We start from the raw sequence: 57671 nt of genomic DNA, 5'->3' as shown, positions 1-57671 counted from the left end.
CTAGAGTAGGCCGCAACAAAGGGAATGTTATTAAGTGCAATACCTGTTTTTTTCGCACCATTAACGCCTTCTTCGGTCAATGGGGAATCGCCATGACCTTGCATTAAACCTTCCGTATTCCAAACAGTTTTACCGTGGCGAATGAAATAAAAAGTCAGTTGTTTTTTCATTTTTCATATCCATAAAAAAGATTAAGGAAGCCGAAACTTCCTTAATCATGATTTTAACGAGAATAATAACCTGCCATTGAACTATATACGGCATTTTCTGCTTGAATAATGTTGTATTTCGCATTCAAGATAGAAAGTTGAGAGGTTTTCTCTGTGTTTGCCGCAGCAAGCCATTCACGTAATTCAGATACACCAGCATTGTAACGATCACGATAGTATTTGGTGATACGTTGGTTATAGCTGTGTGTTTTTTGCAAGTTAGCAAAGGCACTTTGTGCTTGTGTGTAGGCGAAGTAGTTGGTATCTACATCGTTCAAGGCTTTAGTGATGCTTTGCTCATAGTTTAAACGTGCAGTTTCATAATCTGCCTCAGAGATTTTCACGTTCCATTTCACCGTATTCCAGTTGAGGAATGGGAGGCTAATGCCGATTAACCCGGTACCCACTGGATTGTGTAATGCGTTACCGACTTTAGTGCCACTTGATGTTAAGCTGCCGCCTAAAGTCACTTCTGGGAACCAACCTTTTTCGGTTGCTTTCGCATTTTTGAATGCACTGCTTAAGCGATATTGATAGCCTTTCACATCAGGACGATTCGCAATCACAGAAACAGGCACATTTAAATTCACGCCCACGTTTTTCACATTAAGAATGTGTGGGAAGTTGATATTTAATGCTTCTTCCGGTTTTAAGTTCAGTAAGTTACGTAAAGTTTGTTCTGCTGTTTTGCGCTGAGTTTGATAGTTAATCAAGTTATTACGTGCGTTCAATACCGCTTGTTGTGCTTGATCCACGCTTGCGCTGTCAGCCACACCTTGCGATAAACGATGTTGCATAATGCTGCTAATGTCGTTGTAGTATTTAATGGTTTCTTCAGTTGTGCTGATAGCGTCATTTAAATAAGCAATTTGATAATACGTTGTTACAACAGAGTTGATGAGTGAAAGTTTCGTTGCTTCTAAATCTTCAGCCGTTGCTTTGTGTGACCATTCGGCGGCATCAGCGGTATCCGCTAAACGTTGCCATAGATCTAACGTATAACTCACATTTAATGCACCTTTATGACTGATGGTTGAGTTGCCACCAGTTTTCAGATTTTTACCCGCAGAAGATTGGGTTGAACCGCTAAATGCAGGAATTAAATTCGCGCCTGCAAGGTTTGCATTATATAGAGTGCGGTTTACGGCAACAGACGCTTTGGCTAAATCTTTGTTGTTAACTAATGCTTGTTCTACCACACGATTTAATTGTGAATCATTGTAAAGCGCCCACCAGTTTTCTTTTACATTAAATTGTTTGGTGATTTCCGCATAATTTTGGTAATCCTGCTGGCTCGCTTTATAAGAATCGCCGATGTTAGCACAACCTGCAAGAGCAGTTGCCATCGCGATTGCTAAGGTTAATTTTTTCATTTTTAACATGGATTTTTTCCTTTCTTTTTAATTAAAGTGCGGTCAAAAATTAGTAAGAATTTTAACCGCTCTTTTGTGTTTTACAAAATTTCTTTATTCTCTCGCAAGGGCGGTAATTGGATCTAATTGCGCTGCACGTTTTGCCGGCATATAGCCGAAGATCACACCAATCAGGGTAGAGAAGACTACTGCCGCAACAATTGAGCCGGTAGAGAATGCCATCGTAAAGTCAGTCATAAATACGTTAAATAACAGACCGATTAAGCCCGAAAGCAGAATCCCCGTCACGCCACCAATTAAACAAATCAGCACGGCTTCAATTAAAAATTGTTGCAGAATATTAAATTGTCTCGCGCCAATAGCCATGCGTACACCAATTTCTTTGGTTCGCTCTGTCACGGAAACCAACATGATATTCATCACCCCAATCCCACCAACGATCAATGAAATAAAGGCGATAGAGGAAATGAGCAATTTCATCGTGCCTGTTGTGCTTTCAATAGTTTGTTTAATGGTATCGCTATTCATGATGAAGAAATCTTTTTTACCATGACGCATGGTGAGCAATTCAGTAATCCCTTTTTCAGCGACAGTAGTATTCACGGAATCATCCACTTTAACGGTAATCGAACCAATTTTTTTACTGCCCGAAATACGATTCATCACGGTGGTGTAAGGCGCATAGAGATTAAGTGAACTACTTGCCCCGCCCATTTGTTTATCAGATACCACGCCGATAATACGTAATGGACGTTTATTAAACATCACAATTTTGCCGATGGGGTTTTCATCTGGGAAAATCGACTTTTTCGCACTTTCATCGATTAAGGCTACTTGGTTGTTATCAGCAACATCTTGAGCAGAAAATAAATTACCGGATTTTAGTTTTAAGCCATCTACATCAAAATATTGTTCGCCTACACCTTTTAAACTGGTCGAGGAGAAAGTTTGGTTGCCATAAATCAATGTGCCACTTGATGAGCTATTCGGGGTGACACTTTGTACATAGCTTTGTTGATTTAAGGCAGTGGCATCATTAATTGTGAGATTCTGCATTTGTTCAGCACGACGATCGCCAAAGCCTGTACCATTAAAGATGGTCATGGTACTTGTACCAATACCTTTGATATTCTCTAAGATTTTTTGTTGTGAACCATTTCCCAATGCCACGACGGAAACCACAGAGGTAATCCCGATAATAATCCCGAGCATGGTTAAAAGAGAACGCATTTTGTGGGCAATAATGGCACTCACAGACATACGAAAGGCTTCGACAAATTGATCTTTGCTAAACCCAAAGTGCGGTTTAGATTTGGTTGGATTTTCGACCGCACTTTTTACTGTTTCTTTTTGCGTATCGCCAATGATTTCACCATCTTTAATTTCAATCACACGATTCGCACTGGCGGCAATTTCTCGGTCATGGGTTACCATAATAATGGTGTGGCCTTCTGCGTGTAATTGGCGCAGAATTTCCATTACATTTTGACCACTTTGCGAATCCAATGCACCAGTGGGTTCATCGGCTAAAATAATTTCACCGCCATTCATCAACGCACGCGCAATACTCACACGTTGCTGCTGACCACCAGAAAGCTGGCCTGGTTTATTTTGCCATTTATCGCCTAAACCCAATTTTTCTAAAAGTTGTTTTGCACGAGAAAGGCGTTTTTCTTGCGACATTCCTGCATAAATAGCAGGCAAGGCGACGTTTTCTGCTGCGGTCAAGCTCGACAATAAGTTATAGCGTTGGAAAATAAAGCCGAATTTTTGGCTACGTAAATCTGAAAGTTGATCTTTGCTTAATTCAATGGTTTCTTTCCCATTGATTTTGTAAGAACCACTGGTTGCCGTATCCAAGCATCCGATGATATTCATCAAGGTCGATTTACCCGAACCCGATTGCCCAATAATCGCCACAAAATCGCCTTTTTCAATATTCAAAGAGACATTCTTTAAAATATGAACGCGATTTTCGCCTTCACCGAAGTAACGGTTGAGATCCTTAATTTCAATAATATTCATTAATTTTCTACCGCACTTTTAGAACATTCTTGGACCACGAGGCATAGAGCCAACTTGTTCACCATTTGCAACTTGCGACACAATGACTTTTTCACCTTCGTTTAAACCCGATTTGATTTCAGTTTTGAAATCATTTTGAACACCGGTTTCAACTTCGCGAGGTTCAGGCTGATTTTTGTCATTTAATACATTGACAAAGCTTTTACCATCACGTTTTTGAATAGCCATATTGGAAACCAATAACACATCTTTCGCGTTGGCAATTTTGATGTTGTTTTCTGTCGTCATTCCGATGCGTAAAGTTCGATCAGGATTATCAATCAGTACATTGGCATAATAGTAAATCGCACTGGTTGTGGAGCTGCTACTTGAACTTGTCGAAGATGATGTTGAAGAACTATCACTTGTCGTGGTATTGGCTGGATCAACAGAATCAATGACGGAGTGATACACGGTTTGGCTATCCGATAAAATAGTAAAGCTAACTTCTTGACCTGCTTTAACTTTGGTAATGTCGCCTTCTGAAATTTCAGGCTTAATTTTCATTTTGCTTAAATCAGCAATGGTTACAATCGTTGGAGTCGTTTGGTTGGCATTAACAGTTTGACCTTCAGAAACGGGTACAGAAATAACAGTACCGTCCATTGGAGCGGTGATTTTGGTGTAACCCACATTGGTTTCAGCGGTATTCACTTCAATTTCAGCTTGTTTGATATTGGCTTCAATGGCTTCCATTTCAGCTTTCGCATTATCAAGGGTGCTTTTTGCGGTATTCACACTATCCAAAGATGTTGCTTTTTGCGTATAAAGTTTTGATAAGCGGTTATAGCTTGAAAGGGCTACATCGTAAGCGGTTATCTTCGCTTTTAATTGTGCTTGATAGCTAACCAATGCCGCCTTTTTGGTATTTAAGGTATTAATTTGGGTTGTGGAATCAATATCCGCGATCATTTCGCCTTTTTTGATTTCTTGCCCTAATTTGACATAGAGTTTGGTGATTTTACCCGAAACTTGGGCACCAACATCCACTTCATTCACGCTTTTAACTGAACCCGAAGCGACAACTGTTTTTTCCACATTGCCACGTGTAACGGATTCCGTCAGATAAGTCGTTTCTTGTTTGCTATTGCTTGAGAAAAAATAATAAGCTGCACCAGCAGCAACGGCTAATCCAAGTAAAATAAAAAAGCGTTTTTTCATAAAGACTTTGTCATCCTAATAAAAAAATGAACGTTTGTTCAGTAAAGAGGTATTCTAAAGGTAAACTTTTCAGTTTGCACGAAAAATCTTCAAGTTAGACCTAAAAATCCTAAAAAATTCAGTATTAATTTAATGAAAGTGCGGTTAGTTTTGGGATCAAATTCACAACGCCATTCTTTTCGTATAGAATGGCGTAATTATTTTCAATTTATTGAGAAATTTATGAGCAATACAGAACACACTCTAGAAAATGCGGAAAATACCCGCACACACAATTTCATTACTCAAATTATTGATGAAGATTTAGCTTCTGGTAAACACAAAAGCGTTCATACTCGTTTTCCACCTGAGCCGAACGGCTATTTGCATATCGGTCACGCAAAATCGATTTGCTTAAACTTCGGTTTAGCAAAAGAATATAATGGTTTATGTAACCTACGTTTTGATGATACCAACCCAGTGAAAGAAGATGTGGAATATGTGGATTCCATTAAAGCCGATGTGGAATGGTTAGGCTTTAAATGGGAAGGCGAACCGCGTTATGCGTCTGATTACTTCGATGCACTTTATGGCTATGCGATTGAGTTAATCGAGAAAGGTTTAGCCTATGTAGATGAACTTTCACCAGACCAAATGCGTGAATATCGTGGTACATTAACTGAGCCGGGCAAAAACAGTCCATATCGTGATCGCAGCGTAGAAGAAAATCTCGCGTTATTCGAAAGAATGAAAAACGGTGAGTTTGCGGAAGGGACATTAAGTCTTCGTGCGAAAATCGACATGGCCTCACCATTTATGGTCATGCGTGACCCTGTGCTTTATCGTATTAAATTTGCGAGCCATCACCAAACTGGTGATAAATGGTGCATTTACCCAATGTACGATTTCACTCACTGTATCTCTGATGCAATTGAGCGTATTACACACTCTTTATGTACATTAGAGTTCCAAGATAATCGTCGTTTATATGACTGGGTGTTGGAAAATATCAGTATTGAACGTCCATTACCGCATCAATATGAATTCTCTCGTTTAAATTTAGAAGGTACGTTAACGTCTAAACGGAAATTATTGAAATTAGTGAACGACGGCATTGTAGATGGTTGGAATGACCCGCGTATGCCAACGATTTCAGGTTTACGTCGTCGCGGTTATACACCTGCTTCGTTACGTGAATTCTGCCGTCGTATCGGTGTGACTAAACAAGATAACGTTGTAGAGTATTCTGCACTTGAAGCCTGTATTCGTGAAGATTTAAACGAAAATGCACCACGTGCAATGGCGGTGATTGATCCTGTTCGCGTAGTGATTGAAAACTTTGAAGGCGAAGAAACCTTAACGGCACCAAATCACCCAAATCGCCCTGAATTAGGTGAGCGTCAATTACCGTTTACAAAAGAGCTTTATATTGATCGCGCAGACTTCCGTGAAGAAGCAAACAAACAATATAAACGTTTAGTATTAGGTAAAGAAGTGCGTTTGCGTAACGCTTACGTGATTAAAGCGGAGCGTGTCGAAAAAGATGCAAATGGTGAAATCACCACCATCTTCTGTACTTACGATCCAGAAACCTTAGGTAAAAATCCATCCGATGGTCGTAAAGTGAAAGGGGTGATTCACTGGGTATCTGCAGTGCATAATCATCCGGCAGAGTTCCGTTTATACGAGCGTCTTTTCACTGTACCAAATCCAGGTGCAGCAGAAGACATCGAAAGCGTGTTAAATCCAACCTCTTTAGTGGTGAAACACGGTTTTGTAGAACAAAGCCTTGCAAATGCAGAACCAGAAAAAGGTTACCAATTTGAACGCGAAGGTTATTTCTGTGCGGATAACAAAGACAGCCGCCCAGAGCACTTAGTGTTTAACTTAACCGTAAGCTTAAAAGAAGGCTTCTAATTCTAAACAACAAAGTGCGGTCAAAAATCACGTAAATTTTGACCGCACTTTTTTATTGGTTTCACTATGCAATTTGAATCTCATTTTTGGCAAACAAAATCGCTCCTTGAAATGACGGAATCCGAATGGGAAGCCCTATGTGATGGCTGCGGGAAATGCTGTTATCGGAAATATATTCAAGGGCGGGGAAAGCGTGAAAAACTCTATTACACGCGCATTGCTTGCAATCTATTAGATGTGGAAACAGGAAAGTGTCGTAATTATTCTGAACGTTTTAAAATCGAAAGTGATTGCACCAAATTAACCAAAAAGAACTTGCCTGATTTTGGTTGGTTGCCGAATACCTGTGCCTATCGTTTATTGTATGAAGGTAAACCTTTGCCAGAATGGCATCCATTAGTTAGTGGCAATCCTGATTCTGTTAAAAATGCAGGCATTTTAATTCCAGATGGCGTGCATGAAGAAGATGTCATTGATTGGTTTGAATTTGTCATTGAAACTGAATAATTTAAATTTCGTTGTTTTTTTATTCTCTTTAAACTTTGTTTTTTGATTTAGGTCACAATTTGCAAGATTGGCAATTGTATTTCAATTGTGCTTACTTATAATACTTATTAAGTATTATATAGATGTATCATTCGTTGTATGCAAATGTCCTTCTCACTTAAACAATCTGCTGAAAAACTTGGCATTTCGTTTTCCCATTATGATATTAATGGGCATTTGATTGATGCATCGCCAACCAGTGTTGATTATTTTATCGAGCAGTTGCAATTTCCGCCGAATATTGGACAAAATCAGCCGTTCCAAAATGTCATATGTGCCTTTGAAAATGAACCCATTCATGATGATTTAATCGCGTTTTCTTCTCCTCCTGATGCTTCTTTGCGTTATCAGTTGCTCGACGAGCAAAACCAAATTCAGCTTGAAAAAAACATTCCATATTCAACCGCACTTTCATTCATTGCCTGCTTTGCCTGTTATCTATCATCGTTTAATGCTTTTTGCTGCTCAACAAACGAGAAAATACAATCGGTTGTAAATAATCAAGCTTACAAAGCATAAAGGAGTATGTCATGACGAAATTAGTCGCTCAATCAGTAATTAATTCATTTTTTGATGGCAAACATGCCGATCCTTTTGCTGTATTAGGCATGCATGAAACTCACAATGGTATTGAGATTCGTGCTTTATTACCCGATGCAGATAAAGTCGAAGTGATTGATAAAGAAAGTCAATCCATCGTTGTCGAACTAGAAAAACTGGATGACCGCGGATTTTTTGCTGCTATTGTGCCAGAGATTCACCATTTCTTTACCTACCAATTAAAAGTGTATTGGGGCGTAGAAGCCCAAATTATTGAAGATCCGTACCGTTTCCATCCGATGATTAATGACTTGGATCAATGGCTATTGGCAGAAGGTTCGTTATTGCGTCCTTATGAAGTATTAGGTGCACATTTTACTGAATGTGACAGTGTACCGGGCGTAAATTTCCGTGTATGGGCGCCAAATGCTAAACGCGTTTCGTTGGTCGGTGATTTTAACTATTGGGACGGTCGTCGTCATCCAATGCGTTTCCATCCGGCAAGTGGTGTGTGGGAGTTATTCTTACCAAAAGCCAGTCTAGGGCAACGCTATAAATTTGAATTGATTGATTGCAATGGCAACCTTCGTTTAAAAGCTGACCCTTATGCATTCAGAGCGGAATTGCGCCCAGATACTGCATCAGAAATCAGTATGTTGCCGGATGTAGTCGAAATGACGGAGCAATGTCGTAAAGCGAACCAACGCAACCAACCCATTTCGATTTATGAAGTACATTTGGGATCATGGCGTCGTAATTTAGAGAATAATTTCTGGCTTGATTATGATCAAATTTCCGATGAGCTCATTCCTTATGTTAAACATATGGGCTTTACGCATATTGAGTTTTTGCCACTCTCCGAATTCCCATTCGATGGGTCTTGGGGGTATCAACCGATAGGGCTGTATTCTCCAACGAGTCGTTTTGGTACACCAGAAGGCTTTAAACGATTAGTCGAAAAAGCCCACAAAGCAGGCATTAATGTGATTTTAGACTGGGTGCCAGGGCATTTCCCAAGTGATACACATGGCTTAGTCGCCTTTGATGGTACAGCCTTATATGAACATGCTGACCCACGTGAAGGCTATCATCAAGACTGGAATACCTTAATTTATAACTATGGTCGTAATGAAGTGAGAAACTTCTTATCCAGTAATGCACTGTATTGGCTTGAACGATTTGGTGTTGATGGTATCCGTGTAGATGCGGTCGCATCAATGATTTATCGCGATTATAGCCGAGCTGAAGGCGAATGGATTCCGAATCAATATGGCGGTCGTGAAAACTTAGAAGCCATTGAATTCTTAAAACATACCAACTGGAAAATCCATTCTGAAGTGTCTGGCGCGATTTCGATTGCGGAAGAATCCACTTCTTTCGGTGGCGTAACCCATCCGACAGAAAACGGTGGTCTTGGATTTAATTTTAAATGGAACATGGGCTGGATGAATGACACCCTAAGTTATATGAAACTCGATCCAGTTTATCGTCGTTATCATCACGACAAAATGACCTTCGGAATGATTTATCAATACAGCGAGAACTTTGTGTTACCGCTTTCTCATGATGAAGTCGTACATGGAAAATGTTCGTTACTCGGCAAAATGCCTGGCGATACATGGCAAAAATTCGCTAATTTACGTGCCTATTACGGTTATATGTGGGGCTATCCAGGCAAGAAATTATTATTCATGGGGAATGAATTTGCTCAAGGTCGTGAATGGAATTATGAAGAAAGTTTGGATTGGTTCTTACTTGACGAAAACCATGGTGGCCTATGGCATAAAGGCGTATTGCAATTAGTCAAAGATTTGAACGGAATTTATCAAAAAAATGCACCGCTCTTTGAATTAGACGGTGAACCGGAAGGCTTTGATTGGTTAGTGGTAGATGATGCGGAAAATTCAGTCTTTGCTTTTGAACGTAAAAGCACTGATGGTGAACGCATTATCGTGATCAGTAACTTCACACCTGTGCCACGAGAAGGCTATCGCATTGGGGTCAATGCCGCGGGTGAATACGAAGAAATTTTGAATACTGACTCAATGTATTATCAAGGTTCAAACGTAGGTAATTTTGGCTTGGTAGAAAGTGAAGAAATTGCAAGTCACGGACGTGAAAATTCGATTAGCGTGACCATTCCGCCACTCGCAACGATCTATTTAAAATATAAAGCATAACAATAGCGAAGAACACGATGTTTAGTATTTATAATAATGGCAAACCTTCCCCAATGGGATACTCTCAAACGCGGGAAAACGGCCTAAAAATTTCGAATTTTGCGCTGTTTTCTAGTGCGGCGGATGCTGTTGAACTTTGCTTGTTCCGTGATGGCAAAGAAAGCTGTTTTGCCATGAGTAGAACCGATAATATTTGGCATGTGGCAATTGAAGGCGTTGAGTTAAATGATGAGTATGCGTTCAGAATCACAGGCAAAAATGACCGCACTTTAGCCAATCCACAAAAGTTAATGCTTGATCCTTATGCGAAAGCAGTAAGCCATAAACCGGATTTAAGCTCACCAGAAGCCCGTTCCATTTTCTTGTTAAATGATGAACGAGATAATGCCGCCGTTGCACCTAAAGGTCGCATTGTGGATGAGCATTTTGATTGGTCAGGGGATTGCAAGCCGTCTATTCCTTGGGCTCAAACCATTGTATATGAATTAAATGTTAAAGGATTTAGCCAATTAAATTCCCGTATTCCAGAAAATATCCGTGGTACTTATGCGGCGTTAGCTCACCCCGAAAACATTGCGTACTTTAAATCATTGGGTATTACCAGTCTTGAATTGCTCCCTGTGAATTTCTTCATTGATGAACCACATTTACAAGAAAAAGGATTACGTAATTATTGGGGCTATAACCCATTAGCCATGTTTGCTTTAGAGCCGAGTTACGCTGCTGATCAAAAACAGCCTTTGAACGAATTTAAAAGCATGGTGAAAGCCTTGCATCAAGCAGGTATTGAAGTGATTTTAGATGTGGTATTTAACCATACGGCTGAATCCGAAAAATCATTTCCGACATTTTGCCAGCGTGGTATTGATGATAAAACCTATTACTGGCAAAACGAGCATGGTGATTACCTCAACTGGACGGGTTGCGGCAATATGCTCAATCTTGCCAATGACGTCACTCGCAAATGGGTATTAGATTGCTTACGTTACTGGGTAACAGAATGCCATGTGGATGGTTTCCGTTTTGATTTAGCCACGGTACTTGGTCGTGAAACGCCTGATTTCAATCCAAATGCAAAATTGTTTGCGGAAATGGAACAGGATGACGTTCTACAACAAATTAAATTAATCGCAGAACCTTGGGATATTGGTCATTACGGTTACCAAGTCGGTTATTTTCCAGCCTATTTTTCTCAATGGAATGATCGTTTCCGTGATGATATGTGTCGTTTTTGGTTATGGCAAAGTGGTGAAGTGGGTGCCTTTGCAGAACGTTTTGCTGGCTCTAGCGATATTTTTAAACGAGAAGAACGATTACCGCATGGTAGCTTGAACTTTATTACTGCTCATGATGGTTTTACGTTACGAGATTTAGTGAGCTATAACCATAAACACAATGACGCTAACGGTGAAGAGAATCGTGACGGACGCAATGAAAATTATAGCTACAATCATGGCATTGAAGGTTCTCAACTGGATTTAGCTGATGAATGGCAAAGTGCGGTCGAAAATAACCGTGTTTTATCAGAAAAAGGCTTGTTAGGCTCTTTATTACTGGCAAATGGTGTACCCATGCTGCTTGCTGGGGATGAGTTCGGCAACAGCCAATATGGCAACAACAATGCCTATTGCCAAGATAACGAAATTACGTGGTTAAAGTGGGATGATTTTAACCAAACCCTATTTGACTTTACCAAGCAAACCATTGCATTACGAAAAAAAATTCAAAGTTTGCAACAGGAGGCTTGGTGGTCGGATGAAAATGTCGAGTGGTTGAATACTGGGGGAAACCCGATGACCCTAGACGATTGGCATAATCGGGAAAGCAAAGCCCTACAAGTTATGTTAGATGGCAAATATCTTTTCTTAATTAATGCAAAAACTGAACCGCAATCTTTTTATTTGCCAAAGGGTAAATGGAAAAAGATTGCCGAAACTGAAAATAGCGTGATTCAACAATGTGATGTGAGCGGTATAGCATTTGAAGTGTTGGAACATATGGATGATAAAAACGATGGAGTTTGTTATGAAAAGTGATCTTAATAAATATGAATTAGTTAAAGATACTTTAGTGCTTATTTTGGCTGGTGGTCGTGGTTCTCGCTTACATGAATTAACCGATAAACGTGCTAAACCTGCGTTATATTTTGGTGGTAATCGTCGCATTATTGATTTTGCGCTTTCCAACTGTATTAACTCAGGCCTGAATCGCATCGGTGTTGTAACCCAGTATGCCGCTCACTCTTTATTACGCCATTTACAAACAGGTTGGTCATTCTTACCGCAAGAGCGTGGTGAATTCGTTGATATGTTACCTGCCCGTCAACAAATTGATGATTCTACGTGGTACCGTGGTACAGCGGATGCGGTGTATCAAAATATGGCGATTATCCGTAATCACTATCGTCCAAAATACATTTTGATTCTTGCCGGCGACCATATTTATAAACAAGATTACAGTGTCATGTTGATGGATCACGTGAGAAGTGGAGCAAAATGTACAGTAGGCTGTATTGAGGTACCACGTTCTGAAGCCAGTGAATTTGGTGTCATGGCGGTAAACGAAAACCTTAAAGTGAAAGCCTTCGTTGAAAAACCAAAAGATCCACCTGCCATGGTGGGTAAACCAGATACGTCGCTAGCCTCTATGGGGATCTACGTGTTTGATGCTGAGTATCTCTATAAAATGCTTGATAGAGAAGTGAATACCCCTTGCACATCTCATGACTTTGGTAAAGATGTTTTGCCAAAATGCTTGGAAGAAGGCGTGCTTTATGCGCATCCATTCAGCCGTTCTTGTATGGGCCGAAACACTGAAGGTGAAATTTACTGGCGTGATGTGGGTACACTCGATAGTTTCTGGCAAGCGAATATCGATTTAGTTTCAGAGCATCCACAATTAGATATTTATGATCAAAGCTGGCCAATTCGTGGTAATCCAGTGCAGGCTTATCCATCTAAATTCTTCTATAAAAAAGCGAATGTTAAACCGGTAGATAACTCGCTTATCGGTGGTGGCTGTGTGATTACCGATGCATCTATTAGTAACTCGGTGTTGTTTGATAGAGTCAAAATTGATGAAGACTCTTCTGTGGATCACTGCGTCGTGTTACCGCAAGTACAAATTGGTAAAAATTGTACATTGAAAGATTGTATTATTGATCGCCATTGTATTATTCCAGATGGTATGGAAATCGGTGTGGATAAAGCCCTTGACAGTAAACGTTTCCGTGTAAGTTCTACCGGTAAAGTCGTACTTGTAACCTCAACAATGTTGAAAAAATTGCAAGGTGAAGAAGTCACTAACGAAGAACATTTGGATTAAAGTGCGGTCAATTTTGACAGTATTTTAAGTGAAGTAAAAAGATTGTGCTGTTATCAATGACAGCACAATTTTAAGTATAAAAGGAAAATTATGAGAGTTTTACATGTTTGCTCGGAGCTGTATCCCTTACTCAAAACCGGCGGACTCGCTGATGTTTTAGGGGCATTACCTTTTGCACAAAAAGAAATTGGTATCGATACACGTATTTTATTGCCGGCTTATCCAAAAATTTCTGCAGGCATTGAGAATACGCATGTCGTCACAGAATTTGATAATTTTGCAGGTCATGTTGTATTGCGTTATGGCGAATACAATGGCGTGGGGATTTATCTGATTGATGCACCACATCTCTATTGGCGAGAAGGGAATCCTTATCATGATACCGATTACAACGATTATGCTGATAACTATAAACGCTTTGCTTTATTAGGCTGGGTGGGCGCTGAGCTTGCGACAGGCTTAGATAGCTGGTGGCGAGCTGAAGTAGTGCATGCTCATGATTGGCATGCTGGCTTAGCCGCCGCTTATCTCTTTAATAAAGGTCGTCCTGCAAAATCAGTATTTACGATTCATAACCTGGCATATCAAGGACAATTTGCCCACCGTCATTTACATGAAATTGGATTGCCAGAAGGGATGTTCCATGTTGATGGTTTAGAGTTATTTGGCCAAATTTCATATTTGAAAGCAGGTCTCTATTATTCTGATATGGTCACAGCAGTGAGTCCAACTTATGCGAAAGAAATCACTACACCAGACTTTGCTTATGGCTTGCAAGGCTTATTAACAGGCCTACGTGAAGCAGGTAAGTTGGTGGGGATTTTAAATGGCGTGGATCAAGAAATTTGGCATCCAAGTTGTGATGCTTATATTCAGCATCACTACAAATTGAAATCCATTGCGGGCAAGAAGAAAAATAAAGCGGATTTGCAAGCTTATTTCAATTTACCCCAACAACCTGATGCACTTTTATTTGTGATGGTGACTCGCTTAACCGAACAAAAAGGCGTGGATTTACTGATTGCCACAGCGGATGAAATTGTTAAACAAGGTGGTCAATTAACTATTCTCGGTTCGGGTGCAAAACATTTGGAAGAGGGAATTTGCCAATTAGCACAACGTTACCCAGAAAATATTGCAGTAAAAATTGGTTATGATGAAGCACTTTCACATTTGATGGTTGCCGGTGGTGATGTCATTTTGGTACCAAGCCGCTTTGAACCTTGTGGATTAACTCAATTATATGGGTTGCAATATGGCACATTGCCGCTTGTTCGTGCAACGGGAGGATTAGCAGATACCGTGACCAACAGTACAAGTGAAACCATTAAAGAGCGTACTGCAACAGGTTTTGTATTCCAAAAAGCCGAAGCAGATGATTTACGAAGTGCTATCCAGCATGCCTTTGCCTTGTGGCAAAAACAACGTGTTTGGGCGATGGTGCGTAATAATGCCATGGCACAGGACTTTAGTTGGAAAAATGCGGCCGCTCAATATGAGCAGCTCTATTTAAGCATTTTAAACTCATAATTCAATGGATTGACTCCCTCTTCGAAATAATCGCCTTTGAAGGGGGAATTTTTGTTGTTTTTTTCGTAAAAAAGCTTAAAATTTGCGCGATTTTTTTATTGAGGTTTTATTTTCTATGATCATGGACAATTTTGATTCGCCATTTCTCTACAATCGACCAAGTCTTGATGTTGAAGGCGTGAAAAAAGCAATTGTTTATAAATTAATTTTCTTAATTGGTCGTTCACCAAAAGAGGCGAGTCAACGCGACTGGCTAAATGCGACCCTTCATGCGGTACGTGATTTAGTGACTGAAGGCTGGATTACCACCGCTCGTCAATCTCGTGCAGAAGAAACTCGTCGTGTTTATTACCTTTCTATGGAATTCTTAATCGGCCGTACACTTTCTAATGCGATGATCGCAGAAGGTGTTTATGACGTGGCAGAAAAAGCCCTAGCTGAATTAAATGTTAATTTGGAAGAGATTATTGAAAAAGAAGTGGATCCAGGTTTAGGTAACGGGGGGTTAGGTCGCCTTGCTGCTTGCTTTATGGACTCACTGGCAACATTAGCCATTCCTGCGATGGGTTACGGTATTCGTTATGAATACGGTATGTTCCGTCAAAAAATTGAAAATGGTCAACAAGTTGAACGTCCGGATGATTGGTTGGAAAAAGGTGCACCTTGGGAATTTATGCGTCCATCAAAACGTTTCAGTATTGATTTTGGTGGTCATATTTATTTTGAAGATAAAAAATGTATCTGGAATCCGGCTGAAAAAGTGACCGCACTTGCATACGACCAAATGATCCCAGGCTACAAAAATGATTCGGCATCGACTTTACGTTTATGGTCTGCGCATGGTGGAGAATTATTTGATTTAGAAGAATTTAATCGTGGTGATCATTTAGCGGCGGTGGCAACGCGTTCAGCTAACCAAAACCTTTCTCGTGTACTTTATCCTGATGATTCCACCTGGAATGGTCGTGAGTTACGCTTACGTCAAGAGTACTTCTTAGTATCAGCTTCTTTGCAAGATATTCTCCGTCGCCATTTAAGAACACACGGTACATTGAATAATCTTGCTGATAAAGTGGCGATTCACTTGAATGATACCCACCCGGCATTAGCGATTCCTGAGTTGATGCGTATTTTAATCGATTTACACGGTTACTCATGGCAAAACGCTTGGGATGTGACTCGTCGTATTTTCTCTTACACTTGCCATACTTTAATGTCAGAAGCATTAGAAACCTGGCCGGTAGAAATGATGGCGAAGATCTTACCTCGTCACTTACAAATGATTTTTGAAATTAATGATCATTTCCTTGAATATGTGAAAACGTATGTCACGACTGATATGGATTTTATCCGTCGCGTTTCACTTATCGAAGAAGGATATCAACGTAAAGTGCGCATGGGATGGTTGTCCGTTGTCGGTTCTCATAAAGTGAACGGTGTTGCGGCAATTCACTCAGATCTTATGGTGACATCAACCTTTGCTGATTTTGCTCGTATCTATCCAGAACGTTTCACCAATGTAACAAACGGTGTGACACCACGTCGTTGGCTTGCCGTAGCGAACCCGAAATTAGCGGCTTTATTTGATCAATATATTGGTTCTGAATGGCGTTGCGATTTAAGCCAAATTGAAAAACTTAAAGCGTTTGCAGATAAAGGTGAATTTAAGCGTGCAGTTGCTGATATTAAATACGATAACAAAGTGAAATTAGCACAATATGTGAAGAAAACACTTGATATCAATTTAGATCCACATGCTTTATTTGACGTACAAGTAAAACGTATTCACGAATACAAACGTCAAATGCTTAATGTGTTACACATTATTGCTCGTTACAACGAAATGTTGGCACACCCAGAAAAAGATTGGCAGCCACGTGTGTTCATTTTAGCGGGTAAAGCGGCTTCAGCTTACTATGCAGCAAAACAAACCATTCGTTTAATTAACGATGTCGCGAATGTTATCAATAATGATGAACGCTTAAAAGGTCGCTTAAAAGTTGTCTTTATCCCGAACTACAGCGTAAGTCTTGCACAATTAATCATTCCAGCGGCAGATATTTCTGAGCAAATCTCTCTTGCAGGAACAGAAGCATCAGGTACCAGTAACATGAAGTTTGCCTTAAATGGTGCGTTAACATTGGGTACGCTTGATGGAGCGAACGTTGAGATTTTAGATAATGTTGGTGAAGACCACATCTTTATCTTTGGTAATACGGTTGAACAAGTGGAAGCATTACGTCGTGAAGGTTATCGTCCGTTTGATTATTATCAAAATGACGAGCAATTACGTGAAGTTATTGACCAAATTATCCGTGGTGATTTCTCGCCGGAAGAACCGAATCGTTATCACTCTCTCATTCAAGGTTTACAATACCACGATTATTACCAATCTTTTGCTGATTTCCGCAGTTATGTGGAAGCGCAAAAAGCAGTAGATAAAAAATATCAAGATCGTGACGTATGGATAGCAAGTACCATTCAAAATATGGTGAACATGGGCTTCTTCTCATCAGACCGTACAATTCTTGAATATGCGAAAAATATCTGGAAAATTGAACCGTTAAAACTCGAGAAGTAAGTTCTTTTCCACTCATAGAAAACCCTGTCGGATTATTTCCACAGGGTTTCTTTTTATGCTAAAATCCACCGTCAAATTTATTGTTCATTCAGATTAGGAAAAAGTATGAAAGTTTTAGAAGGTGCGGTAGCGGCGCCAAATGCTAAAATCGCAGTGGTGATTGCTCGTTTTAACAGTTTTATTAATGAAAGTTTATTAGAAGGTGCGGTAGATGCATTAAAACGTATCGGCCAAGTGAAAGATGAGAATATTACAATCGTTCGTGCACCAGGTGCGTATGAACTTCCATTAGTCGCACGTCGCTTAGCTGAAAGCAAAAAATTTGATGCAATCGTCGCATTAGGTACTGTGATCCGTGGTGGTACAGCTCACTTTGAATATGTAGCGGGTGAAGCAAGTAGTGGTTTAGGTCAAGTGGCAATGCAAGCTGAAATTCCAGTGGCATTCGGTGTTTTAACAACCGAAAACATTGAACAAGCTATTGAACGTGCAGGTACTAAAGCAGGCAACAAAGGTGCAGAAGCAGCATTAACTGCACTTGAAATGGTGAACCTTTTACAACAAATTGATGCGGCATAATTCCAATGACAGAGAAAAAAGAACCTGTAAAAAAAGTATCGCCACGTCGTAGAGCGAGAGAATGTGCGGTTCAAGCATTATATTCTTGGGCGCTCTCTGGTAATGCACCAGAACAAGTGGAACTCACTTTCGTTGTGGATCAAGATTTAAAAGGTGTGGATAAACCTTATTTTAGCCGCCTTTTCCGTCAAACTGTTGCGAATGTAGAAGCCGTTGATTTTTCAATGAGCCATTATTTAGATCGTACATTGGATGAATTAGATCCGATTGAAAAAGCGATTTTACGTTTAGCGGTTTATGAACTTCAATTTGAGCCAGATGTGCCGTATAAAGTGGCGATTAACGAGGCAATTGAGGTGGCGAAAGTGTTTGGTGCAGATGAAAGCCATAAATACATTAACGGTGTATTGGATAAAGTCGCTCCTGCATTAGGTCGCAAATAATTATTCAAATGTAGGGTAGACAAATGTCTGCCCTTTGTTTTTGAGTGCAAAGATAAAATGAGTACGGGCGAATTTGATCTTATAGGGCGATATTTCTCAATACAAAAAGGCAATCAACACTTTGTTGATTTCAGTATTGGGGATGATTGTGCGATCACTCATATTCCTGAAGGCTATCAGCTTGCCATTACCACCGATACAATGGTCGAGGGCACGCATTTTTTATCTTCCATTTCTCCCCAAGATTTAGCGTATAAAGCTATCGCGACAAATCTAAGTGATTTAGCTACTATGGGCGCGAAACCCGCTTGGATTTCTCTTGCACTCACATTACCTAAAGTTGATGAAAACTGGCTAAGCCAATTTAGTCAAAGCTTGTTTGATACATTAAATCAATATGATGTGACTTTAATTGGTGGTGATACAACAAAAGGCCCACTTTCTGTAACTATTACGGCACAAGGTTTCGTACCAAAAGGAAAGGCTTTATTCCGACATAACGCGAAGGTTGGAGATTTAATTTATGTATCGGGCACGTTAGGTGATAGTGCGGCGGGTTTAAATTGGATCTTACAGGGTAAAAGTGCGGTCGATTTTGATACTGAATTTTTAGTAAAACGTCATTTTCACCCAACACCACGCGTTGAATTAGGCCAAGCCTTAGTGGATGTAGCGCATTCATGCATTGATATTTCAGATGGTCTTGTTGCCGATTTAGGGCATATTTTAACGAGAAGCCAATGTTCTGCAGAGATTGAGTTATCTTCCTTGCCTTTATCCACCTCACTCAAAAAAACATATCGCTTAGAAAAAGCAGAAGCGTTTGCATTAAGTGGCGGGGAAGATTATGAACTTTGCTTTACGGTTCCCGCAAATAAAAAGGCCGAGATTGAAAAGTTGTCCCAATCGTTGAATCTACCTTACACTTGTATTGGAAAAATCGTTCCGCAAAATAGCAATCAGACTACTTTTTTTAAAGATGGACGTGTCATCAATTATCAAGCGCCCTCTGGTTTCGATCATTTTAAGGATAAATAATGAATAGTGCACCTCTTAATAGAGTTAGCTTAAAAAATCCAGTTCATTTACTTGCATTAGGTTTCGGTTCAGGATTAATTAGTCCTGCACCGGGTACATGGGGAAGTTTAGCAGGAACGATGTTAGGCTCCGCATTATTAGCTTGTCTTGGACTAAAAATCTTCTTAATTTTGACCGCACTTTGCTTTGCGCTTGGCTGTTATCTATGCCAAAAAACCGCAGATGATATGGGCGTTCATGATCATGGCTCCATTGTTTGGGATGAATTTGTTGGGGTATTTATCGTGTTAGCCGCGATTCCAACTTTATCTTTACTTTGGATTGTCATTGCCTTTGTACTTTTCCGTTTCTTCGATATTTTAAAACCTTATCCCATCCGTTATTTTGACCAAAAACTGGAAAGCGGTTTTGGGATTATGGTGGATGATGTTTTAGCAGCAATCTATGCTGTTATCGTGATTGCTATATTACGTATAGTAGGCTTGCCATGCTAAATTTGATGATTATTCATCTTGTTGGTTTACTTTCGCCTGGCCCAGATTTTTTCTATGTTAGCCGAGTTTCAGCCATGAGTTCTCGTCGAGAAGCCATTGGTGGCGTGATTGGGATTACCATTGGTGTATTAATTTGGGCAACGGCTGCTGTTTTAGGGCTCGCCATTATTTTTGCCAGCATGCCAATTATTCAAGGTATTGTGATGATGCTTGGTGGGTCGTATTTAGTTTATCTCGGCATTAAAATGGCAAAAGTGAAAACCAATGCAGTCTTTGATGAAAAACAGAATGCAAATATGCTAAATCAATCGACTTTAACGAGCATTATGAAAGGCTTATTAGTCAATTTGTCTAATGCTAAAGTTGTGATTTATTTCAGCAGTGTGATGTCATTGGTTTTAGTGAATATTACCGAAACATCACAAATTTTGACCGCACTAGCCGTGATTACCGTAGAAACCTTTTTATATTTCTACATCATTTCGGTGCTTTTTTCGCGTTCTGTTGCAAAACAGTTTTATAGCCAATATAGTCGCTATATTGATAATGCAGCAGGGCTGATTTTTATTTTCTTCGGAATCTATTTAATTTATAGTGGCGTTCAACACGCTTTAATTTGATAAAAAAGGACAAAACATGACATTAAAAATTGCGATCGCCGGTGCTGGCGGAAGAATGGGGCGTCAATTAATTCAAGCCGTACATAATGCAGAATGGGCAGAATTAGGTGCTGCTTTTGAGCGTAAAGGATCCTCTTTAGTAGGCGCAGATGCCGGTGAGCTTGCGGGTATTGGTGCATTAGGTGTCAAAGTATCAGATGATTTAAATGCAGAAAAAGATAACTTTGATTTGCTGATTGATTTCACGCGTCCGGAAGGCACGCTTGAGCATATCGCATTTTGTGTCGCTAATAACAAAAAGATGGTGATTGGCACCACAGGTTTTGATGATGCAGGTAAAGCTGCAATTCAAGCCGCATCAGAAAAAATTGCCATTGTATTTGCATCCAATTTCAGTGTGGGTGTGAATTTGGTGTTTAAACTATTAGAAAAAGCCGCCAAAGTGATGGGCGATTATTGCGATATCGAAATCATTGAAGCACACCACCGCCACAAAGTGGATGCACCATCTGGTACTGCACTTTCTATGGGAGAACATATTGCGAAAACCCTAGGTCGTGATTTGAAAACTCATGGTGTATTTTGTCGCGAAGGCATTACAGGCGAACGCAAACGTGATGAAATTGGTTTCTCTACCATTCGTGCCTCTGATGTAGTGGGTGAACATAGTGTCTGGTTTGCGGATATTGGTGAGCGCGTTGAAATTGCTCACAAAGCATCAAGCCGTATGACATTTGCCAATGGCGCAGTGCGTGCAGGTAAATGGTTAGAAAAACAATCTCATGGATTGTTTGATATGACAGATGTATTGGATTTAAATAATTTATAATTCTATTTCCAAATCACTTTCCACCCGACAACAACACAGTAGAATCTCATCGGGTTGAATAAAGGCAAGGGGCGCTTCGGCGTAAGATACCTTGCCTTTTTTGATCTTCACGCGGCAAGAACCACAATAGCCCGAACGACATTGATATTCATGGTGAATTTGATGTTGTTCTAAAAAGTTAAGCAGGGAAGTTTGGTTATCGAAATCTAAGATGATTTGGCGCTGAATAAGATGGATTTTCATGAAACAAAATAAAAAAAATTTTGCTCATTATAGAAGAAAGAGAAGTAAAACTCACGGCTCTTTTGTTGTAATATAGCGAGCTAATATTCATCATAAGGGAAGACCATGCAAACCTTTCTAAAATTAACGTTAATTTTAACCGCACTTTTATTAACGGCTTGTAGCACCATTTCAAAAGAGCCGGTTAAGCATATTGATATGTATGTAAAGCCTTATTACGATGCCAGAGATGGGCGACTTGAACAGATTAATGTGAACAAAGATATTGATGCGTTATTACTGAAAAACACACAAAAAGATTTTGAAAGTGCGGTCAATATTATTGAGAAAAAAGTGGATTTTGTGTCTCCGATGACAATGTTTGCACTTTCTGCTCGTGCTTATGATTTTGGCTTGCGTGATGATGCGGTAAAATGGTTTTATAGTGGGCAAAATCGTTTAATCACCGCGTTATATGTGTTGGATTTAGATAAATTAACAGTCTCGAATAACACAGCATTTGGGCAATTAGTAGGACAACATGTCAATCCCTATGCGTTCTGTGATTTGAATAAGCAACACAAAGCGGCGCAAGATGCGATTGACTGGGCGAAAAATCACCCGTATCAGACTGTATTTTTACCTCAATTACCAAGCAAACATCCAGATAGAAAACAGGCATTAAAAGAAGCAGAGGCAAAACTTGATGCGCGTTTAGTTGAGCAAGACCGCTATTTTGCTAATCCTGAAAATAAAGCGAAATGGGAAAAAGAACGCCAAGATAACTTGGTGAATGAGCGATTTTGTTGGTGATTTAAAAAAAATTTAAAAATCTTAAGGTTGCTTAAGATTTCATTAAGATTTGTTGTGTTTAATAAGCATCAACAAGGCAGCAATGAGGATAATCCTTCGCTTTGAAACATGACTATTTATGCTTAATTTTATTTAGGAGAACATGATGAAAAAATTAGCTTTAGCAACCCTTTTAGCTTTATCTACTTCAGCAGCATTTGCTGGTTTTAATGGTAACACTGCACAAGGTGGCTTCCAAGGTGGCAACCAAGGTCAACAACTGACTGTTAAACAAGCATTATCTGCGAAAGATAATTCTATGATTACCTTAGTCGGTAACATCACTCAACAAATTGATGGTGATGAATATATTTTTACCGATGGTTCAGACCAAATTAAATTGGAAATTAAAAACCGCGTTTGGAATGGCTTAAATGTGGGATCTCAGGATAAAATCCGCGTTTACGGTAAACTAGACAATGAAATGTTTGAAAAACCAGAGCTTGAAGTCATTAGCGTTGAAAAAGCGCAATAATTCATATAATTTGAAGTGGTGGGCAAAAGCCCGCCATTTTTTGTTTTGAGAAAGGTAAAAGTGCGGTCAATATTATGCGAGTTTTATTAGTAGAAGACGATCCTCTCATCGGCAATGGTCTGCAAATTGGTTTAACGAAATCAGGTTTTATTGTAGATTGGTTTACTGATGGGCAAAGTGGATTAAATGCCTTAATTGGTGCACCTTATGATGCGGTGGTATTGGATTTAACCCTGCCTAAACTGGATGGTTTGGATGTATTAAAACAATGGCGCTCAAATAATCAAGATGTGCCTGTATTGATCTTAACTGCACGTGATACATTGGATGAACGGATTAAAGGCATTCAACAAGGTGCCGATGATTATCTTTGCAAACCTTTTGCTTTGGCTGAAGTGGTGGTGAGATTACAAGCATTAATTCGTCGTCGTTATGGGCAAGTCAAACCGCAGATTGAGCATGGCAATGTCAAACTCGATCCTGCACAGCGTAAGGCTTGGTTGAATGAGGATGAAATTACATTAACCAGACGTGAATATAAATTACTCGAGCTTTTTATGCTGAATAAAGAACGAGTGCTTTCACGTGCGACCATTGAAGAAAAATTGTCAAATTGGGATGAAGAATTAAGTAGTGGTGCATTGGACGTACATATTTATAATTTGCGTCAAAAGCTGGGTAAACAATTTATTCGTACGGTACATGGCGTTGGCTATGCTTTAGGACAAGTTAATGAAAAATAAACGACTGAGTTTTCGTCTCTTAATCGGTTTAAGTTTGACCGCACTTTGTGTGTGGTGCGTTGCCACGGCTGTTGCTTGGACGGTTGTTAAAAAAGAAGTCAAAGATGTGTTTAATGCACAACAAGTACTTTTTGCCGAGCGTTTGGCAGCTTCTGATTTGAAAAATGTATTATTGGGCGAAAATGCGAACTTTCCACGTGGTGGATTTAAATCACAGAAACGTCATTACGATAATGATGCGTTAGCCTTTGCCATATTTTCTAACAAAGGTGAAAGATTATTAACCGATGGTGATAATGGCGATAAATTTATTTTTCAAAATAAAACTGGTTTTAGTAAAGCGCATATTTTAGATGATGACGATGAATGGTTGATTTATTGGCAACCTGTTGGTAATGGTGAATTGGTGATCGCCGTAGGTCAAGAGTTAGAATATCGCGAAGAGTTGGTCAATAAAATGGTTTTCAGCCAAACAGGAATTTGGTTTGCAGGATTACCAGTACTCTTATTGGTCGCGTTTATTGTGATTTATCGTGCATTAAAACCAATTAATCGATTGAGTCGAAACGTACAAGCTCGCCGACCAGGTGATGTATCGTTATTAGAAACCGATGATGTGCCAACAGAGATTTTACCGTTAGTCCAAAACTTAAATCAATTTTTCACACGTACCAGTGAGCAGTTGGAACGGGAGCGCCGCTTTGTTTCTGATGCAGCACATGAATTACGTAGCCCATTAGCGGCATTACGTATTCAAACGGAAGTCGCACAGTTGGCTGGCGATGATGCACAAACTCGTGAAATGGCCTTAGCGCATTTAACCCAAGGTATTGACCGAGCAACCCAATTAATTGAACAGCTTCTTACACTTTCTCGCTTGGATAATCTTAAAGAATTAAATCATCAGGAACCGATTCATTGGTCAGAAATGATAACTTCACTTATCGGTGAGTTATATTTCAGCGCACAGCAACGCCAAATCGAATTGCAGTTTGAGCATCAAGGAGATCCTGCCGCTAAGCAAGGGCAGCCATTATTACTTGCACAAATGCTACGAAACTTATTAGATAACGCCATTAAATACTGTCCGCAAGGTACTCAGGTACGTTTGATTTTGCAGCCGCGTAAGATTCTTATCGAAGATAATGGCGGTGGTGTTGACCCAGAAGAATTAGCAAAATTAGGGCAGCGTTTTTATCGTCCAGCAGGACAAAATGAAAAGGGAAGTGGGCTTGGATTGTCTATTGTGGCAAGAATTGCAGAATTACACCATTACCGTTTCCGATTGGAAAATATTGAAGTTAACGGACAAATTCAAGGTTTGCGAGCTATTATTGAGTTATAAAAAAGGGCGTTTATTGGAGTAGGATAACTGTTCACAAAATGTTTAATTGATTGAAACGTTAGTTGTGGGTTTTCCTATACTTATTCGTGTTGTTATCTAGTTTATAAAAAGTTGAACAAAATGTGTTAACTAAAAATGGCTGCTTTCTGGATGAAAATACGTTATAGCCTATCCCAAGAGAAAAAAGATCATCCTATATCAGAAGTAACTAAACCATGAAAAAAGAAACTTTATCAAGAGAAAATATTTTAAAAATGGGTATACCATTTGATAATTTAGAGTTTGCTAGTGATGGTTATGACGATTGTGCATATATTGTTTTTTATGATAAAAATGGAAATGAAATTCCATTTACAGGAATAGCTTACGATTTTTATCGTGATAGCAATGTCATTGTAGTGTATATGTTTGTTAAGGACGGGGTGAGAAATGGGCAATATGTTGAGTTTTATCCTAATAGTAACGTAAAAAGAATTTTAGAGATGAGGGATAATGTGACTTTTGGGGAATGTTTTGAATTCTATGAAACAGGGGAAGTAATGCGTATTGAGAAAAGAGTTGCTGGTTTTTTAATAACATTCCGCCAGTATGATAAAGACGGAAATATAATTAAAGAAAAGAATGAACTCTCTGATTTTGATAAGAGAATCTTGGCTAAATTTGAAATTAAATAATTAATTTTAAAATGAGTGAGTTATAAAAAGGACGTTTAATACGCCCTTTTTGTTAAAACATTCCACCAATTAATTCCAATCGACCTTTTTCAACTTTAATTTCCTTAGCGAATTTTTTAATTAGCATTTGTTTCATATCACTTTCATCTAAGGTGTAAACTGGTATCCGACTTAATAAGGCAGCTACACCATCGCTTAATAGCGGCATAACATCTTGGAGTTGATCCATTGCACTATTAGGTTCGCCAGACCAGCGTAAAATCCGCAGATTTTTTAAATAGAGCGCCCCTTCTTGTGCGTTATATTCTGGAACTGCATCAAAGGTTAAATGTAATTTAGCTGGGTAGGTTTTACCAGATAAACGAATAAGCGTATCAACCAAACCGCTCATTTCAACACGATTGCTTTCAGTTTGCCCGATTTGAGTCACCAAATCTTTCAGTGCGTAATCCACAGAAAATAATCCTGGGATACCGAGCTTGTCATTAATCGTGCCTTTTTCACTTAAGTACTGGTTAATTTGTTGCTCACTGATACTAAAAGGAGAGGCTTGTACAGATAGAGTACAGAAGCCTAAGGTCAGTATGGTGATCACTTTTTTGAGAAAATTCATATTTACTCCTAAATGGAAATCAAAAGTTTATTTTAAAGTAATTTGTTATACAGGTTTTCTTGTGTTGCCTTGAAAGTTAATCTTTTTTCTATTGTATAGAATACACCCTTAGCAGTATAACTTTTTATGCAATGATATTCCCTGTTTTTTTATATTGTTTAATTGAAACTAATTCGTTTTTTATTAGTCCATTATTTTAATCGATTAGTTCAGTAGATTTAATGCTGGAATATATAGCGTGAATGAGACTAGCCAGAAAATTGGCATATAATGAATAGCTATATTATAATGGTTTGAAATAATCAATGACGATGAGTAAGCTATGACAAAATCAACATTAGATAAAACCCTAACAAGTGTGACAGACTTAAGCCAACATACTAGTACGTTGGGTGAGTTAGCGGGGGCAGATAAAGTTACCCAAAAAGTAGAGAAAGTACAGCAATCTCTTTCTCAAGTAGAAAAGATAAAATCGCTGGGTGAAGAGAGCATCAAACGCGTTCAATCCCTTCAAAGTATGGGGCGTCAAAGTGGTATTTCTCCACAGGGAATCGTAGAGTCAGGTCGAGGGTTATCTTCTCCCTCTATGCAAAATTTGTCCTCATCCTTACCAAATTTATCTTCTGCAACGCTTCCAACTTCAGATATTCCTAGCAGTTTAAGTGATGGATTAAGTTCAATATCCTCCCTCCTAAACAAAAGCCCAAGCGGTTTACAATTTACCTTACAAGCAGGCAATTTACCACCCAATACCTTCAAAGTTGTCAGTTTTGAATATCGAGAAGCTTACAGTACTCCATTTGAAATCAACTTATTATTAAGTAGCCCACAAAGTGCGGTTAATTTTAGTGATGTTTTAGATAACCAAGCAACATTAAGCATTTGGCGTAATGGTGAGTTATTACGTAGTGTAAGTGGGATGGTATCTTCTTTTGAACAGGGAGATAGCGGTTTTAGACAAACCTTCTACCGAATGGAAATCAATCCAGAGTTATGGCGTTTAGGCTTAAGACGTAACTCACGAATCTTCCAAAATGAGTCGCCTATTGATATTTTACAAAGCTTACTCACTGAAAATGGGGTGACGCAATATCGTTTTGATTTAAGACACGAACATCCCCCACGAGAGTTTTGTGTTCAATACCGAGAAACCGATTTAGCATTCTTACAACGTTTAAGTGCAGAAGAAGGGTTAACTTATTATTTTGAACAAGATGGTGGTCAAACCAAACTGATATTCAGTGATGATGCCCAAACCTTAAATAATGGTAATGCGGTATCTCTTCCTTATAACCTCAATAAAAAAGCACAATTACAAGAAACGGTGGTGACGGCATTTAACCGAAGTGAACGAGTGCGTCCGTCGGAAGTGAAGTTAAAAGACTATACCTTTAAAAACCCAAGTTGGACGGCGGAGTTTAATAAGGAAGCGGGAGATGCGAATAATCAACGTAGTGGTTATGAGCATTATGACTATCCAGGTCGTTTTAAAGACGAAAACCAAGGTAAAGCTTTTACCCAATATCGTTTGGAAAGTTTAAGAACGGATGCACACCAAGGTTGGGGAAAGAGTAATAGTGCTCAACTGAGTGTAGGTGGCTTATTACAGCTTACTAACCACCCAAATGCGAGTTTAAATACCTTATGGCAAATTAGCCGAATTGTATATCGTGGAAGCCAACCGCAGGCTTTAGAGCAAGAAGGTGGCGATAAAGCGACGACACTAGAAAATGAATTTGAGTTTATCCCAAGACATCAAAGTTGGCGTCCAATGCAATTGACGAAGCCTAGAGTGGAGGGACCACAGATTGCGATAGTGGTCGGTCCAAAAGATGAAGAGATTTACTGTGATAAATTTGGTCGAATTAAACTGCAATTTTTATGGGATAGAGAAGGCCAATACAATGACCACAGTTCTTGCTGGATACGAGTGACTCAACCTTGGGCAGGTAAGAACTGGGGGATGATAGCTATTCCTCGTGTAGGTCAAGAAATCGTTGTAGACTTTTTAGAAGGCGACCCAGACCAACCGATAGTGACAGGTCGAACTTACCATGCAACGAATATGCCACCTGATGCATTACCAGCTGCGAAGACGCAAATGAACCTGATGTCTCAGACTTATAAAGGCGGTGGTTATAATGGTTTGATGATGGACGATGCAACGAATAATCAACGTCTTGATTTGCATGCTCAAAAGGATATGAATACGAAGGTCTTGAATGATCAAACTTCGACAATTCAAAATAATCGTAGTATTACGGTTGTTGGAGGTAATGAGACTAGAACAGTTCAATCGGGTGATTTGAGTGAATCAGTAAAAGGAAATCGTAATATAACGGTTGAATCAGGTGATCAAACAAGGGTTATTCAATCAGGTAATTCATCAGAGTCTGTTAAGGGTAATAGATCAATTTTAGTAGAGGAAGGGAATCAATCTCTAATAGTAAAAACTGGTGATAGAGGTGTAGAGGTTCAGACAGGAAATGATTCTTTAGTTGTTAAGGCAGGTCATAGAAGCGTTGAAGTAACGGCTGGTGACGATAGCAAAACAATTGGAGCAGGGAATTTATATGAAAGTGTTGCAGAAACTAGAGCAACACAGGCTAAAGCTATTCAAATGGTAGGAAGCGAATCTATTGTATTAAACGTTGGAGCAGCTACTTTAAATATGACAACAGATGCTATTACCATTAGTTTTGGTGATGGTTCTGGCATCACTATAAAGGCTAGTGGTGTATATGCTATAGCGCCTGAAATTCACTTAAATAAATAAAAGAGGTAAACATGTTTTATTTTAATGAAGGAACACTAGATATTTCATCAGAATGGCAAGATAGAAGTATTATTTTGTTATCACATCCATCACAACTTAATATTTCAATATCTAGAGATGAGTTACCTCTTGGAATGACATTCTCTGAGTTTGCTGAAGATCAATTTAAAATGGTCAGTCGTCAGTTAAAAGGCTATGAAGAAATTCATCGTAAACCAATAAAAGTTGATGGTTATGATGCGGTGATGTCTGAATTTAAATGGGATTCTCCAGAAGGGCGTCTGCACCAAGTTTCAACGGTGATTAATTTACCTATTCATCCAACGATTATTACGGTGTCATCACACAAGCCATTAACGGAAGGTCAAAAAGAGTATTTATTGAAACTGGTGCAAAGTTTTAAAGCCCGTAATGTAAAATAAGTCGGAGGTTTTGATGAGTCTTGGTCAAAGTTCGGTAAGTGCTGGTTCATATATTGCAACGAAAGAGGTCATTCGAGGACAGATGAATGACCAAATGCAAGCAATGCAGTCTCCAGGCGGACAATCTTCACAGGGAGATTTAACGAGCTTTCGTCGTCAAATGTTAGATTTTGCACAAAGTGACGGTGTAAATAACGTAATGACTGGTGCTGGTTTCGCTTTGGCTGCCGGTGGTGGAATGGTTAGCGCTGCAGCGGCTGCGGGTGGTTTTTGCTCAGTTACAGCGGGAGCATTAATGGCCGGAGCTTTGACAGGGCTTGCAACAGCTGCCGGTGCGGCTGCTGTTGGTATGGTCGCTTATAAAGTTGGTGAATTTTTAGGCGGAGAAGCGACGCATGCTGTCATGAAATATATTTTTGGAAAAGAACCAATACCTGAATCTGGAAATAATCCCATTTGTGAAGGTGATGATGTATATCACAAAAATAAAAGTGCAACGTATTGGGGGATACTGGGAGGAATTGTACTTGGAACAGCTTTGGCTATTGCGCTTCCTGGAGTCGGTGTTTTCATGGGGGCTGCAATCTGTGGTGCGGTTACAGGGGTTTGCGGTGGAGTCGGCAATGCTTTATCACAGTATGGAGAGAAAAAAGGTAAAGTTTTGCAAGGTTCACCAAATGTCTTTTTTGAAAGTAAAGCGGTTGCTCGTGTAGGTGATTTAATAGAATGTTCTGATCATGGAGGCCCAGAATTTGTTGCAGAGGGAGCTAGAACTGTATTTGCGAATGGTCGTCCAATTGCACGTATTGGTCATTCTACGACTTGTGATGGAACGCTGGTAGGTGGTCGCCAAACGGTACTTGAAACGGATGAAACATCAGCAGACTGTCGCTTACCAATTAAATCAAGCGTTCCTCTATGGCTAGAGGAGTTAGCGACTTACACTGGTTTGGTGATGGATATAGTTGACTTAGCTAAAGGATTCAAAGGGCTTGCTGATGCAAGAGTAGCTGTAGGTGACCCAGTCGATGTAGCACGAGGAGATCTTATTCAAGAATGGCATGTGCTGTCATTCGAAAGAACATTACCATTACGACTTAATCGATATTATTATTCAACTCAGCAAAATAGTGGGCATTTAGGGCAAAATTGGTTTGATGAATGGTCCCAATGTTTACATATTGATAATGAAAATAAAGAAATTATTTATTTTAATGAGAAAGGTGCAGCTTACCATTATCCTTATCATACGAAGAAAGTCTATGCTCAAAATGTGTACTGTAAACATTTAATCTTGTTTAGTGATGATTTAAACAATCTTTATTTGTTTAATCGAAAACAGCAAAGAAAATATTTATTCTCTGTTCAACCATTTGGGGATAAATCAATTAGGTATCTTACTGAAATTTCAGATCGTTTTGGTAATAAAATCACATTTAATTATACAAAAGATGGTTTGTCAGAAGTTTGTCATAGTGATGGGTTCTCATTATCTATACAAAATAAAAATCATTTAATTCAATCTATTACATATAAATCTGAAAATATTAACCACCATTTAGTAAGTTTTGAACATAATGACAAAGGACAATTAGAATTTTGCCACTCTTTCCAATATGGAGTGCTACATCACCGATACAATAATGACGGTTATATGACGTCTTGGTGGGATAGTGACGCAACTCGAGTAGAAATAAGCTACGATAAATTAGGTAGGGTAATCAGCACTAAGACAGAGTCTGGGCACTATGAAGATACTTATAAATATGATGATAAAAACCATTGCACCTATTACATTGATGCAGAAGGTGGAGAAAGTTGCTATTGGTATAATAAGGATTATGTTGTCACGAAAATTCAAGATGCACTAGGTAATATTACCGAAAGTGAATGGAATTATAGTCAGAAAGTGGCTTATAGAGATGCGTTAGGGCGAGAGACTCGTTATACCTATGATGAGTATGGTGATATTAACAAAATTGTGCATCCAGATGGTAGAGCATTCCTTTATAAATATAGTGGAGAAGGGGTATTACTAGAAGTTAAAAACTCATTAGGGGAATATTGGGAATATCGTTATGGCGATCGTAATGAATTACGTTTTGTTGTAGCGCCTAATAAGCTGAAGTGGGAATATCGTTATAATGAGAATTACCAAGTCGTCCGACAACAATTACCAGATGGAAATTATTTTGGTTATAGTTATAACGAGGTAAATCAATTAATTGGTGTTACCAATAGTAAGGGGGAGCGCACTCGGTATGAAAGGGATCTATTTGACCGAATTACTACGTTAGTTCGGACTGATGGATCGACTTATCGTTATAAATACAGTGAAGGGCACGCTAGTCCTAAAGGTAGCTTAACAAGGATTGATACGCCAGAGGGAACAATTCAGCGTTTTCAATATAATAGTGAAAGATTGCTAACTGAAATCATAGATGGCGAAGGTAATGAGACAAGGTTTCAATATGGTGCTTATGACTTGTTGGAAAGTAAAACGCTTCCGAATGGCGAAACACTGACGTTCCATTACGACAAACTAACACGTCTAACCGAAGTCAAAAATGCACAGGGTGATAGCTATTGTTATGAATATGACAAAGCGGGGCAACTTGTTCGTGAAACGGATTTTACGGGGAGAAGCAGAGCGTATGCTTATGATGCTGTAGGCAGATTGATTCGTAAGACGCAAGCAGATGGACATATTGAGACTTTCGCTTATGATAACGAAGATAAGCTACTAACACGTAATACTTGGCAGCCTGTTTTGCAAGGAAATGATATTTGTCGTTATGAACTTGCTCACCAGGTACGCTATACCTACACGAATAAAACAGGTCAGCTAAGTCAGACTATCAATACACAATATTTGCCATATTTTGCCCAACATATCACCGAGTTTGAATATGATGAGCAATATCGTTTAATTGCCGAAATCCAAGATGGGGAGAGAATTGAGGTAGAGTTAGACAAATATGGCAGACAAACCGCATTACTATTACCACATGGTGTAGAAAGTGCGGTCAAAATTTCACAAGGTTTTAACCAATATGGTGAGTTAACCCAATTCCAAGTCAATAACCATAACCCACTCAATCTTAGCTATGACAAACTAGGCAGACAAACGCGCAAACAAAACCAAAATGGTTTTATTTTAGCCGAGCACTTTAGTCCTTCAGGTTTATTACAAGCACAGGGTGGTGGTTGGAATAACAGTTTAACGGAACAACAACTTAGCGATTATCAACCTAATCAAACTTATCCAATTGCGGGTACACAGATTAGCCGAAAATGGCAATATGACAAAGCATTTAACCTTGTTCATACTCAGGATAACCATTGGGGAGCGACAGAGTATCGCGTCAATAAAAATGGACAAGTGACGGATGTGTTAAATGGTCTTCGTCATAGTGAACATTATCGCTATGACAGCCAATTAAACTTAACACAAAAAGCCCAACGTGAAACTGATGGTTTAGGTCAATACCAATTTGAAGCGGCAAATGATGCCAGTTTCGGTATGAAACAACGCAATGGTCGAATTACCCGATTTGGTAATAAAACCTATAAGTATGATGAACTTGGTCGCTTGCATAGCAAAACAGAAACGAAGAAAGGTTTCCGTCCAGTTACAACTTATTACAAGTGGAATAGCCAAAGCCAACTTGTTGAGCTACATAGCCCATTCAAAGGCTCGTGGCGTTATGAATACGATAGTTTTGGCAGACGTATCACCAAATACCAAATCCAAACAGACCAGCCTCAACCCAATCAAGTTATCAACATGCCAATCCGAGCAAATCAGGATTATTGGCATAAGATAAATGAGCTCTGGGCGAAAGAAGCACAATCTCAAGGTGAAAAAACATCACAAAACCTGACAGCACTTTCAGGCTATCGCTATCTGTATAAGCAAAATCAGTTAGTCGCTGAAGCACCATTGCAAATCACCAGTACGGAAGGTAATCTAGCTTTAACGCAAGCAAACTGGGCAGATGCGATTTACTGGCTGTATCAGGAAGATGATTTCACCCCGACAGCACGTTATGAAAAAGGGCAGTTACATTACGCTGTTGCTGACCAGGTAGGGACAATTACCGAACTTTTAACCGAGGACGGTTATATCGATTATAGGCAGAAACTGAACCTATGGGGCGAAGCAGAGATTGACGGACACCGCCATTATGCTGCAAATGATTCAAATCCTTTAAAATGCAACCATCGTTTTGTGGGACAGTATTATGATGATGAAAGCGAGTTGCATTATAATCGCTTTCGTTACTACTCACCGGAGACAGGACAATATATCAGCCATGACCCGATAGGGTTATTGGGTGGATTTAATCCGTATGGGTATGTGTTTAATCCGAGTGGGTGGGTTGATCCATTGGGATTGGCAGGTTGTCCAAAAATTGGTGATGAATTAACAGTTGATAGTGTAAAAAAAGGGAGTGATGCACCTGAAGGTGGTGGTGTTTATCAATTTACAGATAGTGGTGGTAATAACTATACTGGTTCTACAGATGATTTTAAATCAAGAACAGGTAATCATTTAGATAGTGGAACATTACCAGTTGGAGATAAGGTTACTTATACTCCTGTAGAAATGGAAGGAAGAAGTGCTAAAGGTGAGAGAAGAGTAAGACGGTTTGTAGAGCAAATGAAGCATGGTGTTGATGCAAATGGCATACCACTACCAAATAATGCTCCTGGTCGCCGCCCTACTCGACCAGTATCTCCAGAAAAATGGAAGAAATATACAATTAATGGCGTTCCTGATTTTAATAATCCATATTTTAATTAAAAGAGATTCAAAATGACTAACTTAGATTATTACTTAGATAAAATAAAAAAGGGCTTTCCTGATAGAGATAGTTTAATGTCAATTAACCCTCTGGTTGATATTGAAGATATTGAACCCTTATTTGAAAAAAAACTGACATATAAAGAATATATTGATTTAAATAGAATTTTGAGACAAAAGTATATTGTCGAAGATCCTAGTAGTGTCCTAAAAGATTTGGATTTTAGTAAGGTCGTTTTACCTAGCGATACAAGATCTGTTTATTTAATGGGAAGTAAAAGTGATATTCTAGACTTTTCAAAATTTGAACAATTAGAAAAAGTTTTTGTTGTAGGTGCTAGAAAAGTAAAAAGTATTATTTTACCCAAGAATGATTGCGTTAAGGCTTTGGGTATATCAAGTATGACAAATTTAGAAAAAATAGAAAATATTTTTATTCATAAAAGTATGCGTTACTTACACTTTGATTCTAATTTAAAGTTGAGTGACTTTTATTTTATTAGAGATTTAAATAGATTGATTTATCTTTCATTTACTGCAAATAAAAAATTACCTGAGTTAGATTTTATTAATCAAGATAGTGAAATTCGCTTTTTAGATTTTGTCGATACGAATATTTTTAAATATCCATCAACTATTGAGTACCTAAAGAAACTTAAGAACCTTAGATTTTTGACTACAGGAACTACGAATGAGAAGCAGCGAGAGCTTCTTAGGACAGAGCTTAAAGGTGTTTGTATACGAGATGACTAGGTATTTAGGTCCATTCTACAAGTGCGGATGTCGGCGAGAGTTGTTATTAGCACAAGAAGGATTACATTGTCACGAAAATCCGCGATGCGTTGGGACGGGAAACGCGTTATGACTACAATAGTTTCAGTGATATAAGCAAGGTCACGTTGCTGGACGACTCAACTTATCGTTACGAATACGATAAGGCTGGTCAGTTAATTAAGGAAACGGACTTTACCAGTAGAACACTAGAATATGCATATGACCCGGGGGGTCAATTAACACACCGCACACAAGCAGACGGTAGTGTTGAAAGCTACGTGTATGACGAGAATGGTAGACTGCTTTCTCGTCAGACATGACAACCCAAAAAACAAAAGAACGGTATCAAGACAATCTGAAAAACACTGGAGGAACTGACCGCACTTTTGATGATATCAATCTTGAGGGTTACGAACTTGCTCACCAGGTACGCTATACCTACACGAATAAAACAGGTCAGCTAAGTCAGACTATCAATACACAATATTTGCCATATTTTGCCCAACATATCACCGAGTTTGAATATGATGAGCAATATCGTTTAATTGCCGAAATCCAAGATGGGGAGAGAATTGAGGTAGAGTTAGACAAATATGGCAGACAAACCGCATTACTATTACCACATGGTGTAGAAAGTGCGGTCAAAATTTCACAAGGTTTTAACCAATATGGTGAGTTAACCCAATTCCAAGTCAATAACCATAACCCACTCAATCTTAGCTATGACAAACTAGGCAGACAAACGCGCAAACAAAACCAAAATGGTTTTATTTTAGCCGAGCACTTTAGTCCTTCAGGTTTATTACAAGCACAGGGTGGTGGTTGGAATAACAGTTTAACGGAACAACAACTTAGCGATTATCAACCTAATCAAACTTATCCAATTGCGGGTACACAGATTAGCCGAAAATGGCAATATGACAAAGCATTTAACCTTGTTCATACTCAGGATAACCATTGGGGAGCGACAGAGTATCGCGTCAATAAAAATGGACAAGTGACGGATGTGTTAAATGGTCTTCGTCATAGTGAACATTATCGTTATGACAGTCAATTAAACTTAACACAAAAAGCCCAACGTGAAACTGATGCTTTAGGTCAATATCAATTTGAAGCGGCAAATGATGCCAGTTTCGGCATGAAACAACGTAATGGTCGAATTACTCGATTTGGTAATAAAACCTATAAGTATGACGAACTTGGTCGCTTGCATAGCAAAACAGAAACGAAGAAAGGTTTCCGTCCAGTTACAACTTATTACAAGTGGAATAGTTAAAGCCAACTTGTTGAGCTACATAGCCCATTCAAAGGCTCGTGGCGTTATGAATACGACAGTTTTGGCAGACGTATCACCAAATACCAAATCCAAATAGAGCAGCCTCAACCCAATCAAGTTATCAACATGCCAATCCGAGCAAATCAGGATTATTGGCATAAGATAAATGAACTTTGGGCGAAAGAGGAACAATCTCAAAGAGAAAAAACATCACAAAACCTGACCGCACTTTCAGGCTATCGTTATTTGTATAAGCAAAATCAACTGGTCGCTGAAGCACCATTGCAAATCAATGGTGTGGAAGGTAATCTAGCACTTACCCAAGCCAACTGGGCAGGGCTGTATCAGGAAGATGATTTTACCCCGACAGCGCGATATGAAAAAGGTCAGTTACATTACACTGTTGCCGACCAAGTGGGGACGATTACCGAACTTTTAACCGAAGACGGGTACATCGACTACCGGCAGAAACTGAACCTATGGGGTGAAGCAGAGATTGACGGTCATCGCCATTATGCTGCAAATGATTCAAATCCTCTGAAATGTAACCACCGCTTTGTGGGGCAATATATTAGCCATGACCCAATAGGGTTATTGGGTGGATTTAATCCGTATGGGTATGTGTTTAATCCGACGGGATGGATAGACCCATTCGGATTAACGGAGGAATATGTATATCGTTTGGTTGATGCGAATGGTAAGACGGTTTATTACGGTATTTCAAATGATCCTAGTCGTAGGGTAGGAGAGCATGCCAAAGGAGACCCTTCAAGAAAGATTCCCGCTAAAGATTTTGATCACATGGAAGTTTTAACTCCAGATAAGGTTTCGCATGATACTGCTCGCAGTATTGAAGGTGCTAAAATAAGAGAACATATGGATAATTATCGTGAAGGTTTGTCTCCACGTGAACAAAAAGCTTTTGATGGAATGTCCGTAGAAGAGCAACTGGCTGCATCTGGTCTTCAGAATAAAAATCGAGGACGAATTGAAGGCAATTGGGATCATACTAAACCGCTAGAAGGGCATGCCGATAAGTTAAATAGCGAGGGACAAAAAGGGAACAAGACCTACTCTAAATGTGGGAAAGTATAGAAATAGGAGTTAAAAATGGCAAAATATGGGATATCCCCTTTTGATAATGATAGTGCAACGTTTGCTCATAATTGTATTTACTCAAGAGCATTGAAAAGCATTAGTAAACAAATGGAAGAATTGGCTATAACGAGTAAGTTAGAGGAAAGCATGTTAGGGCATATGTTTATTTTGGCAATTGATTTGGCACGTTTTCCCACAGAGCAACATAAATTTACTCAAAAAATGAATGATGAGTGGCAAGAACTATTAAGAAACTATGTTGAAGGTAATGCTGTTAAGTCAGAAGCACTTGCAAAAACTCTTGATGTTATTTTGAAGTATTTCTTTTTTAGAAATACTCCGAAGGGTTATGAAATAGGTTTTAATAAGATAGCTTATTTAGATTTCCCAGAAAGAAAGGTCTTTATTGCACTTGTGATTGATGTCTATTTTGATACTTTGCTTGAATATATTGAAATCGCTTTTGAGGATGAGGCAGGATTGAGTGATTGGCAACCGGATAGAATGACGATACCAGCTTATCTTGATCTCTATGTGTCTTGGGCAATGGAAGTGCCAGAAAAGGCTAAAGGACGAGTTACAAAAGAGCAGTTTGATAGATGGAAAATGGCTTATTACAATTGGTTTCAGATAAATTGTACAAAAATCCAGAAAAAGTATCGAACAATAGAAAAGATCAATATGGATGAGCTATTTGAGGAGTTTGGTTATTATGCCGTATGAAAAATTAAATGAGAAAATTGCACCTTTCTATTTTATGGTATTTGATGATAATCCTGAAGATATTTGGGCATCTTTAGTTATGCATCAAGTTGGAGAATATCGACAGTCTGTTTTTGATACGAGGGCATATGAAGGATTTGAAGGCAACGGATATGACTGGAATTCACTGGCTTTAGTTTTTGTGAAAGAAAAAATGCCAGATTTAAAAGATAAGTTAAATTTTGATCCTGAATCCAGTATGTTTTGTGTTCGCTCATGCGATGTTAAGAAATTGGAAAAATTTGCCATAGAGTTTAAAGCAGTATGTGATGATGTGGAATTAATGACTGATTTATTTAGCCGAGCTGAATTAGATTAGGAGAACGTATGAAGGAAAGAATTACATTATCAGAAGGTGAAATTTTTTTGTTAACGCCTCCATTGAAATCAGATCCTTGTTACGCTTGTCATTTGATTTATTTGAGTTACCAAACCAAGGGACTCTGCGCTTATGTTGTATCTAAAGACCCTATCGTTCTTGAGTCTGTTGATTTAGATCGTATTGAATTTGATACAAGTAAGGCGATTTATGCAAGTATTCATTTCATGAAATGGGGGATATGGAAGAAATTAGGTTATAGATCACTTGTTGAAGCAGAGGATAAGTTAACACTCAGAAATGTTGGAAGTTATAACTTAATGTATAGAGATGAGATATGTAGACAGATGCCAAGTAAGGATTATAAAAACGAGTATCCATTACAGCCGGTTTATGATTTGATAGAAGTGTTTTCCGTTATTTATGGAAAACAATATAAAAAAGAAGACCCTCGTTTTTTAGCTTGGGCTAATGGATCTGTAAAAGAACAATTAGAATAATTAACTTATTATTATCAATTAAATTTTAAAAATTAATGAGAGGGCAACTAGTTTGTCTTGAGCTAGAGTCCTTTTTCTTATATTAGTCTAATTTTATAGATAAGTGAAATATGTCTAATCACGAAAACCCGCGATGTGTCGGGTAATATTACCGAAAGCGAGTGGGACTACGGACAGCGAGTTGCACAAACGGATGCTTTGGGACGAGAAACTCGTTACGACTACAATAGTTTCGGATATATAAGCAAGGTCACGTTGCCGGACGACTCAACTTATCGTTACGAATACGATAAGGCTGGTCAGTTAATTAAGGAAACGGACTTTACCAGTAGAACACTAGAATATGCATATGACCCGGCGGGTCAATTAACATACCGCACACAAGCAGATGGACATGTCTAAATCTATGCTTATGATATCGAAGATAAGCTACTAACACGCAATACTTGGCAGCCTATTTTGCAAGGAAATGATATTTGTCGTTATGAACTTGCTCACCAAGTATGCTATACCTACACGAATAAAACAGGTCAGCTCAGTCAGACTATTAATACACAATATTTGCCATATTTTGCCCAACATATCACCGAGTTTGAATATGATGAGCAATACCGTTTGATTGCCGAAATCCAAGATGGAGAAAGAATTGAGGTAGAGTTAGACAAATATGGCAGACAAACCGCATTATTATTACCAAATGGTGTAGAAAGTGCGGTCAAAATTTCACAAGGTTTTAACCAATATGGTGAGTTAACCCAATTCCAAGTCAACAATCATAATCCACTCAATCTTAGCTATGACAAACTAGGTAGACAAACTCGCAAACAAAACCAAAATGGCTTTATTTTAGCTGAGCACTTTAGTCCTTCAGGTTTATTACAGGCACAAGGTGGTGGTTGGAATAACAGTTTAACAGAACAACAACTTAGCGATTATCAACCTAATCAAACTTATCCAATTGCTGGCACACAAATTAGCCGGAAATGGCAATATGACAAAGCATTTAATCTTGTTCATACTCAAGATAATCATTGGGGAGCGACAGAATATCGTGTCAATAAAAATGGACAAGTGACGGATGTGTTAAATGGTCTTCGTCATAGTGAGCACTATCGTTATGACAGCCAATTAAACTTAACACAAAAAGCTCAACGTGAAACTGATGCTTTAGGTCAATACCAATTTGAAGCAGCAAATGATGCCAGTTTCGGCATGAAACAACGTAATGGTCGAATTACCCGATTTGGTAATAAAACCTATAAGTATGATGAACTTGGTCGCTTGCATAGCAAAACAGAAACGAAGAAAGGTTTCCGACCAGTTACAACTTATTACAAGTGGAATAGTCAAAGCCAACTTGTTGAGCTACATAGCCCATTCAAAGGCTCGTGGCGTTATGAATACGACAGTTTTGGCAGACGTATCACCAAATACCAAATCCAAACAGACCAGCCTCAACCAAATCAAGTTATCAATATGCCAATCCGAGCAAATCAGGATTATTGGCACAAGATAAATGAACTTTGGGCGAAAGAGGAACAATCTCAAGGTGAAAAAACATCACAAAACCTGACCGCACTTTCAGGCTATCGCTATCTGTATAAGCAAAATCAGTTAGTCGCTGAAGCACCATTGCAAATCACCAGTACGGAAGGTAATCTAGCTTTAACGCAAGCCAACTGGGCAGATGCGATTTACTGGCTGTATCAGGAAGATGATTTCACCCCAACAGCACGTTATGAAAAAGGGCAGTTGCACTATACGGTCGTCGACCAAGTGGGTACTATCACTGAACTCTTAACCGAAGACGGTTATATTGACTATCGTCAGAAACTAAACTTGTGGGGGGAAGCGGAGATTGACGGACACCGGCACTACGCGGCGAACGACACAAACGCACTTAAATGCAACCACCGTTTTGTGGGACAGTATTATGATGATGAAAGTGAGTTACATTATAATCGCTTTCGTTACTACTCACCAGAGACTGGGCAATATCTTAGCCATGACCCGATAGGGTTATTAGGTGGGTTTAATCCGTATGGGTATGTGGGGATACCGACGGCATTTGTGGATCCTTTGGGGTTACAGGTTTGTCCAACAGTAAAGGATCGATATAAACAGTTAAGATCAGAAGGTATTAGAGCTCAGGATGCGTATGCTTTGGCAAAAGATCCTAATGTTGATGTCCAACAAATAGTTAAGAATGGTGTTCCCGAATGGAATGGCCCAATAGATTATAGTGCTCATGGTTTGAAATCCCCTAGAGATACAACAAAACCAACAGTAACGGCGTCACAAAAGAGACAAATGTTAGATTTAAATAGAAAATTAAATGGGGGAATATTAAGATCTGACCTTGATGGAAGCATAATGGTTCCATCAGTTAAATCTCAAAGAGGTGTAACTCCACCGAGCTTTGAGGCTCAGATAGATCATATAACTCCTCGGTCAAAAGGTGGGGCGAGAAACTATGGAAATTTACAAATATTAACTCGTAGTCAAAATAGGGCAAAATGGGATTTTATCCCTTAATTATGTTAGTTATATTAGGAAATAAAACATGAAATATGCAGAAGACTTAACTTCAGGAAAAACATCTCTAGTAAAAAAAGCAGCTAAGAAAATTTTAAAAGAACGGTTGACAGGTTATGGTGCGTTATTGCACCAAGCTTTAGCTATAGAGATGGATAAACCAAAATCATGGGAATCTCAAATGTATTTAATTTACGCTATGGCTGCGACTAATTGCATAGATGAAATTTCATATTTGAAGTCATTAATTCTCAGGAACATTCCAACGCCAGTGACATATCGTTCCCTAGCTTTAGCCATTGTCTATCTAGAGAATTCAGAAATAGAGAATTTATCTTTTGTTTATGAATCGTTGGAATCAAATAACTTCTTGCAAGCTGCAGGTGCTTGTGCTGCTATTTATATGAAAAAGATAGTGCTTAAAGATGATGATTTTAATAAAATTATGACTTATATCACTAAGGATATCTATTTAGAAAATTTAAGGGGAACAATAGCTCCTTTTATGTATATTTTGGCTGCATCTTATTTATATCCAGAAAATAACCGTAAGAAAATTGTAGACTTTTCTCGTCAATTTAATGAAGAGCATATAAATACATTAATTAATGATGTGTTAAAAGGAAAGGACGGTAAACGTATTTGTCATTTTTAGAGGGAGTAATGACGTATGAATATTTTTAATTATGAGCTTGATTCTACTGTGTTAACAACAAGTTATATCATTTCTGATAGACTTCCTATATTGCTGGTTTTTCATGATAATGATGATAGTGGTATTGCGTGGCAATTTCATGCAGGGAATGGGGATTATTCAGAGGATAAGCTAAAGTTAGTATCTCTTGGACAAATATTGGCAATTGATCCTACAATTAGTCAATTAGGTAACCTTCCTTTAGGTTATAAAGCAGTAAGAAAATCTATTAATGATAGATGGGAGTATCTTCCACAATAGCTGTGTATATTAATTTTTTTTACTTTCCAGTTTTATTTAATAATGATATTTGCTCAGTAAAGCTAATGGGAGGCTATTTAATTAGATAAATAAAGCAATAAAATCTTTCTTACTATCTCAAATAGAATATATCTTAACAGCTTCATACGATGAACTTACTCAACTCTAAGCTAATTTATGGAATCTGGTTAAAAGATTAGAGTAAGTTATCACTGATAAAATCATTTGATGCATAGAAAAAAGTTATCAAATAATTAGATGATAAGTATTGTTACATAATTCTAAACTAGTATTTGTTATGAAGTATGTAAGGACGTTTGTATGGATTAATGATTCTATTGTTTTGCCAGTTAAACAGATAATAACTGCGATATAATTTCATTTTTATAATTTATTTATCTGAGGTTTTAACTGTACTTTTTATTAGTAGTCTGCTCAGTTGATTTATTGATTTGAAAATATCGATTAGAGGTAGGGTTAAAAAGTAAGAACATTAATATGCCTTGGATGATGCACTGGGTAATGATTTTTCCATTTGAATAAAGTTCACTATCAACGAAAATCATAATAAGTGAAATTACTGTGGATAAAACAGCAATCCAGCGAGCGAGTTTTTTTCCAGAGAGTAAGCCTACTGCAATAAAAACAGGCATTGCCGCAAAACCAACTGAAACGATAATGGATAGCCATGAAGGTAAAAATGAGTAAGCATCAGCTAAATTTTGTAGGAATTGATCGGGAGTGTAAATAGCAAATGTCACATAGAGAAAACAGTATAATGTAGAGAAAATAAAATAGATTATGCTTGCAATGGTAACTGAAATAGGACGTTTCATAAGATATCCTTTAATAATTTTTACTTTAAGAAAAGTATTGAAAATAGCATAGGTTAAGCAACCTCATAATTAAGGGTGCTTAACCAGTTAGTTATTCATCTTTTTCGAAGGAAGAGAGTTTATTAATTTTTGGAAGCGTAAATAACATGAATAAAACGGTCATAACTGGAACAAGCATTTCAGGTACATCGCCAAAAAGTGCAAGTGAAACCGCAAGAACTAGTACTACAATAACCATAAAAATGACAAATGGTTTCCATAAGAGTTTAAGAATAACGCTAGCTGGTGGTTTTTTAAACTTAATTTTCTTTTGGCAAGATGGGCATTGTTTGACAGCTCCAAGACCTTTAACAAGCCCTCCATGAATAGGGGCATTACAATGTGGACAAGGTAGTGAAGGATTAAAAGCACTCATATTGAATTTCCTCTTTGTTAATTAAAAAATGAATGTATCTCCTTATTATATAGGATAAATTTGAAATATTATAATTTTTGAATATATAGAAAATAAAACTCAATTGGACAAATTTGTAGATACCAGTGATAAGCTAAAATTTTTTAAATAGCGTTGATCTAGTGAAATCTGATAAGCTATGTTCGTTTACTCAAATATAAAAAGGAAAATAATATGAAAAAAATTCTCTTAGTTTTATCATTATGTATGATTGTTTCGGCTTGTTCTGTTGGTGTAGGTGCTGGCGGCGGCAGTAATGGCGTAGGCGTTGGTGTAGGTCTAGGTACTGGCTTTGGATTCTAACTATTACTTTAGATAAAGCAAAGTGCGGTCAAAAAATCTTACGTTTTCAAGAAAATTAGTAGAAACCGCTTGATCTTTTGATTTAGAACACTATAATACTCCCCATATTTCGGACGCGGGGTGGAGCAGCTTGGTAGCTCGTCGGGCTCATAACCCGAAGGCCGTCGGTTCAAATCCGGCCCCCGCAACCAATAACAAGTTCAGTAATAAGAACCCCAAGTTTGGGGTTTTTTTGTACGAGAAATTTAGAAACTGGGCTTAGGTTCATTGACGAACCTAACCCTTTTTTTATGTCTGAATTTTAAGATTAGGAGCAAAAATTGGCAACATTAGAACAAAAATTGCAAGAGATGCTTCAAGGTGCAGTAGAAGACTTAGGCTGCGAACTTTGGGGGATTGAATGCCAACGTGCAGGTCGCTTTATGACCGTGCGTTTATTCATTGATAAAGACGGTGGCGTAGGCGTTGATGATTGTGCTGATGTGAGTCGTCAAGTGAGTGCGATTTTAGACGTGGAAGATCCAATTGCGGATAAATATAACCTAGAAGTGTCATCACCAGGTCTTGATCGTCCGTTATTTACGCTTGAACAATTCCAACGTTATGTGGGTGAGGATATCGCTGTGCATTTACGAATTCCTGTTTTAGATCGTCGTAAATGGCAAGGTAAATTGGAAAAAATTGAAAATGACATGTTGACACTTATTGTTGATGGTCAGGAACAAGTTCTTATTTTTGGCAACATTCAAAAAGCCAATGTAATCGCAAAATTTTAAAGGAGAAAAAGGAAAATGAGTAAAGAGATTTTGTTAGCTGCTGAAGCAGTATCTAACGAGAAGTTATTACCACGTGAAAAGATTTTTGAAGCGTTAGAGAGTGCGATTGCACTTTCAACGAAGAAGAAATATGACTATGAAACCGATATTCGCGTATCTATCAATCCTAAAACGGGTGAATTTGATACATTCCGTCGTTGGTTGGTGGTTGATGAAGTTAAAGTGCCAACAAAAGAAATGACATTAGAAGCGGCACAATTTGAAGACCCTAATATTCAAATCGGTGATTATGTCGAAGATCAAATTGAGTCTATCGCATTTGACCGTATTGCAATGCAAACTGCTCGTCAAGTAATCAGCACTAAAATCCGTGAAGCAGAACGTGCAAAAGTGGTTGAGCAATTCCGTTCTGAAGAAGGCAAAATTGTTACGGGTACGGTGAAAAAAGTAAACCGTGAAAGCATTATTTTAGATTTAGGCAATAAAGCTGAAGCCGTAATTATGCGTGAAGATATGCTTCCACGTGAAAACTTCCGTCCTGGCGATCGTGTTCGTGGTGTGCTTTATAAAGTGAATCCAGAAAGCAAAACAGCACAACTATTCGTAACTCGTGCAAAACCTGAAATGTTAATCGAGTTATTCCGTATTGAAGTACCAGAAATCGGCGAAGAAATGCTTGAAATTCGTGGTGCGGCACGTGATCCAGGTTCTCGTGCGAAAATTGCAGTGAAATCAAACGACAAACGTATTGATCCAGTGGGTGCATGTGTGGGTATGCGTGGTGCACGCGTTCAAGCAATTACCAATGAGTTAGGTGGCGAACGTGTGGATATCGTACTTTGGGATGACAATCCAGCACAATATGTGATTAATGCAATGGCGCCGGCTGATGTAACGTCAATCATTGTGGATGAAGATAATCACTCAATGGATATTGCGGTTAATGCTGACAACTTAGCACAAGCAATTGGTCGTAACGGTCAAAACGTACGTTTAGCGACACAATTAACCGGTTGGACATTAAATGTCATGACTACCGAACAATTAAATGAAAAACATCAAGCAGAAGATACCAAAGTATTAAATTTATTCATGGATAAATTGGGTCTTGATGAAGAGTTTGCTCAAATCTTAGTGGATGAAGGTTTTACTTCATTAGAAGAAGTGGCTTATGTTCCAGTGAGCGAGCTAACTGCAATTGATGGTTTAGAAGATGAAGATCTTATCGAAGAGTTACAAGGTCGCGCAAAAGATGCCATTACTGCAGCTGCAGCAGCTGAAGAAGAAGCCTTGAAAAAAGCGAATATTGAAGATCGTTTATTAAATCTTGAAGGCATGAATCGTCACATTGCTTTTAAATTAGCTGAAAAACAAATTACTACGCTTGAAGAACTTGCTGAGCAAGGTGTAGATGATTTAGCTGATATCGAAGAATTAACCGCAGAGCAAGCCGCTGACTTTATTATGGCTGCGCGTAATATTTGCTGGTTTAGCGAAGAGTAAGGAGTTTAATGATGACTGAAGATGTAAAAAATGCGGATGCGAATGCACCGAAAAAACTAAGTATTCAACGCAGAACAAAAACAACTGTAAGCAGTGCTACTGCTGGCGGTAAAGCAAAAGCGGTACAAGTTGAAGTACGTAAAAAACGTACAGTACCAACAGATGCCGCTAAAAAAGCGGAAGAAGCAGCAAAATTAAAAGCCCAGCAAGAAGCTGAAGCAGCTGAAAAGAAAGCAGCAGAAGAAAAAGCACGTTTAGCCGCTGAAAAAGCGAAAGCCGAAAAAGCTAAGGCTGAAGCAGAAAAAGCTGCGAAACCAGCACCAAGTGCGGTTGAAAATAAACCTAAATCTGTTGATCCTGAAAAAGAAAAACGCAAAGCGGAAGAAGCAGAGCTTCGTCGCAAAGCGGAAGAGCTGGCTCGCCAAAAAGCAGAAGAGCAAGCGCGTAAAGCAGCTGAAGATGCTAAACGTTATGCTGAAGCGGATACGTCAAGCAATGAAAGCGCATCAGAAGATTATACCGATTACAATTTAAGCTCTCGTTATGCTTTAGAAGCGGAAGACGAAGAAGAACGTCGTAATGAAAATCGTGGTCGCGGCAAAAATAAAGTCGCTAAAGCGAAAAAAGAACGCGATGACGTGAAAGGCAGCAATAAAAATGAGCGCGAATCTAACCGTAAAAATCAAAAAGACGGTAAATTCGGTAAAGGTAAAAATGGTAAGAAAGGTGCAGCATTACAACAAGCCTTCACAAAACCTGTTCAGGTTGTGAAACAGGATGTTGTTATTGGTGAAACCATTACCGTTGCGGAATTAGCAAACAAAATGGCAACCAAAGCGACTGAAATCATCAAAGCTATGATGAAGATGGGCGAAATGGTAACCATTAACCAAGTACTTGACCAAGAAACAGCACAATTAGTGGCTGAAGAATTAGGTCACAAAGTGATTCTTCGTAATGAAAATGAACTTGAAGAAGAAGTATTAGGCGATCGTGATGTTAACGCAGAAAAAGTAACTCGTGCACCGGTTGTGACCATTATGGGTCACGTTGACCATGGTAAAACTTCATTGCTTGATTACATTCGTAAAGCGAAAGTTGCAGCAGGTGAGGCGGGTGGTATTACTCAGCACATCGGTGCGTACCACGTAGAAATGGATGACGGCAAAATGATTACCTTCTTAGATACCCCGGGACACGCGGCATTTACCTCTATGCGTGCACGTGGTGCGAAAGCAACGGATATCGTCGTTCTTGTCGTAGCGGCAGATGATGGTGTGATGCCTCAAACCATTGAAGCGATTCAACACGCGAAAGCAGCAGGTGCGCCTTTAGTGGTTGCGGTGAACAAAATTGATAAACCAGAAGCCAACCCAGATCGCGTAGAACAAGAATTACTTCAACACGAAGTGATCTCTGAGAAATTCGGTGGTGATGTGCAATTCGTGCCTGTTTCTGCGAAGAAAGGCACCGGTGTTGATGACTTATTAGATGCCATCTTGCTTCAATCAGAAGTGCTTGAATTAACGGCTGTAAAAGACGGCATGGCAAGCGGTGTAGTGATTGAATCTTACCTTGATAAAGGTCGTGGTCCAGTTGCGACAATTCTTGTTCAATCAGGTACTTTACGTAAAGGTGATATCGTACTTTGTGGTTTTGAATATGGCCGTGTTCGTGCAATGCGCGATGAAAACGGTAAAGAAATCGATGAAGCTGGCCCATCAATCCCGGTTGAAGTGTTAGGTCTTTCTGGTGTACCAGCAGCGGGTGATGAAGCAACTGTCGTACGTGATGAGAAAAAAGCACGTGAAGTGGCATTACACCGTCAAGGTAAGTTCCGTGAAGTGAAACTCGCTCGTCAGCAAAAAGCGAAACTTGAAAATATGTTTAGCAATATGACTGAAGGTGATGTGGCAGAGCTTAACGTTATTGTGAAAGCGGACGTACAGGGTTCTGTAGAAGCAATTATTCAATCATTACAAGATCTTTCTACTGATGAAGTGAAAGTGAAAGTAGTGGGCTCAGGCGTAGGTGGTATTTCTGAAACTGATGCAACCTTAGCAGCGGCTTCTAATGCGATTATGGTCGGCTTTAACGTTCGTGCAGATGCTTCTGCTCGTCGTATTATCGAAGCAGAAAACATTGACCTTCGTTATTACTCCATCATTTATGAACTATTAAATGATGTGAAAGCCGCGATGAGTGGTATGCTACAACCTGAATTCAAACAAGAAATCATCGGCTTGGCTGAAGTGCGTGATGTGTTTAAACATCCGAAATTTGGTGCAATCGCGGGTTGTATGGTGACCGAAGGTGTAGTAAAACGTAACAATCCAATCCGTGTATTACGTGATAACGTGGTAATTTTTGAAGGTGAATTGGAATCTCTCCGTCGCTTTAAAGATGACGTTTCTGAAGTCCGTAATGGTATGGAATGTGGTATCGGCGTTAAAAACTACAATGACGTGAAAGTCGGCGACCAAATCGAGGTGTTTGAAGTCGTTGAAGTTAAACGTTCAATCTAATCGATAAAAAGAGCGGTCAAAATTCAACGTATTTTTGACCGCTTTTGTCATTGGAGCTAAAAATGGAATCAATGTTTGGTTGGGCGGCTATCAATGCTATTTTGATTGCTTATGGGGTTGGGCAGAAGAAATGGAAATTTCTAATTATCCCCATTGCTGTAAAACTTTGTTTTTGGATAGCCAGCATTTATCATGCCCAGTTATCCTATGAAGAACGTGGGGCAGACTGGAGTCTAGTTGTTGTTGTGATGGATGTCATCGTAAATGTCATCGCAGGTCTCATTGGCGTAGTGATCGGTTTTATCCTTCGCCGAAATAAAACCAAATCAGAGAAATAATTTGTAACCTATAAATGTAGGTAAAACTTACTTAGTAAGAGAAATATTATGGCAAGAGAATTTAAACGCAGTGATCGTGTTGCACAAGAATTACAAAAAGAAATCGCCATCATTTTACAACGGGAAGTAAAAGATCCCCGTATTGGCATGGTAACCGTGTCAGATGTGGAAGTTTCAAGCGATTTAGCGTATGCAAAAGTGTTTGTCACATTTTTGTTTGATCATGATGAAGTGGCGATTGCACAAGGCATGAAAGGTTTGGAAAAAGCAGCACCTTATATCCGTTCATTAGTGGGTAAAGCGATGCGCTTACGCATTGTGCCGGAAATTCGTTTCTTCTACGATCAATCCCTAGTCGAAGGGATGCGTATGTCTAATTTAGTGACAAACGTGATTCGCGAAGACGAGAAAAAACACGTTGAGGAAAATGACTAATGTCGAGACCTCGTAAGCGTGGGCGTGATATTGATGGTGTATTTTTATTAGATAAACCACAAGGCATGTCATCAAATGACATTATGCAAAAAGTGAAACGCGTATTCCAAGCGAATAAAGCAGGACATACCGGTGCGCTTGATCCATTAGCAACTGGTATGTTACCTATTTGTTTAGGCGAAGCGACAAAGTTTTCCCAATTCTTATTAGATGCAGATAAACGCTATGTGGTCACAGCAAAATTAGGTGAACGTACGGATACCTCCGATGCAGAAGGACAAGTGGTCGAAACACGCCCTGTTAAGGTGGAAACATCACAAATTTTGGCCGCACTTGAACAATTTCGGGGTGATATTTTGCAAGTGCCGACTATGTTTTCTGCGTTAAAGCACAATGGAAAACCGTTATATGAGTATGCTCGCGCAGGCATTACCGTGGAACGTGACGCACGTCCTATCACGATTTTTGAGCTTAACTTTATCGAGTATCAAGCCCCTTTTCTAACCTTAGAAGTGCATTGTTCGAAAGGAACCTATATCCGTACATTAGTGGATGACTTAGGTGAAGTGTTAGGTTGTGGTGCTCATGTGACTGTGTTACGTCGAATTGCGGTTGCGGATTATCCAACAGAAAAGATGATGACATGGGATGCTTTGCAGGCGCTTGCAGAGCAAGGTGCTCTTGCTCAACTTGATCAACATCTTTTACCGACAGATACCACAGTCAGTAAATTACCTGCATTACAGTTAAATGCAGAGCAGAGTAAAGGTATTGGCTTTGGGCAGCGTGTCAAATTTGCGAATGAAGCAAAATTATATGGTCAAGTGCGGTTGTTTTCTGACAAGAATATCTTTTTAGGCGTAGCACTTATCGATGATAACAATGTGATTCGTCCGCAACGCTTGATTACACAATCTCTCTAATCATTTGCCTTTCTGTTTTAATTCCAGTAATCTCACCTGTAACCTTTTAATTGCAATCTATGTAAATAAGATATTACAGGTGAATTATGGATGCTCTTAACCATTTACGTCAGGAAATTGATGCGCTCGATCGTGAACTGATTCAACTTTTTGCTAAACGCCTCGAATTGGTGACACAAGTCGGCGAAGTAAAGCATGAAAAAGGTTTGCCGATTTATGCACCAGATCGTGAATTAGCCATGTTAGAAGCCCGCCGAGAAGAAGCGGCGAAAGCGGGAATCTCTCCACAACTCATCGAAGATGTGCTACGTCGTTTTATGCGTGAATCTTACTCCAATGAAAATCAATTTGGTTTTAAAACCCTGAACCCAGCCATTAATAAAATTGTTATTGTCGGTGGTTACGGAAAAATGGGACAGTTATTTGCCCGCTATTTGCGTGCTTCCGGTTATCCTATTTCTATTTTAGATCGTGATGATTGGGATGTAGCAGAACGTATTTTAACGAATGCGGATGTTGTTATTATCTCAGTACCGATTGATCACACGTTAGAAACCATAGAACGTTTAAAGCCCTATTTAACGGAAAATATGCTACTGGCGGACCTCACCTCCGTGAAACGTGCGCCATTAGCTAAAATGTTAGAAGTACATAAAGGGGCAGTGGTTGGGCTGCATCCAATGTTTGGCCCTGATATTGCGAGCATGGCAAAACAAGTGGTTGTGCGTTGTGATGGGCGTTTTAGCGAACGTTATGAATGGTTGCTAGAGCAAATTCAAATCTGGGGTGCAAAAATTTACCAAATTGATGCAGCAGAGCATGATCACAATATGACGTACATTCAAGCATTACGTCACTTTTCCACTTTTGCGAATGGTCTGCATCTTTCTAAACAGCCCGTCAATTTAAGCAATTTATTGGCATTATCTTCCCCGATTTATCGTTTGGAATTAGCCATGATTGGTCGTCTATTTGCCCAAGATGCGGCACTTTATGCCGATATTATTATGGATAAACCAGAAAATTTAGATGTGATTGAAAGCTTGAAACAAACTTATGAAGAGGCGTTACAATTCTTTGAAAAAGGCGATCGCCAAGGATTTATTGATGCTTTCCATCAAGTGAGAGAATGGTTTGGAGAATATTCTGATCAATTCTTACAAGAGAGTCGTCAGTTATTGCAACAAGCTCACGATTTACGACATGTGTAAAATAAAAGTGCGGTTGATTTTAACCGCACTTTTGTTTTGTGACTTATTGTCTTGCCAAGCGTAAATTTTGTGGAATTGCCTTAAAGTTAGAACGGAATGGATTGATGTCCAATCCACCACGACGCGTATAACGCGCATAGACGGTGAGTTTTTCTGGTTTGGCGTAATGCATCAAGTCACAGAAAATACGCTCAACACACTGCTCATGAAACTCATTATGTTGACGGAAAGATACGATGTAGCGGAGAAGTTTTTCGCGATCGATTTGTTTACCCACATAATGAATTTGCACGGTTCCCCAATCCGGCTGACTGGTGATAAGACAGTTAGATTTCAATAAATGGCTTACTAAGGTTTCTTCCACCACGTTATCAGACGTACAATTTTGCAAAATATCCGCATTAAATTCGTAGTTGTGGATTTCGATATCCTGATCATCAATGCAATCGCCCGTTAAAGTATCAATACTTTGTCCTTGATAGTGGGATAATGGATGTAAACGTACTTTAACCTCGCCTTGAGCACAATCGCTTAGATCTTCACGCATTGTGCGTTCTACGCTAGCAAAATCAGCAAATTTACTTTGGTTAAAGCTGTTTAAATAGAGTTTAAAGCTTTTCGATTCAATTAAATTTTCACTGCGATAATCAATTTCTACATCAGCTATGGCGACTTGCGGCAAACCTTTTGGATTTAACCAAGAAATTTCGTAGGCTGTCCAAATATCGGCACCTTGGGTAAATGGCTGCTGTTCAGTAATGCCTAAGGCATCACGATTGAGTTTTCGAGGCACCGGTTGTAACAAAGTGCGGTCATAATTTGCTGCATATTCTGTTGCTTGACCGAGTTTTAAAGATTGAAGGCTTTTATCTTGATAGTTCATGTGTTTTCCTGAATAACGAAATCGCTATAAAAAATTCCACGACACATTCGAGACTAATCGACATGGGTCGCATTTAAAGTAAATTACATCAAATAGTGGCGCGTCTAATACCCAATCGCCACCACATTGTGGGCAACAGCGTTGCTGTTCTGACTCTAAAGAATGGCCTCCGACACGGTATAAATAATAATAGGTCGGTATGCCGTTTTCTTTTTCGATTTCAGCGGCAAGGTAGCGCCCATGTTTGCTGAGCGTGCTATTAACCTCAGAGATTTCGTTTAATGCTTCTTTTTCTAAAGCTGAACCATTCATTTGCAACTGATCGCAAGCTTGCCAATTTTCCTGCCATTTAATCAAATCTTGGCTTAAGTGCGGTTGATTTTTTAGCTGTTTATAGAGCGGAATTGGAGAAAAATCATCTCCGCTATGTAATGGCGAGCAAGATTGCAAATGTGTGGTATAAAGCATCTGCCATGCAGGATGGCTACATTCTGCGGTGCTGTCCGCATTTAAATCATCGGCAATAATTTGAAAACCTTGAAAATTTAGACCGCACTTTTCAGCATTTTCCATCGCCAGATTTACAGTTTGGTTATTATTCTCGGGTAAAAGGCTATCTTGCTCAGGGCAAATAACTCGCATTGCAAAACCTTGTTCGCCGTCTTCCTCCGTCAAATAAAGCGGGATTTCACGGCCGATAATTTGCCCGTTATAACGCCATTGGTCGATGATTGCATTGAGCAAACGGCTTTGTTGGCCAACATCATTTTCTAAGGCGGTCAATTTAAAAAAAGGTTCGATCAGATACATAATTGCAGATTGTGTAAGATTTCTTCGATTTGTTTTAAACCGTTTAAGCGGGTTTCACTTAAGCGAGAGGCAATACCAAGCTCATCAAAAAATTGGCGAATATTAAATTGTTGTAATTGTTCTTGGGGTTGGCCGTTGATGTTTTGTAACAACAACCATAACAAACCATTCATAATTCGCGCTTCGCTGTAAGCTTGAAATTGAAACGTATCGTCATGTTGTGGAATGACCATAAACCAAAGTCCCGCTTCACAGCCTTGAATTGATTGCATTTGAGCCAATTCATCTGGAGAAGGTTGAGAAAGATGTTTACCAGCTTGGATAATAAAACGGTAACGATCTTCCCAATTTTTTGCCTGTTTAATGTTTTCTAGCATGTTAATAACTCTAAGGATTTATCTAATGCCGCAAAAAAAACATCCACATCTTTCGGGCTATTATAAGGCGCAAAAGAAAGTCGTAGTGTCGTGCGCTCACCAAGGCGGGCTAAATAAGGTTGTGCACAATGTTCACCAATGCGTAACGCAATTTTTTGTTCGCTTAAGAGGGTAGCAAGATCGGATGCTGCAATACCATCAAAAACAAAACATACAACAGAACTTGCTTGCGGTGAATTGAATAAACGACAATTCGGATAGTTTTTTAACCGCGCTTTACTTTGTTCAGCAAGCTCAACGGCATGAGCTTCAGCTGCCTGAAAATCCCATTTTTTGAGCCAATCTAGCACCGCACCAAAACCAATCACGCCAGCAATATTCGGTGTGCCGGCCTCTAATCGATAAGGCAAGTCGGCAAAGGTAATACATTCATGGGATACTCGCTCAATCATTTTTCCACCGTAAAAAAGCGGTTGTAGCAGGGACAGTGAGCTTAATTTTCCGCTTAGTATGCCAATGCCGTTGGGGCCATAAATTTTGTGTGCAGAAAAGGCAATAAAATCCGCATCTAATGCTTGTAAATCAATCTGTATATGACTAATAGCCTGAGCAGCATCCACTAAAACGAGCGCATTGCTATGTTGACGGATTAGTCGAATTAAATGCTGGATATGTTGTTCTGTTCCCGTTACGTTGGAAACAAAATTGAGTGCGACTAATTTGGTTTTCTCATTTAAGGCTTTAATCAAGGCATTTTCATCAATTAGCCAATTATCCGAAATTGGCAGCACTTTAATTTTTGCTCCGCATTTTTTCGCTGTTTCGTGCCAAGTAACAAAATTAGCATGATGATCTGCTTGGCTAATTAAAATCTCATCATCAGCATGCAAAGAAGGGAGTAAACCATTAGCAACTAAATTAATGCTATGAGTCGTCCCAGACGTCCAAATTACCGCTTTTTCATCTTCCGCATTAATTAAGGTTTTAACTAAGTAACGAGCATTTTCATATTGGGCTGTCTGTGCAGCTTCATACTGACTACGATGTACGGAGCCTGCCGATTGATAGAAAGCACTCGTTGCATCAATTAATGCTTGAGGTTTTAGTGCTGTCGCCGCATTATCCAAATAGACCACGGCATTTGGCGATTTAAAATAAGGGAATTCATTTTTAAATGATTGATAATCAAAAGCCATGGTTATCTCCGTGTTTGACTGTTTTTTTCTGTTTGCGCCATTCATAAGGGGCAACAGGGTAGGGATCGCGCCATAAACCGATTTTTTGTTGTTGTGCAAAATCTTGAGCCTGAAAGTAGAGTGGATTTTTAGCATATTGCGGATAAACCCACGCCATGCCGTTTTTTACCATTTCTAAGTTGATGTTTTGTTCTTGCAGGTAAACTGTTGCCAAAATACGCTGGTAGCGATCGTAACCAGAAACCGACAACGTCACATTTTGTTTGAAAACCAGCTGGGAAAGATATTGTTTAGCTTTCTTTCCAAACGGTTGACCTTTTTCCGGAGCATCAATTTCTTGTAATCGCACTTTGAGTTGTTTTTTAGTGGGTAAGAGGCAAGTTAAGGTATCGCCATCACTTACACCAACAACCCAGCACGCCATTTGGCGTTCAGCCGATATTGAAAATGGCGTCCAAAGTGCGGTTAAAATTAGGGTTAAAAATAAGAAGAATTTTCTAATCATTTGGAATTTCTTTGATCTGCATCGCAAAATTTCGCTAAAATGGATGGGTAATTTTAACAAAAAAGCGTAAAATAATTTTTAATTATTATTAAAAAAGTTGATAGAGGAAATATGTTACTCCAAAAAGGCGTTCAACTCGCTCGTTCGCTCATCATTTTATACATTATGTTACTACTCGGCAATTTGATTTCTCACTACATTCCAGTGGGGATTCCAGGCAGCATTTGGGGCTTGTTATTACTTTTTTTAGGTTTAACGACTCATGTGATTCACCTAGAGTGGATTTATTTCGGTTCGAGCTTATTAATCCGCTACATGGCGGTGCTTTTTGTGCCGGTGAGCGTGGGTATTATCAAATATTATGATTTACTCGTGGCACAGTGGAAAATTTTACTCATTCCAAATATTCTTAGTACCTTTTTAACACTTTTTGTGATTGCATTTATAGGAAACTATTTATTTTACAAACAATCTTTTAGCCATAAACGTAAAAAAGTATTGGAAAAACGTAATCTTCAAGCAGACTAAGGTTTTATTATGCAGTATGCAATTTATCTTTATACCGGTTTAACGATTTTCGGATTTTGGCTCGCACTACAAATTAGTAAACGTTGGAAATCGATGATTTTCAATACTTTTGTGCTAACAGTATCCATTCTTGTGCTAATTTTAGTGGTTAGCGGTATTCCTTATGATGATTATATGGCAGGCAATGCGCCGATTAATAATTTATTAGGATTGAGTATTGTTGCTCTGGCATTACCGTTGTATGAACAAATTCGTCAAATTGCGAAACAATGGAAAATTATCCTTTCAGTAGTCGCATTGGCCTCAATATTCTCCATGTTTACCGGGGCTATTTTTGCTATTATTTTAGGTGCAAGCCCTGAAATGGTTGCGACGGTATTACCAAAATCAATTACTACGCCAATTGCAATGGAAGTGGCTTCACATTTAGGCGGCATTCCTGCCGTGACGGCGGTAGGTGTGGTTGTCGCCGGTTTACAAGGGTCAGTTTTTGGTTATCTCATCTTGAAAAAAGTTGGGATTAAACAACAAGAAGCGGTCGGTTTATCTGTTGGTGCGGTTTCTCACGCATTAGGTACGGTAAGTTGTATGGAAGCCGATCCAAAAGCGGGTAGTTATAGTTCGATTTCTTTGGTACTTTGCGGTATTATGAGCTCCATTTTAGCACCCTTAGTATTCCATATTATTCGTCTATTTTTATGAGAACCCAATTAGCTGATTTTTGGACTGAACGTTTCCTTCCTGATCCGCCTCGCGAAAAAGATCATCGACCACCATTTCGTCGTGATCGCGGGCGGATTTTACATTCTGCTGCTTTCCGTTGTTTGCAAGCCAAAACACAAATTCACGCGGTGGGCGAAAATGATTTTTATCGTACTCGTTTAACCCATTCCCTTGAAGTGGCACAAATCGGCAGCAGCCTTGTTTCCCAATTAAAATTTGCGGAAAGTTATGTTGCTATTTCAGACCAGCTTCATATTGAAAAAAGTGAATTACAGAAACAACTCAAACCTTTATTACCAAGCAATGATTTAATTGAAAGTTTGTGCTTTGCGCATGATATTGGCCATCCACCATTTGGTCATGGTGGGGAAGTAGCCCTCAATTATATGATGCGGAATCATGGCGGCTTTGAAGGCAATGCGCAGACATTTCGTATCATTACTAAACTTGAGCCTTATACTGAAACGGCAGGGATGAATTTAACGCGTCGTGCTATTTTAGGCGTGGTGAAATATCCGAATATTTTAGACTTATCTTCCCCTCAATATGCCCAGTTGCCGCGTACTGAAAGCGCTGATCCGCGTTATGTCAAAATTAGTGATTGGAAACCAGGAAAAGGGTTATTCCGTGATGACGTCACAATGTTTGATTGGCTGTTGCAAAATCTTTCTGAAAATGACCGCACTTTATTTGGCTCATTTCAAAAAGTGCGGTCAAATCCTGCCGAGTTTTTAAAAACACAATTTAAATCGTTAGATTGCAGCATTATGGAATTGGCAGACGATATTGC

The 57671-nt window shown here is 39.0% G+C and carries 55 protein-coding genes and 1 tRNA gene (2 of these 56 only partly in view); 43 read left to right on the top strand and 13 right to left on the bottom strand.

The genetic code is table 11. The features are described 5' to 3' along the window. From INP94_RS09050 to INP94_RS09035, 4 genes are all read right to left on the bottom strand, one after another. Positions 1–170, bottom strand: partial view of a histidine phosphatase family protein gene (locus INP94_RS09050; protein WP_197543399.1) — the beginning only. The gene continues 460 nt to the left of window position 1, outside the view; only the first 170 of its 630 coding nucleotides appear in the window; the start codon lies at positions 168–170; its stop codon lies off the left edge, out of view. A 53-nt stretch (positions 171–223) separates the two neighbouring features. Beyond that, positions 224–1591, bottom strand: coding sequence for a toxin/drug exporter TdeA (gene tdeA, locus INP94_RS09045; protein ID WP_197543398.1), 1368 nt, complete (start codon positions 1589–1591; stop codon positions 224–226). A gap of 84 nt (positions 1592–1675) precedes the next feature. After that, entirely contained in the window at positions 1676–3607 is a 1932-nt protein-coding gene (locus INP94_RS09040) for a MacB family efflux pump subunit (protein ID WP_197543397.1), read from the bottom strand. A gap of 18 nt (positions 3608–3625) precedes the next feature. Continuing rightward, complete coding sequence (locus tag INP94_RS09035; RefSeq protein WP_197543396.1) at positions 3626–4807, bottom strand: efflux RND transporter periplasmic adaptor subunit; 1182 nt, start codon at positions 4805–4807, stop codon at positions 3626–3628. Between the two features lie 222 nt (positions 4808–5029). Here INP94_RS09035 and glnS point away from each other — a divergent pair, with 222 nt between their 5' ends. The 14 genes from glnS (at position 5030) to dapB (ending at position 21407) form a co-directional block, all read left to right on the top strand. Beyond that, positions 5030–6703 (top strand): glutamine--tRNA ligase, encoded by a 1674-nt coding sequence (gene glnS / locus INP94_RS09030; RefSeq protein WP_197543395.1) that lies wholly within the window; start codon positions 5030–5032, stop codon positions 6701–6703. A gap of 66 nt (positions 6704–6769) precedes the next feature. Further along, positions 6770–7210 carry a YcgN family cysteine cluster protein gene (locus INP94_RS09025; protein WP_197543394.1) on the top strand — a complete coding sequence of 147 codons (441 nt, stop codon included), beginning with the start codon at positions 6770–6772 and terminating at the stop codon, positions 7208–7210. 138 nt (positions 7211–7348) lie between these two features. Beyond that, positions 7349–7768 carry a 4-alpha-glucanotransferase gene (locus tag INP94_RS09020; RefSeq protein WP_197543393.1) on the top strand — a complete coding sequence of 140 codons (420 nt, stop codon included), beginning with the start codon at positions 7349–7351 and terminating at the stop codon, positions 7766–7768. 11 nt (positions 7769–7779) lie between these two features. Further along, positions 7780–9969 (top strand): 1,4-alpha-glucan branching protein GlgB, encoded by a 2190-nt coding sequence (gene glgB, locus INP94_RS09015; RefSeq protein ID WP_197543392.1) that lies wholly within the window; start codon positions 7780–7782, stop codon positions 9967–9969. Between the two features lie 17 nt (positions 9970–9986). After that, on the top strand, positions 9987–12005 hold the full coding sequence (gene glgX / locus INP94_RS09010) for a glycogen debranching protein GlgX (RefSeq protein WP_197543391.1): 2019 nt from the start codon (positions 9987–9989) through the stop codon (positions 12003–12005). Next, on the top strand, positions 11995–13293 hold the full coding sequence (gene glgC, locus INP94_RS09005; protein WP_005699011.1) for a glucose-1-phosphate adenylyltransferase: 1299 nt from the start codon (positions 11995–11997) through the stop codon (positions 13291–13293). Before glgX ends, glgC begins: the two co-directional genes overlap by 11 nt. A 90-nt stretch (positions 13294–13383) precedes the next feature. Then, positions 13384–14823 (top strand): glycogen synthase GlgA, encoded by a 1440-nt coding sequence (glgA, locus tag INP94_RS09000; protein WP_197543390.1) that lies wholly within the window; start codon positions 13384–13386, stop codon positions 14821–14823. Positions 14824–14938: 115 nt separating this feature from the next. Beyond that, positions 14939–17404, top strand: coding sequence for a glycogen/starch/alpha-glucan phosphorylase (locus INP94_RS08995; RefSeq protein WP_197543389.1), 2466 nt, complete (start codon positions 14939–14941; stop codon positions 17402–17404). Positions 17405–17509: 105 nt separating this feature from the next. Continuing rightward, positions 17510–17983, top strand: coding sequence for a 6,7-dimethyl-8-ribityllumazine synthase (ribH, locus tag INP94_RS08990; RefSeq protein ID WP_005695997.1), 474 nt, complete (start codon positions 17510–17512; stop codon positions 17981–17983). A gap of 5 nt (positions 17984–17988) precedes the next feature. Further along, on the top strand, positions 17989–18426 hold the full coding sequence (gene nusB, locus INP94_RS08985) for a transcription antitermination factor NusB (RefSeq protein ID WP_049364133.1): 438 nt from the start codon (positions 17989–17991) through the stop codon (positions 18424–18426). 57 nt (positions 18427–18483) lie between these two features. Further along, positions 18484–19464 (top strand): thiamine-phosphate kinase, encoded by a 981-nt coding sequence (gene thiL / locus INP94_RS08980; RefSeq protein WP_197543388.1) that lies wholly within the window; start codon positions 18484–18486, stop codon positions 19462–19464. Further along, the gene (locus INP94_RS08975; RefSeq protein WP_420026407.1) at positions 19464–19958 is read left to right on the top strand and encodes a phosphatidylglycerophosphatase A family protein; all 495 of its coding nucleotides are present in this window, start codon (positions 19464–19466) and stop codon (positions 19956–19958) included. Before thiL ends, INP94_RS08975 begins: the two co-directional genes overlap by 1 nt. Beyond that, positions 19952–20578 (top strand): LysE family transporter, encoded by a 627-nt coding sequence (locus tag INP94_RS08970; RefSeq protein ID WP_197543387.1) that lies wholly within the window; start codon positions 19952–19954, stop codon positions 20576–20578. Before INP94_RS08975 ends, INP94_RS08970 begins: the two co-directional genes overlap by 7 nt. A gap of 16 nt (positions 20579–20594) precedes the next feature. Next, on the top strand, positions 20595–21407 hold the full coding sequence (gene dapB / locus INP94_RS08965; RefSeq protein WP_197543386.1) for a 4-hydroxy-tetrahydrodipicolinate reductase: 813 nt from the start codon (positions 20595–20597) through the stop codon (positions 21405–21407). Here the strand turns inward: dapB and yfaE are convergent. Beyond that, the gene (gene yfaE, locus INP94_RS08960) at positions 21402–21650 is read right to left on the bottom strand and encodes a class I ribonucleotide reductase maintenance protein YfaE (protein ID WP_197543385.1); all 249 of its coding nucleotides are present in this window, start codon (positions 21648–21650) and stop codon (positions 21402–21404) included. The two genes, dapB and yfaE, sit on opposite strands and share 6 nt — an antisense overlap. 105 nt (positions 21651–21755) lie before the next feature. Here yfaE and INP94_RS08955 point away from each other — a divergent pair, with 105 nt between their 5' ends. The 5 genes from INP94_RS08955 (at position 21756) to INP94_RS08935 (ending at position 25718) form a co-directional block, all read left to right on the top strand. Continuing rightward, positions 21756–22442 (top strand): hypothetical protein, encoded by a 687-nt coding sequence (locus INP94_RS08955; RefSeq protein WP_197543384.1) that lies wholly within the window; start codon positions 21756–21758, stop codon positions 22440–22442. Positions 22443–22587: 145 nt separating this feature from the next. Beyond that, on the top strand, positions 22588–22956 hold the full coding sequence (locus INP94_RS08950) for a NirD/YgiW/YdeI family stress tolerance protein (protein ID WP_197544293.1): 369 nt from the start codon (positions 22588–22590) through the stop codon (positions 22954–22956). 74 nt (positions 22957–23030) lie between these two features. Further along, positions 23031–23699 carry a response regulator gene (locus tag INP94_RS08945; protein WP_197543383.1) on the top strand — a complete coding sequence of 223 codons (669 nt, stop codon included), beginning with the start codon at positions 23031–23033 and terminating at the stop codon, positions 23697–23699. Continuing rightward, entirely contained in the window at positions 23689–25044 is a 1356-nt protein-coding gene (gene qseC / locus INP94_RS08940) for a quorum sensing histidine kinase QseC (RefSeq protein ID WP_197543382.1), read from the top strand. The genes INP94_RS08945 and qseC overlap by 11 nt, the downstream gene beginning before the upstream one ends. A gap of 215 nt (positions 25045–25259) precedes the next feature. Further along, positions 25260–25718: a toxin-antitoxin system YwqK family antitoxin gene (locus tag INP94_RS08935; protein WP_197543381.1), complete on the top strand. Its 459-nt coding sequence runs from the start codon at positions 25260–25262 to the stop codon at positions 25716–25718. 52 nt (positions 25719–25770) lie between these two features. On the opposite strand, the gene INP94_RS08930 is transcribed toward INP94_RS08935, so the two are convergent. Then, positions 25771–26331 carry a YceB family lipoprotein gene (locus INP94_RS08930; protein ID WP_197543380.1) on the bottom strand — a complete coding sequence of 187 codons (561 nt, stop codon included), beginning with the start codon at positions 26329–26331 and terminating at the stop codon, positions 25771–25773. 322 nt (positions 26332–26653) lie between these two features. Between INP94_RS08930 and INP94_RS08925 the strand changes: the two genes are divergently transcribed. The 12 genes from INP94_RS08925 (at position 26654) to INP94_RS08860 (ending at position 42555) form a co-directional block, all read left to right on the top strand. After that, positions 26654–29107, top strand: coding sequence for a type VI secretion system Vgr family protein (locus INP94_RS08925; protein ID WP_232087399.1), 2454 nt, complete (start codon positions 26654–26656; stop codon positions 29105–29107). Positions 29108–29118: 11 nt separating this feature from the next. Beyond that, positions 29119–29529 carry a DcrB-related protein gene (locus tag INP94_RS08920; protein ID WP_197543379.1) on the top strand — a complete coding sequence of 137 codons (411 nt, stop codon included), beginning with the start codon at positions 29119–29121 and terminating at the stop codon, positions 29527–29529. Between the two features lie 13 nt (positions 29530–29542). Beyond that, entirely contained in the window at positions 29543–34336 is a 4794-nt protein-coding gene (locus INP94_RS08915) for an RHS repeat-associated core domain-containing protein (RefSeq protein WP_197543378.1), read from the top strand. Between the two features lie 12 nt (positions 34337–34348). Beyond that, positions 34349–35089, top strand: a complete 741-nt coding sequence (locus INP94_RS08910) for a hypothetical protein (RefSeq protein WP_197543377.1) — start codon at positions 34349–34351, stop codon at positions 35087–35089. Between the two features lie 337 nt (positions 35090–35426). Continuing rightward, on the top strand, positions 35427–36386 hold the full coding sequence (locus tag INP94_RS08900) for a hypothetical protein (RefSeq protein ID WP_197543375.1): 960 nt from the start codon (positions 35427–35429) through the stop codon (positions 36384–36386). Positions 36387–36512: 126 nt separating this feature from the next. Then, positions 36513–37481, top strand: a complete 969-nt coding sequence (locus INP94_RS08895; protein WP_197543374.1) for a GIY-YIG nuclease family protein — start codon at positions 36513–36515, stop codon at positions 37479–37481. A gap of 15 nt (positions 37482–37496) precedes the next feature. Beyond that, the gene (locus INP94_RS08890) at positions 37497–38207 is read left to right on the top strand and encodes a hypothetical protein (protein ID WP_197543373.1); all 711 of its coding nucleotides are present in this window, start codon (positions 37497–37499) and stop codon (positions 38205–38207) included. Beyond that, positions 38197–38565 carry an Imm51 family immunity protein gene (locus tag INP94_RS08885; RefSeq protein ID WP_197543372.1) on the top strand — a complete coding sequence of 123 codons (369 nt, stop codon included), beginning with the start codon at positions 38197–38199 and terminating at the stop codon, positions 38563–38565. Before INP94_RS08890 ends, INP94_RS08885 begins: the two co-directional genes overlap by 11 nt. A gap of 8 nt (positions 38566–38573) precedes the next feature. After that, complete coding sequence (locus tag INP94_RS08880; protein ID WP_197543371.1) at positions 38574–39065, top strand: hypothetical protein; 492 nt, start codon at positions 38574–38576, stop codon at positions 39063–39065. 459 nt (positions 39066–39524) lie between these two features. Next, a complete protein-coding gene (locus tag INP94_RS10900; protein ID WP_269475101.1) occupies positions 39525–41600 on the top strand; it encodes an RHS repeat-associated core domain-containing protein in 2076 nt (691 codons plus the stop codon). Positions 41601–41628: 28 nt separating this feature from the next. Beyond that, positions 41629–42255 carry a hypothetical protein gene (locus tag INP94_RS08865; RefSeq protein WP_197543369.1) on the top strand — a complete coding sequence of 209 codons (627 nt, stop codon included), beginning with the start codon at positions 41629–41631 and terminating at the stop codon, positions 42253–42255. A gap of 15 nt (positions 42256–42270) precedes the next feature. Beyond that, positions 42271–42555: a hypothetical protein gene (locus INP94_RS08860; RefSeq protein WP_197543368.1), complete on the top strand. Its 285-nt coding sequence runs from the start codon at positions 42271–42273 to the stop codon at positions 42553–42555. A 407-nt stretch (positions 42556–42962) separates the two neighbouring features. On the opposite strand, the gene INP94_RS08855 is transcribed toward INP94_RS08860, so the two are convergent. Both INP94_RS08855 and INP94_RS08850 read right to left on the bottom strand, forming a co-directional pair. Further along, on the bottom strand, positions 42963–43391 hold the full coding sequence (locus tag INP94_RS08855) for a hypothetical protein (protein ID WP_197543367.1): 429 nt from the start codon (positions 43389–43391) through the stop codon (positions 42963–42965). Positions 43392–43482: 91 nt separating this feature from the next. Beyond that, a complete protein-coding gene (locus INP94_RS08850) occupies positions 43483–43806 on the bottom strand; it encodes a hypothetical protein (protein ID WP_197543366.1) in 324 nt (107 codons plus the stop codon). Positions 43807–44019: 213 nt separating this feature from the next. Here INP94_RS08850 and INP94_RS10895 point away from each other — a divergent pair, with 213 nt between their 5' ends. From INP94_RS10895 to tyrA, 9 genes are all read left to right on the top strand, one after another. Then, positions 44020–44148, top strand: a complete 129-nt coding sequence (locus INP94_RS10895; RefSeq protein ID WP_269475100.1) for a hypothetical protein — start codon at positions 44020–44022, stop codon at positions 44146–44148. Positions 44149–44262: 114 nt separating this feature from the next. Then, a tRNA-Met gene (locus INP94_RS08845) sits at positions 44263–44339 on the top strand. A gap of 129 nt (positions 44340–44468) precedes the next feature. Then, positions 44469–44924: a ribosome maturation factor RimP gene (gene rimP, locus INP94_RS08840; protein ID WP_049364144.1), complete on the top strand. Its 456-nt coding sequence runs from the start codon at positions 44469–44471 to the stop codon at positions 44922–44924. A 15-nt stretch (positions 44925–44939) separates the two neighbouring features. Next, complete coding sequence (gene nusA, locus INP94_RS08835) at positions 44940–46427, top strand: transcription termination factor NusA (protein WP_197543365.1); 1488 nt, start codon at positions 44940–44942, stop codon at positions 46425–46427. A gap of 11 nt (positions 46428–46438) precedes the next feature. After that, positions 46439–48952 carry a translation initiation factor IF-2 gene (gene infB, locus INP94_RS08830; protein WP_197544290.1) on the top strand — a complete coding sequence of 838 codons (2514 nt, stop codon included), beginning with the start codon at positions 46439–46441 and terminating at the stop codon, positions 48950–48952. A gap of 62 nt (positions 48953–49014) precedes the next feature. Beyond that, the gene (locus tag INP94_RS08825) at positions 49015–49290 is read left to right on the top strand and encodes a hypothetical protein (RefSeq protein WP_197543364.1); all 276 of its coding nucleotides are present in this window, start codon (positions 49015–49017) and stop codon (positions 49288–49290) included. 48 nt (positions 49291–49338) lie between these two features. Beyond that, complete coding sequence (gene rbfA / locus INP94_RS08820) at positions 49339–49725, top strand: 30S ribosome-binding factor RbfA (protein ID WP_005699364.1); 387 nt, start codon at positions 49339–49341, stop codon at positions 49723–49725. Continuing rightward, the gene (gene truB / locus INP94_RS08815; protein ID WP_197543363.1) at positions 49725–50648 is read left to right on the top strand and encodes a tRNA pseudouridine(55) synthase TruB; all 924 of its coding nucleotides are present in this window, start codon (positions 49725–49727) and stop codon (positions 50646–50648) included. Before rbfA ends, truB begins: the two co-directional genes overlap by 1 nt. 86 nt (positions 50649–50734) lie before the next feature. Next, positions 50735–51859 (top strand): bifunctional chorismate mutase/prephenate dehydrogenase, encoded by a 1125-nt coding sequence (gene tyrA / locus INP94_RS08810; RefSeq protein WP_197543362.1) that lies wholly within the window; start codon positions 50735–50737, stop codon positions 51857–51859. Positions 51860–51902: 43 nt separating this feature from the next. Here the strand turns inward: tyrA and queF are convergent, their stop codons facing one another. From queF to INP94_RS08785, 5 genes are read right to left on the bottom strand one after another with little or no spacing between them, the layout of a single operon-like run. After that, positions 51903–52742 (bottom strand): NADPH-dependent 7-cyano-7-deazaguanine reductase QueF, encoded by an 840-nt coding sequence (gene queF, locus INP94_RS08805; RefSeq protein ID WP_102704053.1) that lies wholly within the window; start codon positions 52740–52742, stop codon positions 51903–51905. A 24-nt stretch (positions 52743–52766) separates the two neighbouring features. Next, positions 52767–53552 carry a Zn-ribbon-containing protein gene (locus INP94_RS08800; protein WP_102704052.1) on the bottom strand — a complete coding sequence of 262 codons (786 nt, stop codon included), beginning with the start codon at positions 53550–53552 and terminating at the stop codon, positions 52767–52769. Beyond that, positions 53543–53929 carry a SufE family protein gene (locus INP94_RS08795; RefSeq protein WP_102704051.1) on the bottom strand — a complete coding sequence of 129 codons (387 nt, stop codon included), beginning with the start codon at positions 53927–53929 and terminating at the stop codon, positions 53543–53545. The genes INP94_RS08800 and INP94_RS08795 overlap by 10 nt, the downstream gene beginning before the upstream one ends. Next, positions 53923–55125 (bottom strand): cysteine desulfurase, encoded by a 1203-nt coding sequence (locus INP94_RS08790; protein WP_197543361.1) that lies wholly within the window; start codon positions 55123–55125, stop codon positions 53923–53925. The genes INP94_RS08795 and INP94_RS08790 overlap by 7 nt, the downstream gene beginning before the upstream one ends. Further along, positions 55115–55630: a thermonuclease family protein gene (locus tag INP94_RS08785; protein WP_197543360.1), complete on the bottom strand. Its 516-nt coding sequence runs from the start codon at positions 55628–55630 to the stop codon at positions 55115–55117. The genes INP94_RS08790 and INP94_RS08785 overlap by 11 nt, the downstream gene beginning before the upstream one ends. Positions 55631–55741: 111 nt before the next feature. Here INP94_RS08785 and INP94_RS08780 point away from each other — a divergent pair, with 111 nt between their 5' ends. The 3 genes in view from INP94_RS08780 to INP94_RS08770 are tightly spaced (at most 6 nt apart) and all read left to right on the top strand, a layout consistent with a single transcriptional unit that may run on beyond the window. After that, entirely contained in the window at positions 55742–56158 is a 417-nt protein-coding gene (locus INP94_RS08780) for a CidA/LrgA family protein (protein ID WP_070775381.1), read from the top strand. 6 nt (positions 56159–56164) lie between these two features. Further along, positions 56165–56860 (top strand): CidB/LrgB family autolysis modulator, encoded by a 696-nt coding sequence (locus tag INP94_RS08775; RefSeq protein ID WP_070775380.1) that lies wholly within the window; start codon positions 56165–56167, stop codon positions 56858–56860. Further along, a protein-coding gene (locus INP94_RS08770) for an anti-phage deoxyguanosine triphosphatase (RefSeq protein ID WP_197543359.1) crosses the window boundary here: on the top strand, positions 56857–57671 show its 5' portion. The gene runs 538 nt beyond the window's last position; only the first 815 of its 1353 coding nucleotides appear in the window; the start codon lies at positions 56857–56859; its stop codon lies beyond the right edge, outside the window. Before INP94_RS08775 ends, INP94_RS08770 begins: the two co-directional genes overlap by 4 nt.

This window comes from Haemophilus parainfluenzae (assembly GCF_014931395.1).
In the GTDB taxonomy this organism is placed as follows: domain Bacteria; phylum Pseudomonadota; class Gammaproteobacteria; order Enterobacterales; family Pasteurellaceae; genus Haemophilus_D.
This window is presented reverse-complemented; position numbering and strand designations above follow the sequence as displayed.

Coding starts and splice junctions, on each gene's coding strand:
- tdeA (WP_197543398.1), bottom strand. CDS start 1,591: ATGTTAAAAATGAAAAAATTAACCTTAGCAATCGCGATGGCAACTGCT.
- INP94_RS09040 (WP_197543397.1), bottom strand. CDS start 3,607: ATGAATATTATTGAAATTAAGGATCTCAACCGTTACTTCGGTGAAGGC.
- INP94_RS09035 (WP_197543396.1), bottom strand. CDS start 4,807: ATGAAAAAACGCTTTTTTATTTTACTTGGATTAGCCGTTGCTGCTGGT.
- glnS (WP_197543395.1), top strand. CDS start 5,030: ATGAGCAATACAGAACACACTCTAGAAAATGCGGAAAATACCCGCACA.
- INP94_RS09025 (WP_197543394.1), top strand. CDS start 6,770: ATGCAATTTGAATCTCATTTTTGGCAAACAAAATCGCTCCTTGAAATG.
- INP94_RS09020 (WP_197543393.1), top strand. CDS start 7,349: ATGCAAATGTCCTTCTCACTTAAACAATCTGCTGAAAAACTTGGCATT.
- glgB (WP_197543392.1), top strand. CDS start 7,780: ATGACGAAATTAGTCGCTCAATCAGTAATTAATTCATTTTTTGATGGC.
- glgX (WP_197543391.1), top strand. CDS start 9,987: ATGTTTAGTATTTATAATAATGGCAAACCTTCCCCAATGGGATACTCT.
- glgC (WP_005699011.1), top strand. CDS start 11,995: ATGAAAAGTGATCTTAATAAATATGAATTAGTTAAAGATACTTTAGTG.
- glgA (WP_197543390.1), top strand. CDS start 13,384: ATGAGAGTTTTACATGTTTGCTCGGAGCTGTATCCCTTACTCAAAACC.
- INP94_RS08995 (WP_197543389.1), top strand. CDS start 14,939: ATGATCATGGACAATTTTGATTCGCCATTTCTCTACAATCGACCAAGT.
- ribH (WP_005695997.1), top strand. CDS start 17,510: ATGAAAGTTTTAGAAGGTGCGGTAGCGGCGCCAAATGCTAAAATCGCA.
- nusB (WP_049364133.1), top strand. CDS start 17,989: ATGACAGAGAAAAAAGAACCTGTAAAAAAAGTATCGCCACGTCGTAGA.
- thiL (WP_197543388.1), top strand. CDS start 18,484: ATGAGTACGGGCGAATTTGATCTTATAGGGCGATATTTCTCAATACAA.
- INP94_RS08975 (WP_420026407.1), top strand. CDS start 19,464: ATGAATAGTGCACCTCTTAATAGAGTTAGCTTAAAAAATCCAGTTCAT.
- INP94_RS08970 (WP_197543387.1), top strand. CDS start 19,952: ATGCTAAATTTGATGATTATTCATCTTGTTGGTTTACTTTCGCCTGGC.
- dapB (WP_197543386.1), top strand. CDS start 20,595: ATGACATTAAAAATTGCGATCGCCGGTGCTGGCGGAAGAATGGGGCGT.
- yfaE (WP_197543385.1), bottom strand. CDS start 21,650: ATGAAAATCCATCTTATTCAGCGCCAAATCATCTTAGATTTCGATAAC.
- INP94_RS08955 (WP_197543384.1), top strand. CDS start 21,756: ATGCAAACCTTTCTAAAATTAACGTTAATTTTAACCGCACTTTTATTA.
- INP94_RS08950 (WP_197544293.1), top strand. CDS start 22,588: ATGAAAAAATTAGCTTTAGCAACCCTTTTAGCTTTATCTACTTCAGCA.
- INP94_RS08945 (WP_197543383.1), top strand. CDS start 23,031: ATGCGAGTTTTATTAGTAGAAGACGATCCTCTCATCGGCAATGGTCTG.
- qseC (WP_197543382.1), top strand. CDS start 23,689: ATGAAAAATAAACGACTGAGTTTTCGTCTCTTAATCGGTTTAAGTTTG.
- INP94_RS08935 (WP_197543381.1), top strand. CDS start 25,260: ATGAAAAAAGAAACTTTATCAAGAGAAAATATTTTAAAAATGGGTATA.
- INP94_RS08930 (WP_197543380.1), bottom strand. CDS start 26,331: ATGAATTTTCTCAAAAAAGTGATCACCATACTGACCTTAGGCTTCTGT.
- INP94_RS08925 (WP_232087399.1), top strand. CDS start 26,654: ATGACAAAATCAACATTAGATAAAACCCTAACAAGTGTGACAGACTTA.
- INP94_RS08920 (WP_197543379.1), top strand. CDS start 29,119: ATGTTTTATTTTAATGAAGGAACACTAGATATTTCATCAGAATGGCAA.
- INP94_RS08915 (WP_197543378.1), top strand. CDS start 29,543: ATGAGTCTTGGTCAAAGTTCGGTAAGTGCTGGTTCATATATTGCAACG.
- INP94_RS08910 (WP_197543377.1), top strand. CDS start 34,349: ATGACTAACTTAGATTATTACTTAGATAAAATAAAAAAGGGCTTTCCT.
- INP94_RS08900 (WP_197543375.1), top strand. CDS start 35,427: ATGACAACCCAAAAAACAAAAGAACGGTATCAAGACAATCTGAAAAAC.
- INP94_RS08895 (WP_197543374.1), top strand. CDS start 36,513: ATGCCAATCCGAGCAAATCAGGATTATTGGCATAAGATAAATGAACTT.
- INP94_RS08890 (WP_197543373.1), top strand. CDS start 37,497: ATGGCAAAATATGGGATATCCCCTTTTGATAATGATAGTGCAACGTTT.
- INP94_RS08885 (WP_197543372.1), top strand. CDS start 38,197: ATGCCGTATGAAAAATTAAATGAGAAAATTGCACCTTTCTATTTTATG.
- INP94_RS08880 (WP_197543371.1), top strand. CDS start 38,574: ATGAAGGAAAGAATTACATTATCAGAAGGTGAAATTTTTTTGTTAACG.
- INP94_RS08865 (WP_197543369.1), top strand. CDS start 41,629: ATGAAATATGCAGAAGACTTAACTTCAGGAAAAACATCTCTAGTAAAA.
- INP94_RS08860 (WP_197543368.1), top strand. CDS start 42,271: ATGAATATTTTTAATTATGAGCTTGATTCTACTGTGTTAACAACAAGT.
- INP94_RS08855 (WP_197543367.1), bottom strand. CDS start 43,391: ATGAAACGTCCTATTTCAGTTACCATTGCAAGCATAATCTATTTTATT.
- INP94_RS08850 (WP_197543366.1), bottom strand. CDS start 43,806: ATGAGTGCTTTTAATCCTTCACTACCTTGTCCACATTGTAATGCCCCT.
- INP94_RS10895 (WP_269475100.1), top strand. CDS start 44,020: ATGAAAAAAATTCTCTTAGTTTTATCATTATGTATGATTGTTTCGGCT.
- nusA (WP_197543365.1), top strand. CDS start 44,940: ATGAGTAAAGAGATTTTGTTAGCTGCTGAAGCAGTATCTAACGAGAAG.
- infB (WP_197544290.1), top strand. CDS start 46,439: ATGACTGAAGATGTAAAAAATGCGGATGCGAATGCACCGAAAAAACTA.
- INP94_RS08825 (WP_197543364.1), top strand. CDS start 49,015: ATGGAATCAATGTTTGGTTGGGCGGCTATCAATGCTATTTTGATTGCT.
- rbfA (WP_005699364.1), top strand. CDS start 49,339: ATGGCAAGAGAATTTAAACGCAGTGATCGTGTTGCACAAGAATTACAA.
- truB (WP_197543363.1), top strand. CDS start 49,725: ATGTCGAGACCTCGTAAGCGTGGGCGTGATATTGATGGTGTATTTTTA.
- tyrA (WP_197543362.1), top strand. CDS start 50,735: ATGGATGCTCTTAACCATTTACGTCAGGAAATTGATGCGCTCGATCGT.
- queF (WP_102704053.1), bottom strand. CDS start 52,742: ATGAACTATCAAGATAAAAGCCTTCAATCTTTAAAACTCGGTCAAGCA.
- INP94_RS08800 (WP_102704052.1), bottom strand. CDS start 53,552: ATGTATCTGATCGAACCTTTTTTTAAATTGACCGCCTTAGAAAATGAT.
- INP94_RS08795 (WP_102704051.1), bottom strand. CDS start 53,929: ATGCTAGAAAACATTAAACAGGCAAAAAATTGGGAAGATCGTTACCGT.
- INP94_RS08790 (WP_197543361.1), bottom strand. CDS start 55,125: ATGGCTTTTGATTATCAATCATTTAAAAATGAATTCCCTTATTTTAAA.
- INP94_RS08785 (WP_197543360.1), bottom strand. CDS start 55,630: ATGATTAGAAAATTCTTCTTATTTTTAACCCTAATTTTAACCGCACTT.
- INP94_RS08780 (WP_070775381.1), top strand. CDS start 55,742: ATGTTACTCCAAAAAGGCGTTCAACTCGCTCGTTCGCTCATCATTTTA.